51 protein-coding genes and 1 pseudogene (1 of these 52 running past the window's edge) are annotated in these 57,671 nt (G+C 68.6%); 31 read left to right on the top strand and 21 right to left on the bottom strand.

Features of this window, described 5'->3' with window-relative positions:
- From A5681_RS14730 to ribD, 3 genes are all read left to right on the top strand, one after another.
- Nucleotides 1–804, top strand: partial view of an RsmB/NOP family class I SAM-dependent RNA methyltransferase gene (locus A5681_RS14730; protein ID WP_067275868.1) — the 3' portion only. 585 nt of this gene lie to the left of the window's left edge; 804 of the gene's 1,389 nt are visible here — the last part of the coding sequence; its start codon lies off the left edge, out of view; it ends in the stop codon at nt 802–804.
- Between the two features lie 146 nt (nt 805–950).
- Nucleotides 951–1,640: a ribulose-phosphate 3-epimerase gene (rpe, locus tag A5681_RS14725; protein WP_067275865.1), complete on the top strand. Its 690-nt coding sequence runs from the start codon at nt 951–953 to the stop codon at nt 1,638–1,640.
- Nucleotides 1,637–2,659, top strand: a complete 1,023-nt coding sequence (gene ribD, locus A5681_RS14720; protein WP_067275862.1) for a bifunctional diaminohydroxyphosphoribosylaminopyrimidine deaminase/5-amino-6-(5-phosphoribosylamino)uracil reductase RibD — start codon at nt 1,637–1,639, stop codon at nt 2,657–2,659. The genes rpe and ribD overlap by 4 nt, the downstream gene beginning before the upstream one ends.
- Here the strand turns inward: ribD and A5681_RS14715 are convergent.
- From A5681_RS14715 to A5681_RS14705, 3 genes are all read right to left on the bottom strand, one after another.
- The gene (locus A5681_RS14715; protein WP_067275859.1) at nt 2,656–3,642 is read right to left on the bottom strand and encodes a GGDEF domain-containing protein; all 987 of its coding nucleotides are present in this window, start codon (nt 3,640–3,642) and stop codon (nt 2,656–2,658) included. The two genes, ribD and A5681_RS14715, sit on opposite strands and share 4 nt — an antisense overlap.
- Before the next feature lie 104 nt (nt 3,643–3,746).
- Nucleotides 3,747–5,309 (bottom strand): MFS transporter, encoded by a 1,563-nt coding sequence (locus A5681_RS14710; protein ID WP_067275855.1) that lies wholly within the window; start codon nt 5,307–5,309, stop codon nt 3,747–3,749.
- On the bottom strand, nt 5,306–6,013 hold the full coding sequence (locus A5681_RS14705) for an LppX_LprAFG lipoprotein (RefSeq protein WP_067275852.1): 708 nt from the start codon (nt 6,011–6,013) through the stop codon (nt 5,306–5,308). Before A5681_RS14705 ends, A5681_RS14710 begins: the two co-directional genes overlap by 4 nt.
- 129 nt (nt 6,014–6,142) lie before the next feature.
- Here A5681_RS14705 and A5681_RS14700 point away from each other — a divergent pair, with 129 nt between their 5' ends.
- The gene (locus tag A5681_RS14700) at nt 6,143–6,745 is read left to right on the top strand and encodes a riboflavin synthase (RefSeq protein WP_067275850.1); all 603 of its coding nucleotides are present in this window, start codon (nt 6,143–6,145) and stop codon (nt 6,743–6,745) included.
- A gap of 34 nt (nt 6,746–6,779) precedes the next feature.
- Here the strand turns inward: A5681_RS14700 and A5681_RS26575 are convergent, their stop codons facing one another.
- Nucleotides 6,780–7,055 carry a hypothetical protein gene (locus A5681_RS26575; protein ID WP_231996315.1) on the bottom strand — a complete coding sequence of 92 codons (276 nt, stop codon included), beginning with the start codon at nt 7,053–7,055 and terminating at the stop codon, nt 6,780–6,782.
- Between the two features lie 203 nt (nt 7,056–7,258).
- On the opposite strand from A5681_RS26575, the gene A5681_RS14695 reads away from it, so the two are divergent.
- The 3 genes from A5681_RS14695 to A5681_RS14685 are packed head-to-tail and all read left to right on the top strand — an operon-like array spanning nt 7,259 to nt 9,470.
- The gene (locus A5681_RS14695; RefSeq protein ID WP_067275847.1) at nt 7,259–8,536 is read left to right on the top strand and encodes a bifunctional 3,4-dihydroxy-2-butanone-4-phosphate synthase/GTP cyclohydrolase II; all 1,278 of its coding nucleotides are present in this window, start codon (nt 7,259–7,261) and stop codon (nt 8,534–8,536) included.
- Nucleotides 8,533–9,012: a 6,7-dimethyl-8-ribityllumazine synthase gene (ribH, locus tag A5681_RS14690; protein WP_067275845.1), complete on the top strand. Its 480-nt coding sequence runs from the start codon at nt 8,533–8,535 to the stop codon at nt 9,010–9,012. The genes A5681_RS14695 and ribH overlap by 4 nt, the downstream gene beginning before the upstream one ends.
- Complete coding sequence (locus A5681_RS14685) at nt 9,009–9,470, top strand: PH domain-containing protein (RefSeq protein ID WP_067275843.1); 462 nt, start codon at nt 9,009–9,011, stop codon at nt 9,468–9,470. The genes ribH and A5681_RS14685 overlap by 4 nt, the downstream gene beginning before the upstream one ends.
- A gap of 47 nt (nt 9,471–9,517) precedes the next feature.
- Here the strand turns inward: A5681_RS14685 and A5681_RS14680 are convergent, their stop codons facing one another.
- Nucleotides 9,518–9,856, bottom strand: a complete 339-nt coding sequence (locus tag A5681_RS14680; protein WP_067275840.1) for a hemophore-related protein — start codon at nt 9,854–9,856, stop codon at nt 9,518–9,520.
- Nucleotides 9,857–10,140: 284 nt separating this feature from the next.
- On the opposite strand from A5681_RS14680, the gene uvrC reads away from it, so the two are divergent.
- The 11 genes from uvrC (at nt 10,141) to A5681_RS14625 (ending at nt 24,421) form a co-directional block, all read left to right on the top strand.
- Nucleotides 10,141–12,084 (top strand): excinuclease ABC subunit UvrC, encoded by a 1,944-nt coding sequence (uvrC, locus tag A5681_RS14675; protein WP_067275837.1) that lies wholly within the window; start codon nt 10,141–10,143, stop codon nt 12,082–12,084.
- The gene (rapZ, locus tag A5681_RS14670) at nt 12,081–12,998 is read left to right on the top strand and encodes an RNase adapter RapZ (RefSeq protein ID WP_067275833.1); all 918 of its coding nucleotides are present in this window, start codon (nt 12,081–12,083) and stop codon (nt 12,996–12,998) included. Before uvrC ends, rapZ begins: the two co-directional genes overlap by 4 nt.
- Nucleotides 12,995–14,071: a uridine diphosphate-N-acetylglucosamine-binding protein YvcK gene (gene yvcK / locus A5681_RS14665; RefSeq protein ID WP_067275830.1), complete on the top strand. Its 1,077-nt coding sequence runs from the start codon at nt 12,995–12,997 to the stop codon at nt 14,069–14,071. Before rapZ ends, yvcK begins: the two co-directional genes overlap by 4 nt.
- A complete protein-coding gene (gene whiA, locus A5681_RS14660; protein ID WP_156737984.1) occupies nt 14,068–15,045 on the top strand; it encodes a DNA-binding protein WhiA in 978 nt (325 codons plus the stop codon). Before yvcK ends, whiA begins: the two co-directional genes overlap by 4 nt.
- Before the next feature lie 875 nt (nt 15,046–15,920).
- Nucleotides 15,921–17,186, top strand: a complete 1,266-nt coding sequence (locus A5681_RS14655; protein ID WP_067275913.1) for a PPE family protein — start codon at nt 15,921–15,923, stop codon at nt 17,184–17,186.
- A 13-nt stretch (nt 17,187–17,199) separates the two neighbouring features.
- Entirely contained in the window at nt 17,200–18,540 is a 1,341-nt protein-coding gene (locus A5681_RS14650) for a PPE family protein (RefSeq protein ID WP_067275821.1), read from the top strand.
- Between the two features lie 96 nt (nt 18,541–18,636).
- Nucleotides 18,637–18,990, top strand: coding sequence for a DUF732 domain-containing protein (locus tag A5681_RS14645; protein ID WP_067275819.1), 354 nt, complete (start codon nt 18,637–18,639; stop codon nt 18,988–18,990).
- A gap of 104 nt (nt 18,991–19,094) precedes the next feature.
- On the top strand, nt 19,095–20,057 hold the full coding sequence (locus A5681_RS14640; RefSeq protein ID WP_067275816.1) for a PPE family protein: 963 nt from the start codon (nt 19,095–19,097) through the stop codon (nt 20,055–20,057).
- A 170-nt stretch (nt 20,058–20,227) separates the two neighbouring features.
- Entirely contained in the window at nt 20,228–21,616 is a 1,389-nt protein-coding gene (locus A5681_RS14635; protein WP_067275812.1) for a WS/DGAT/MGAT family O-acyltransferase, read from the top strand.
- A 358-nt stretch (nt 21,617–21,974) separates the two neighbouring features.
- On the top strand, nt 21,975–23,153 hold the full coding sequence (gene hsaA / locus A5681_RS14630; protein WP_067275810.1) for a 3-hydroxy-9,10-secoandrosta-1,3,5(10)-triene-9,17-dione monooxygenase oxygenase subunit: 1,179 nt from the start codon (nt 21,975–21,977) through the stop codon (nt 23,151–23,153).
- A gap of 17 nt (nt 23,154–23,170) precedes the next feature.
- Nucleotides 23,171–24,421: a cytochrome P450 gene (locus tag A5681_RS14625; protein WP_067275807.1), complete on the top strand. Its 1,251-nt coding sequence runs from the start codon at nt 23,171–23,173 to the stop codon at nt 24,419–24,421.
- Nucleotides 24,422–24,424: 3 nt separating this feature from the next.
- On the opposite strand, the gene A5681_RS14620 is transcribed toward A5681_RS14625, so the two are convergent.
- From A5681_RS14620 to A5681_RS14600, 5 genes and pseudogenes are all read right to left on the bottom strand, one after another.
- A complete protein-coding gene (locus tag A5681_RS14620; RefSeq protein WP_067275804.1) occupies nt 24,425–25,570 on the bottom strand; it encodes a Rieske 2Fe-2S domain-containing protein in 1,146 nt (381 codons plus the stop codon).
- Between the two features lie 192 nt (nt 25,571–25,762).
- Nucleotides 25,763–26,121 (bottom strand): annotated as a pseudogene (locus tag A5681_RS14615) (DUF222 domain-containing protein); the annotation flags it as partial.
- Between the two features lie 97 nt (nt 26,122–26,218).
- Nucleotides 26,219–27,481, bottom strand: coding sequence for an alpha/beta hydrolase (locus A5681_RS14610; protein WP_067275798.1), 1,263 nt, complete (start codon nt 27,479–27,481; stop codon nt 26,219–26,221).
- Nucleotides 27,481–29,100, bottom strand: a complete 1,620-nt coding sequence (fadD12, locus tag A5681_RS14605; protein ID WP_082968363.1) for an acyl-CoA ligase FadD12 — start codon at nt 29,098–29,100, stop codon at nt 27,481–27,483. Before fadD12 ends, A5681_RS14610 begins: the two co-directional genes overlap by 1 nt.
- Before the next feature lie 3 nt (nt 29,101–29,103).
- Nucleotides 29,104–29,844 carry a lysophospholipid acyltransferase family protein gene (locus A5681_RS14600; protein ID WP_156737986.1) on the bottom strand — a complete coding sequence of 247 codons (741 nt, stop codon included), beginning with the start codon at nt 29,842–29,844 and terminating at the stop codon, nt 29,104–29,106.
- Between the two features lie 387 nt (nt 29,845–30,231).
- Here A5681_RS14600 and A5681_RS14595 point away from each other — a divergent pair, with 387 nt between their 5' ends.
- The 9 genes from A5681_RS14595 to A5681_RS14555 all read left to right on the top strand — a co-directional run bounded on the left by A5681_RS14595 (nt 30,232) and on the right by A5681_RS14555 (nt 41,036).
- Nucleotides 30,232–30,570, top strand: coding sequence for a hypothetical protein (locus A5681_RS14595; protein ID WP_231996314.1), 339 nt, complete (start codon nt 30,232–30,234; stop codon nt 30,568–30,570).
- 141 nt (nt 30,571–30,711) lie between these two features.
- Nucleotides 30,712–32,514, top strand: a complete 1,803-nt coding sequence (locus A5681_RS14590; protein ID WP_067275788.1) for a DUF3556 domain-containing protein — start codon at nt 30,712–30,714, stop codon at nt 32,512–32,514.
- A complete protein-coding gene (locus tag A5681_RS14585; protein WP_067275785.1) occupies nt 32,511–33,938 on the top strand; it encodes a phytoene desaturase family protein in 1,428 nt (475 codons plus the stop codon). The genes A5681_RS14590 and A5681_RS14585 overlap by 4 nt, the downstream gene beginning before the upstream one ends.
- 107 nt (nt 33,939–34,045) lie before the next feature.
- A complete protein-coding gene (gene gap, locus A5681_RS14580) occupies nt 34,046–35,065 on the top strand; it encodes a type I glyceraldehyde-3-phosphate dehydrogenase (RefSeq protein WP_067275782.1) in 1,020 nt (339 codons plus the stop codon).
- A gap of 2 nt (nt 35,066–35,067) precedes the next feature.
- On the top strand, nt 35,068–36,306 hold the full coding sequence (locus A5681_RS14575) for a phosphoglycerate kinase (RefSeq protein ID WP_067275778.1): 1,239 nt from the start codon (nt 35,068–35,070) through the stop codon (nt 36,304–36,306).
- Nucleotides 36,303–37,088 carry a triose-phosphate isomerase gene (gene tpiA / locus A5681_RS14570; protein WP_067275773.1) on the top strand — a complete coding sequence of 262 codons (786 nt, stop codon included), beginning with the start codon at nt 36,303–36,305 and terminating at the stop codon, nt 37,086–37,088. The genes A5681_RS14575 and tpiA overlap by 4 nt, the downstream gene beginning before the upstream one ends.
- Nucleotides 37,089–37,120: 32 nt before the next feature.
- Nucleotides 37,121–37,354, top strand: a complete 234-nt coding sequence (secG, locus tag A5681_RS14565) for a preprotein translocase subunit SecG (protein WP_040624202.1) — start codon at nt 37,121–37,123, stop codon at nt 37,352–37,354.
- Nucleotides 37,355–37,399: 45 nt separating this feature from the next.
- Nucleotides 37,400–40,207, top strand: a complete 2,808-nt coding sequence (ppc, locus tag A5681_RS14560; RefSeq protein ID WP_067275770.1) for a phosphoenolpyruvate carboxylase — start codon at nt 37,400–37,402, stop codon at nt 40,205–40,207.
- A gap of 16 nt (nt 40,208–40,223) precedes the next feature.
- Nucleotides 40,224–41,036 carry a DUF1206 domain-containing protein gene (locus A5681_RS14555; protein ID WP_067275767.1) on the top strand — a complete coding sequence of 271 codons (813 nt, stop codon included), beginning with the start codon at nt 40,224–40,226 and terminating at the stop codon, nt 41,034–41,036.
- Nucleotides 41,037–41,045: 9 nt separating this feature from the next.
- Here the strand turns inward: A5681_RS14555 and A5681_RS14550 are convergent, their stop codons facing one another.
- The 6 genes from A5681_RS14550 to tkt form a co-directional block, all read right to left on the bottom strand.
- Nucleotides 41,046–41,444, bottom strand: coding sequence for an ATPase (locus tag A5681_RS14550; protein ID WP_067275764.1), 399 nt, complete (start codon nt 41,442–41,444; stop codon nt 41,046–41,048).
- Nucleotides 41,445–41,472: 28 nt separating this feature from the next.
- Entirely contained in the window at nt 41,473–42,222 is a 750-nt protein-coding gene (gene pgl, locus A5681_RS14545; RefSeq protein ID WP_067275760.1) for a 6-phosphogluconolactonase, read from the bottom strand.
- Entirely contained in the window at nt 42,219–43,130 is a 912-nt protein-coding gene (gene opcA / locus A5681_RS14540; RefSeq protein ID WP_067275757.1) for a glucose-6-phosphate dehydrogenase assembly protein OpcA, read from the bottom strand. The genes pgl and opcA overlap by 4 nt, the downstream gene beginning before the upstream one ends.
- Nucleotides 43,131–43,259: 129 nt before the next feature.
- Nucleotides 43,260–44,804, bottom strand: coding sequence for a glucose-6-phosphate dehydrogenase (gene zwf / locus A5681_RS14535; RefSeq protein WP_067275754.1), 1,545 nt, complete (start codon nt 44,802–44,804; stop codon nt 43,260–43,262).
- Nucleotides 44,801–45,919: a transaldolase gene (gene tal, locus A5681_RS14530; RefSeq protein WP_067275751.1), complete on the bottom strand. Its 1,119-nt coding sequence runs from the start codon at nt 45,917–45,919 to the stop codon at nt 44,801–44,803. Before tal ends, zwf begins: the two co-directional genes overlap by 4 nt.
- A gap of 15 nt (nt 45,920–45,934) precedes the next feature.
- The gene (gene tkt / locus A5681_RS14525; RefSeq protein WP_067275746.1) at nt 45,935–48,025 is read right to left on the bottom strand and encodes a transketolase; all 2,091 of its coding nucleotides are present in this window, start codon (nt 48,023–48,025) and stop codon (nt 45,935–45,937) included.
- 257 nt (nt 48,026–48,282) lie between these two features.
- Between tkt and A5681_RS14520 the strand changes: the two genes are divergently transcribed.
- A complete protein-coding gene (locus A5681_RS14520; RefSeq protein ID WP_067275742.1) occupies nt 48,283–49,209 on the top strand; it encodes a heme o synthase in 927 nt (308 codons plus the stop codon).
- A gap of 147 nt (nt 49,210–49,356) precedes the next feature.
- On the opposite strand, the gene A5681_RS14515 is transcribed toward A5681_RS14520, so the two are convergent.
- On the bottom strand, nt 49,357–50,331 hold the full coding sequence (locus A5681_RS14515) for a quinone oxidoreductase family protein (protein ID WP_067275740.1): 975 nt from the start codon (nt 50,329–50,331) through the stop codon (nt 49,357–49,359).
- A 19-nt stretch (nt 50,332–50,350) separates the two neighbouring features.
- Between A5681_RS14515 and A5681_RS14510 the strand changes: the two genes are divergently transcribed.
- Entirely contained in the window at nt 50,351–51,013 is a 663-nt protein-coding gene (locus A5681_RS14510; RefSeq protein WP_067275737.1) for a hypothetical protein, read from the top strand.
- On the opposite strand, the gene A5681_RS14505 is transcribed toward A5681_RS14510, so the two are convergent.
- The 4 genes from A5681_RS14505 to mptB all read right to left on the bottom strand — a co-directional run bounded on the left by A5681_RS14505 (nt 50,963) and on the right by mptB (nt 55,509).
- Entirely contained in the window at nt 50,963–51,892 is a 930-nt protein-coding gene (locus A5681_RS14505; protein WP_156737985.1) for a COX15/CtaA family protein, read from the bottom strand. The two genes, A5681_RS14510 and A5681_RS14505, sit on opposite strands and share 51 nt — an antisense overlap.
- Before the next feature lie 167 nt (nt 51,893–52,059).
- Complete coding sequence (locus A5681_RS14500; RefSeq protein WP_067275732.1) at nt 52,060–52,839, bottom strand: ABC transporter permease; 780 nt, start codon at nt 52,837–52,839, stop codon at nt 52,060–52,062.
- Nucleotides 52,836–53,771: an ABC transporter ATP-binding protein gene (locus A5681_RS14495; RefSeq protein WP_156737982.1), complete on the bottom strand. Its 936-nt coding sequence runs from the start codon at nt 53,769–53,771 to the stop codon at nt 52,836–52,838. The genes A5681_RS14500 and A5681_RS14495 overlap by 4 nt, the downstream gene beginning before the upstream one ends.
- Nucleotides 53,772–53,820: 49 nt before the next feature.
- Nucleotides 53,821–55,509 (bottom strand): polyprenol phosphomannose-dependent alpha 1,6 mannosyltransferase MptB, encoded by a 1,689-nt coding sequence (gene mptB, locus A5681_RS14490; RefSeq protein WP_067275729.1) that lies wholly within the window; start codon nt 55,507–55,509, stop codon nt 53,821–53,823.
- Nucleotides 55,510–55,673: 164 nt separating this feature from the next.
- Here mptB and A5681_RS14485 point away from each other — a divergent pair, with 164 nt between their 5' ends.
- Together A5681_RS14485 and sufB are read left to right on the top strand one after the other, a co-directional pair.
- A complete protein-coding gene (locus A5681_RS14485) occupies nt 55,674–56,489 on the top strand; it encodes a helix-turn-helix transcriptional regulator (protein WP_156737981.1) in 816 nt (271 codons plus the stop codon).
- Nucleotides 56,486–57,671, top strand: a 1,186-nt coding sequence (sufB, locus tag A5681_RS14480) for a Fe-S cluster assembly protein SufB (protein WP_067275725.1), incomplete at its 3' end; no start/stop codon positions are given. The genes A5681_RS14485 and sufB, both read left to right, overlap by 4 nt.

Below are 57,671 nucleotides of genomic sequence, written 5' to 3'. Positions count from 1 at the left end.
AGTGACGACGAACGCCCGCAGGTGCACCTGGCGGCCCGTCCCGGTGTGCTCACCGCCGCCGAGCTGGCCGACGCCGTCGGTGGCACGGTCGGCCGGTATTCGCCGTACGCGGTGTACCTGCCGGGCGGCGACCCGGGGCGGCTGGCCCCGGTGCGGGACGGCGCCGCGCTGGTCCAGGACGAGGGCAGCCAGCTGGTGGCGCGGGCCCTGACGCTGGCGCCGGTCGAGGACGACACCGGGCGGTGGCTGGATCTGTGCGCCGGACCGGGCGGCAAGACCGCGCTGCTGGCCGCGTTGGGGGTCGGGTCCGGGGCGCGCGTGACGGCGGTGGAGTCGGCCCCGCGCCGCGCCGACCTGGTGGTCGAGAACACCCGCGGCCTGCCGGTCGACGTGCTGCGGGTCGACGGCCGGCAAAGCGGGCTCGAGCCGGTCTTCGACCGCGTGCTGGTCGACGCGCCATGCACCGGGCTGGGCGCGCTGCGGCGCCGACCCGAGGCGCGGTGGCGGCGCCAGCCGGCGGACGTGCCCGCGCTCACCAAGTTGCAACGCGAGCTGCTGGGCGCCGCGATCGCGCTGACCCGGCCGGGCGGCGTGGTGCTCTATGCGACCTGCTCGCCCCACCTCGCCGAGACCGTCGGCGTGGTCGCCGACGCGCTGCGCCGGCATCCGGTGTCCGCGTTGGACACCCGCCCGCTGTTCGAGCCCGTCACCGGGCTGGGGGACGGGCCGCACGTCCAGCTCTGGCCGCATCGGCACGGCACCGATGCCATGTTCGCCGCCGCGCTGCGCCGCGAAGCGGAGTAGCGCGCCGGCGACTCGACGAACCCGGCCGCCGCCGCGCTGCGCCGCGAGGCGGAGTAGCGCGCCGGCGACTCGACGAACCCCGCCGCCGCCGCGCTGCGCCGCTTGCCGGCGTGAAGCCGCCGGCGACGCTCAGTAGTCTGGCGCACATGTCTGGCAACACCGGTAGGCCGCTGATCGCGCCGTCCATCCTGTCCGCCGATTTCGCGCGGCTAGCCGACGAGGCGGCCGCGGTCGTGGGCGCCGACTGGCTGCACGTCGACGTGATGGACAACCACTTCGTGCCGAACCTGACGATCGGCCTGCCGGTGGTCGAAAGCCTGCTGGCCACCACGGACATCCCGATGGACTGCCATCTGATGATCGAGGACCCGGACCGATGGGCGCCCGGCTACGCCGAGGCCGGCGCCTACAACGTGACCTTCCACGCCGAAGCCACCGACAACCCGGTCGGCGTGGCGCGCGACATCCGCGCTGCGGGGGCCAAGGCGGGCATCAGCGTCAAGCCGGGAACCCCGCTGGAGCCGTACCTGGAGATCCTGCCGCAGTTCGACACGCTGCTCATCATGTCGGTCGAGCCCGGCTTCGGCGGCCAAAGCTTCATCCCCGACGTGCTGAGCAAGGTGCGCACCGCGCGCAAGCTCATCGACGCCGGGGAGCTGACCATCCTGGTCGAGATCGACGGCGGCATCAACGACGACACCATCGAGCAGGCCGCCGAGGCCGGCGTCGACTGCTTCGTCGCCGGGTCGGCCGTGTACGGCGCACAGGACCCGAAGGCCGCGATCGAAGCGCTGCGGGGGCAGGCCGCCGCCGCGTCACCGCACCTGCGCCGATGAACCAGCCGATGGACGGACTCGACGCGGCGATGCGCCTGGCGATCGAGCAGTCCCTCCACGTCAAAGGCGCCACCTATCCGAACCCGCCGGTCGGGGCGGTCATCCTGGACGCCGACGGCACGGTCGTCGGCGTCGGTGGCACCGAACCCGCCGGGGGCGACCACGCCGAGGTGTTGGCGCTGCGGCGGGCCGGCGACCTTGCGGCCGGCGGGACGGCGGTGGTCACCCTCGAGCCGTGCAACCACTACGGGAAGACGCCGCCGTGCGTGAACGCCCTTCTCGAGGCCGGCATCGCGGCCGTCGTCTACGCCGTCACCGACCCGAACCCGGCCGCGGCCGGTGGCGCGGCCCGCCTGACGGAGGCCGGCGTACAGGTGCGGGCGGGCGTGCTGGCCGACGAGGTGGCCGGCGGGCCGCTGCGGGAGTGGCTGCACAAGCAGCGGACCGGGCTGCCGCACGTCACCTGGAAGTACGCCAGCAGCGTCGACGGTCGCAGCGCGGCCGCCGACGGCACCAGCCAGTGGATTTCCAGCGAGGCCTCACGACTGGACCTGCACCGCCGCCGCGCGGCCGCCGACGCGATCGTGGTCGGCACTGGCACCGTGCTGGCCGACGATCCGGCGCTGACGGCCCGGTTGCCCGACGGCTCGCTGGCCGACCGGCAACCGCTGCGCGTAGTGGTGGGCATGCGCGAGATACCTGCGGAGGCAAAGGTTCTCAACGACGACTCGCGGACGATGGTGATTCGCACGCACGATCCCTCAGAGGTGATCAAGGCGCTGTCGGATCGCACCGACGTCCTGCTCGAGGGCGGTCCGACCCTCGCCGGCGCCTTCCTGCGGGCCGGGGCGATCAACCGCATCCTGGCGTATGTCGCGCCGACCCTGTTGGGCGGCCCGATCTCCGTCGTCGACGACGTCGGGGTGCCCACCATCGCGCGGGCGTTGCGCTGGCATTTCGACGGGGTCGACCGCGTCGGGCCGGACCTGCTGCTCAGCCTGGTGCCGCGCGGCGACTAGGGGACTGCGGTCGAATCGCCGTGCGACGGGTCGAGGCCGGCCAGGCCGCGCGCACGCTTGTCGGCGTACATGTCCTGGTCCGCCAGGCGCATGACGTCGTGCTCGCCGGCGGCGATGCCGGCGCTGAAGTCGACCGGCGCGCCGACCTCGGCCCAGTGGCGGCGGAGCCGATCCAGGATCCGGCCGGCCTCGGGAGGGTCGGCACCTACCAGCAGGAGCAGGAACTCGTCGCCGCCGATGCGGAAAATGATGTCGTCCTTGCGGGCCGATCGGCGCAGTGCGTCGGCGAAGGCGACGAGAACTTCGTCGCCGGCATCGTGGCCGTGACGATCGTTGTAGCGCTTGAAGTTGTCCAGGTCGGCAAGCACCACCGTGCACCGGCCGGCGTGTTGTGACAGCCGGTGCGCCAAGGTGCTCCGGTTCAGCAGTTGGGTCAACGCGTCGGTCTGCGCGATGTCGCGAAGCAACAGACTCTGCTGGACGAGCCGGGCGATGAGCCAGGCCGGAACCTCGGCGACGAGGACCCACATGGTCGCGGCCAGCACCACGGTGAGCGTCGAGGCGGGCAGCGGTTTCGCGCAGGCCACGACGAACGCCGCCGCCCCGAGCGGGAGCAGGGCCAGTGAGCGCCACCGCCGGCCGGTCAGTCCGAGGTAGGCGAAGGTGATCGTGATCGTGCCGGGAAAATCACGCGTGGCGGCCGGTTCGACGGCCCCGGCGAGGAGAGTGAGGGCAAGCGACGCCACCGGCCATCCGACCAGCAAACCCCGGCGCCCCTGCCAGCCGCGGAGCCGGCCTATGAGTGCGACCACCGCCGCCAGCACCGCGGCCGCGCCGAGCACCCAGTTCAGCGTCGTGTCGCGGCCGGTGGTTCCAGCGTGCAGTCCGGCCGCGGCGTACAGCGCGAGCATCGCAAGGAACGCGGTGAAGCCGATCGCGTGCAACCGTTCGGCCGACGGTTGAGGATCGATGCGCCACGGCACGCCGTCAGAATATGAGACCCGAGGCGGCAGTGCAGAGCCCGAGCGGACCGAGTCGACCGCGCCGTCGAGTGTGTTACCGGTTCACCGGTGACACACGGCAGCGCCTAGTGCTGGTGCTCCCCGAGTGAAATCGTTTGCGGCTCAGGAATTTCCGGTTCCTCGGCGTGGTCCTTGCGGCCGCCGATCAACAGGCCGAGCAGCGCTCCCACGATGCAGATGACCACGGTGGCGCTGAAGATGTCGCCGTACATCATGGCGAACGCCTTGAGGTACATCGTCCCCTGCGCGGCGATCCGCTCCAACAGCGAGGCGTTGGGCGGTATCGCGGCGGTCAGCCCCGCCACGATTTGGTTGAACCGGTAGAGGCCCCACGCGCTGAGCGCGGCAACGCCGATCAGCATGCCCGTCATCCGGGCCACCACCACGGCCGCCGAGGCGATGCCGTGCTGCGCCGACGGAACGACCCGCAACGCCGCGGAGGTCAGGGGCCCGATCACCAGGCCCAGCCCCACACCGGCGACCAGCAGGTCGGCGTGCAACACGGGAACGCTGAACACCCCGAAGATGTCGTGCTTCTGGCTCAACACGTCCTGGCGCCAGTAGTGGATCAGCCAGTAACCGTAGGCGGCGATCAGCAGCCCGATGAACGTCATCACCCGGTCGCCCACGCGGGTGGCGATCCAGCCGCCCAGCACGGCCCCGATCGGCAGCGCGATCAAGAACCACAGCAGCAACCCGGCGGCCTGCGTCTGGTCCATCTGCAGCACGCCCTGACCGAACAACTCCACGTCGACCAGGGTCACCATCAGCGCCGCGCCCGCGGCCAGCGACGCGCCCAGCGCGGCCAGGAAGGGGCGGAAGTGCACTCCCGCGGGCTCGATCAGCCGGGTGCGCGAGAACCGTTCCCAGAGCAGGAACAGCGCCGCGACCACGACGGCCCCGATGACCAGCGGCAGCCCATAGCTCGGCAGGATCTGCTTGCCGTCGGGTTGCGGGTTGTACAGCCCGATGACCGCCAGGCCCAGGGCGACGGCGAGCAGCACGCCGCCGACCAGGTCGACCCTCTCGGGCTCCTCCACGCGTTCGTGCGACGGGAGGCTGAACTGGATCATCGCCATCGCGATCAGGGTCAGCGGGACGTTGATCCAGAACACGTAGCGCCAGTCGTGGAACAGGTACACGATGAAGATCCCGTACAGCGGGCCCAGCACGCTGCCGAGCTCCTGCGCGGCGCCGATGCCGCCCAGCACGCCGGCGCGGTTGCGCTGAGCCCACAGGTCGGCGCCCAGGGCCAGGGTGACCGGCAGCAGCGCACCACTGGCCACACCCTGGATGGTGCGGCCGGCGATCAGCAGGTGGAAGTCGCCCCAGTGCCCGGCGAGCGCGGTCACCACCGAGCCCACCATGAACAGCGCCAGGCTGACCTGCAACACCAGCTTGCGGCCGAACCGGTCCGATGCCCGGCCCAGCAACGGCATGGCGGCGATGTAGCCGAGCAGGTACATCGTGATGATCCACGTGATGCGCTGCAGCTGGTTGATGGGGATGTGAACGTCGCTCATGATGTCGCGCATGATCGTCACGACGACATAGGCGTCCAGCGCCCCCAGCAGGACCGCCAGGCTGCCGGCGCTGATCGCGACGCGGCGTCCGGCCTGCGAACTCATGAACTCACCGGGGGCTTGGTGACCTCAACCTGCTCGCCCCAGTTGGACAAGGTGACCTGCACGGAATTGCCCGAGCTCTTCTGCAGGTTGGCCTGCACCAGCTGGTGGTCACCCGTCTCTTGCACCCACACGGTGCTCGGCACCGGCTGGGTGGCGTTGAACTGCGGCATGATCTTGTTGACCGCGTCCGCGGACACGTTCCCGCTGATGCGAATGGTGTTCTGCCCGTTGATGGTTTCGCGGCCCTCGGCCTTGGCGTTGCTGAAGTTGGCCAGCGCGTTGCCCAGCCCGGTGTCCGGGTTCAGCAGCACGGACACGTCGTAGATGTCGGACGCCTTGCCGAAGTCGCTCCACTTGTTCGGCGTCAGCGTCGCGTACAGGGTGCCGTCGACGACCACGAAGTTCGCGTCGATGTCGGATCCGCCGAGCGTGATCGTGGCGTTGCCCTTGGCGGCGGTGGCCGGCGCCGTGGTCAGGTCACCGGTGAGCGTCTTGATGGGCAGCCCCTGAATCTTGCCTTGGATCGACAACACCAGGTGCACGCTCTTGACGGCCTTGGTGGCATCGGCCGACTGCTTGACCAAAGTCGTGGCGTCGGGCAGCGGGCCGCCGCTCTGCTTTGAACCCGACGAGCAGCCGGCGATCAAGGCGGTGGCGAGGGTCAGGGATGCGATGACGGCCGATATACGGCGGCGGGTCTGCATACCTTGCATCGTAGAGGGTGCCGGTGACCGGCTTTTCAGACGCGGGGGGCCGGTGTCCGCCGCGCGGCGCCGGTTTGGCCTGCTTACCAGCGGGGCCGTTGCGTTCGGGCGGCCGATTAACCTGATGGCATGTTCACCGGAATTGTCGAGGAACTCGGAGAGGTGACGGGCCGCGACATGCTGGCCGACGCCGCGCGGCTGACCATCCGCGGACCGGTCGTGACCTCGGACGCCGGGCACGGCGATTCGATTGCCGTCAACGGCGTCTGCCTGACCGTCGCGGAGCTGCTGCCCGACGGCCAGTTCACCGCCGACGTGATGGCCGAGACCCTCAACCGGTCCAATCTGGGCGCCTTGCAGGTGGGCAGCCCGGTCAATCTGGAGCGCGCCGCGGCGGTCAACAGCCGGCTCGGCGGGCACATCGTGCAGGGGCATGTGGACGGAACCGGCCAGGTGGTCAGCCGGGAGCCGTCCGAGCACTGGGAAGTGGTGCGGATCGAGATCCCCGCGGCGGTGGCGCGCTACGTCGTCGAGAAGGGATCGATCACGGTCGACGGCATCTCGCTGACGGTCTCGGGGCTCGGCAGCGGGCCGGGGGACTGGTTCGAGGTTTCGCTGATCCCCACCACCCGCGAGCTGACCACGTTGGGTCGCGCCCCGGTCGGGACGCAGGTCAACCTCGAAGTCGACGTCATCGCGAAATATGTAGAGCGGTTGCTCGCCGCACGCTGACCGCTTGCGGGGAGGGCGCCCACGGCCGGCTCGGTCAGCAGGGCTCGCCCGGCGGCGTCCAATACGGCTCGCCGGACGGGGTGTAGCACGGCGGTGGCGCGTCGGGCGGCGGGACCGTCATCGCACCGGCCGGCAGGACCCAGTTACCCCAGCGCCCCGGATCGGTGCACCCGCCGACACTCACATGCCGACCGCCGACGTCCGCGCACGCGTCGGCCGCGGCCCGTTGCGGGCAGGCGACACCCGCTGCAAGTCCGGCCGCGAATATCGAGGTCACGACCGGTACCGCCAGTCTCACTGCGATTCTCATGCCGCTCAGCGTAGATTGCTGGAGCCGGATCGGGAGCCGTTTCGCTGCAGGTGGCCTATTGCTGCGGCACTTCGGGAGCGGGGGCGCGGGCGACGTCGGTCACTCGCCCACGCCGGGGCAATAACGCGGCCCGCGCGGTGGTTCATACTGAATGCAACACGTGGGCTTTTTCCTGCGAACCCTGAGACAGCAAGGTAGCGACGATGACGAGGTTGGATTCCGTCGAGAGGGCGGTTGCCGACATTGCGGCCGGTAAGGCTGTGGTCGTCATCGACGACGAGGACCGCGAGAACGAAGGCGACCTGATCTTCGCCGCCGAGAAGGCGACACCCGAGCTGGTGGCGTTCATGGTCCGCTACACCTCGGGCTACCTGTGCGTGCCGCTGGACGGCGCAATCTGCGACCGGCTGGGCCTGCTGCCGATGTACGCGGTGAACCAGGACAAGCACGGGACCGCCTACACCGTCACCGTCGACGCCAGAAATGGTGTGGGGACCGGGATCTCGGCCTCCGATCGGGCCACCACCATGCGCCTGCTGGCCGATCCCGCCAGCGTCGCCAACGATTTCACCCGCCCGGGGCACGTGGTTCCGTTGCGCGCCAAGGACGGCGGCGTGCTGCGCCGGCCCGGCCACACCGAGGCCGCCGTCGACCTGGCCCGGATGGCCGGGTTGCAGCCGGCGGGCGCGATCTGTGAGATCGTCAGCCAAAAGGACGAAGGCTCGATGGCGCAAACCGATGAGCTGCGCGTCTTCGCCGACGAGCACGACCTCGCACTCATCACCATCGCCGACCTCATCGAGTGGCGACGCAAGCACGAGAAGCACATCGAGCGGATCGCCGAGGCCCGCATACCGACCCGGCACGGCGAGTTCCGTGCCATCGGCTACGCCAGCATCTACGAGGACGTCGAACACGTCGCGCTGGTTCGCGGTGAGATCGCCGGGCCGAACGCCGACGGCGACGACGTGTTGGTGCGTGTGCACTCCGAGTGCCTGACCGGTGACGTGTTCGGTTCCCGGCGCTGCGACTGCGGGCCGCAACTGGACGCCGCGATGGCGATGGTCGCCCGGGAGGGACGGGGCATCGTGCTGTACATGCGCGGCCACGAGGGCCGCGGCATCGGGTTGATGCACAAGCTGCAGGCCTACCAGTTGCAGGACGCGGGGGAGGACACCGTCGACGCCAACCTCAAACTCGGATTGCCCGCCGACGCAAGGGATTACGGAATCGGGGCGCAGATCCTGGTCGACCTCGGGGTGCGCTCGATGCGGCTGCTGACCAACAACCCGGCCAAGCGGGTGGGGCTGGACGGTTACGGCCTGCACATCATCGAGCGGGTGCCGCTGCCCGTGCGCGCCAACGCCGAGAACATCCGCTACCTGATGACGAAGCGCGACAAGATGGGCCACGACCTCGCCGGTCTCGACGACTTTCACGAATCGGTTCATCTGCCGGGCGAATTCGGCGGCGCTCTGTGAGCGGTAGCGGGGAGCCGGATATCCCGGCACTCGACGCGTCCGGCCTGCGGGTCGGCATTGTGGCCAGCACGTGGCACAGCAAGATCTGCGAAGCGTTGCTGGACGGCGCACGTCGGGTGGCCGCCGAGTCGGGCATCGACAACCCGACGGTGGTCCGCGTGCTGGGCGCCATCGAGCTCCCGGTGGTGGCGCAGGAGCTCGCTCGCAATCATGACGCGGTCATCGCCCTCGGCGTGGTGATCCGCGGGGGAACACCGCACTTCGAGTATGTCTGCGACGCGGTGACCCAGGGCTTGACCCGGGTGGCGCTGGACGCGTCGACGCCGGTCGCCAACGGAGTGCTGACCACCAACACCGAGCAGCAGGCGCTTGATCGGGCCGGGCTGCCGGAATCGGTCGAAGACAAGGGCGCTCAGGCGGCCGGGGCGGCACTGACCGCGGCGCTGACGCTGCGCGAGCTGCGCGCTCGGTCGTGACCACGAGCGAGGACTGGGACGTCGAGTTGCGTCCGCACCGCACACCGATTTTCGTCTACGTCGCGGCGTTCACCATCGCCGCGGTGCACATCGCGATCGGCTTCCTGCTCAAGGTCGGATCCACCGGGGTGGTTTTCCAGACCACCGATCAGGTGGCGATGGCATTGCTCGGCCTGGTGCTCGCCGGGCTGGTGCTGCTGTTCGCCCGGCCGCGGTTGCGAATCGGGGCGGCGGGAATCTCGGTGCGTAACCTGTTGGGCGACAAACTGATCGAGTGGCCGGACGTCGCCGGCGTCTCGTTCCCGGTGGGCAATCGCTGGGCGCGCGTCGATCTACCCGACGACGAATACATTCCTGTGATGGCCATCCAGGCCGTCGACAAGGAGCGTGCGGTCAACGCCATGGACACCGTGCGGTCGCTGCTGGCGCAATACCGGCCGGACCTTCGTACCCGCTGAAGGGAGCCACCCGTGCTGGCACGGGCAGCTCCCTTCAGGTGAACGGGTCAGAAGTTCTTACAGTCGGTCATCATCTGCTGGAAGATCGGCAAAGCCTGCTGCGCGCCCTGGTTGTGCTCAATGGCGTGCAGCAGATTCACGCGCTGATCCGGCGACGACGCCAGGTACTGCTGCAGGAACTGCTGGTTCGGCGGCGACTGGTCGAGGTACTGAGCGGCCATCGGGTTTTCCGCGTGCACCGCCCGCATCGCCTGGTCGTAGCTGCAGGTCGTGTTGATCATCGGTCCGTAGTCGGGGGCTGCGGATGCGACCCCGGCCGCGGCGGTCGACGCCAATGCCAGGCCGCCAACCCCCATCGCGATCCTGGTCAACGAGCGCTTGAACATCTGTGGACTCCCTCCATCGATTGCCACCCACTGTAACGTCCAGCTACCCCCTTGGTAACCAGAACAAACCGTCCACACCGTCGATCGGTCGTCATAACCCGAGCTCATCGGGCCTTTTCCCGGAAATGGCGGATCTATCGGTGGGCTATTTGTCTATCGAACAAGCGCTCGAATGCGTTACAGGGAGCGTGGGCGGGTCCCTCCAACCCGGGACGCCGTTTTCGGCGGGCCGAGCCGTGATCCCGAGGGCCCGCCACGTCCTCGACGGCTACTAGCCTGGATGGGTGCCAGATCCCGCCACGTACCGTCCCCCGCCCGGGTCCATCCCGGTCGAACCGGGCGTCTATCGATTCCGGGACGTGCACGGGCGAGTCATCTACGTCGGGAAGGCCAAGAGCCTGCGCAGCAGGCTGACGTCGTACTTCCAGGACGTCTCCGCCCTGCACCCGCGCACCCGGCAGATGGTGACCACCGCGGCCAAGGTCGAGTGGACGGTGGTCAACACCGAAGTCGAGGCGTTGCAGCTCGAATACAACTGGATCAAGGAGTTCGATCCGCGCTTCAACGTCCGTTACCGCGACGACAAGTCGTACCCGGTGCTGGCCGTCACGCTCAACGAGGAATTTCCGCGGCTGATGGTCTATCGCGGTCCGCGCCGCAAGGGTGTTCGGTATTTCGGGCCCTACTCGCACGCGTGGGCGATCCGGGAAACGCTGGACCTGCTCACCCGCGTCTTTCCGGCCCGCACGTGTTCGGCCGGTGTGTTCAAGCGGCACAAGCAGATCGACCGCCCATGCCTGCTCGGCTACATCGACAAGTGTTCGGCGCCCTGCATCGGGCGGGTCAGCGCCGAGCAGCACCGCCAGATCGTCGACGACTTCTGCGACTTCCTGTCCGGCAAGACCGACCGCTTCGCCCGCGAGCTGGAACAGCGGATGCACGCCGCCTCCGACGAACTCGACTTCGAGCGGGCCGCGCGCCTTCGGGACGACCTGGGTGCGCTCAAGCGCGCGATGGAGAAGCAGGCCGTGGTGCTCGGCGACGGCACCGACGCCGACGTGGTGGCCTTCGCCGACGACGAGCTGGAGGCTGCGGTCCAGGTGTTCCACGTCCGCGGCGGCCGGGTACGCGGCCAGCGCGGCTGGATCGTCGAAAAGTCCGCGGAGGCCGGTGATTCCGGCGAGGAGCAGTTGGTGGAGCAGTTCCTGACCCAGTTCTACGGCGAGCAGGCCGAACTGGGTGGGGCCGCCGACGAAGCCGCCAACCCGGTGCCGCGCGAGGTGTTGGTGCCCTGCCTGCCGTCCAACTCCGACGAACTGGCCAGCTGGCTGTCCGGCCTGCGCGGCTCCCGCGTCGCGCTGCGGGTGCCGCGCCGCGGCGACAAACGGGCGCTGGCCGAAACGGTGCAACGCAACGCCAAAGAGGCTCTGCAGCAACACAAGTTGAGGCGGGCCGGCGACTTCAACGCCAGATCTGCTGCGCTGCAGAACATTCAGGAGGCGCTCGGGCTGGCCGATGCGCCGCTGCGCATCGAATGCGTCGACATCAGCCATGTGCAGGGCACCGACGTGGTGGGCTCCCTGGTGGTGTTCGAGGACGGCCTGCCGCGCAAGTCGGACTACCGCCACTTCGGGATCCGCGAGGCGGCCGGAGAGGGGCGCTCCGACGATGTCGCCTCGATCGCCGAGGTGACCCGGCGCCGGTTCGCCCGGCACCTCAGTGAACAGAACGACCCGAATATGCTGTCCGCCGAAGGGAAGTCGCGCCGGTTTGCCTATCCGCCCAACCTCTACGTCGTCGACGGCGGTGCGCCGCAGGTCAACGCGGCGAGCGCCGTGCTCGAAGAACTCGGCATCACCGACGTCGCGGTGATCGGCCTGGCCAAGCGGCTGGAGGAAATCTGGGTGCCGTCCGAGCCGGACCCCGTCATCATGCCGCGCAACAGCGAGGGGCTGTATCTGCTGCAACGGATTCGCGACGAGGCGCATCGGTTCGCCATCACCTACCATCGCAGCAAGCGATCTAAGCGAATGACCGCCTCAGCGCTGGATTCGGTGCCAGGATTGGGGGAGCATCGCCGCAAGGCGCTGGTGACCCATTTCGGATCCATAGCCCGCCTCAAGGAGGCCACCGTCGACCAGATCACGGCCGTTCCCGGTATCGGTGTGGCCACCGCCACCGCCGTTCTGGAGGCGCTGCGACCGGAGCAGCCCGGAGAAGCCGGATGACGGGTGAAGTGGCGGAGGGCCGCCCGGCGCAGGCCCGCCCGGAAGGCGGGGCCGGTATCGACGTCGTCCTGGTGAGCGGATTATCGGGCGCCGGGCGGGGTACTGCCGCCAAGGTGCTCGAGGACCTGGGCTGGTACGTGGCCGACAACCTGCCGCCCCAGCTGATCACGCGCATGGTCGATTTCGGCATGGACGCGGGGTCTCGAATCACCCGGCTGGCGGTGGTGATGGATGTGCGGTCGCGCGGCTTCACCGGCGACCTCGACGAGGTGCGCAACGAGCTGGCCACCCGCAACATCACCCCGCGCGTGGTGTTCATGGAGGCCTCCGACGACATGCTGGTGCGCCGCTACGAACAGAACCGCCGCAGCCACCCGCTGCAGGGCGACCAGACGCTGGCCGAAGGCATCGCCGCGGAGCGCCGGATGCTCGCGCAGGTGCGCGCCACGGCCGACCTCATCATCGACACGTCGACCCTGTCCGTGCGCGGGTTGCGGGAGAGCATCGAGCGCGCGTTCGGCGGCGACGCCAGCACGTCGATCAGCGTCACCGTCGAATCGTTCGGCTTCAAATACGGCCTGCCGATGGACGCCGACATGGTGATGGACGTCCGGTTCCTGCCCAACCCGCACTGGGTCGACGAGCTGCGCCCGCTCACCGGGCAGGACCCCGCGGTCAGTGAATACGTGCTGAATCAGCCCGGCGCCGCGGACTTCCTCGACGCCTACCACCGGTTGCTGTCCCTGGTCGTCGACGGCTACCGCCGCGAGGGCAAGCGCTACATGACGGTGGCGATCGGCTGCACCGGCGGCAAGCATCGCAGCGTCGCGATCGCCGAGGCGCTGATGGGGCTGCTGAAGGCCAATCCTCAACTGTCGGTGCGGGTGCTGCACCGGGATCTGGGCCGCGAATGAGCGGGCCGACGAATCACGGCATCGTCGCCATGGGTGGCGGACACGGCCTGTACGCGACGCTGTCCGCAGCCCGCCGGCTCACCCCACACGTGACCGCGGTGGTGACCGTCGCGGACGACGGCGGTTCGTCGGGGCGCCTGCGTAGCGAATTGGATGTGGTGCCGCCGGGCGATCTGCGAATGGCCTTGGCGGCCTTGGCGTCCGACAGCCCCCACGGACGGCTGTGGGCGACCATCCTGCAGCACCGGTTCGGCGGCAACGGAGCGTTGGCCGGGCACCCCATCGGCAACCTGATGCTCGCCGGGCTGTCCGAGGTGCTGGCCGATCCGGTGGCCGCCCTCGATGAGCTGGGCCGCATCCTGGGCGTCAAGGGCCGGGTGCTGCCGATGTGCCCGATCGCGCTGCAGATCGAGGCCGACGTGTCCGGCCTGGAGACCGACCCGCGGATATTCCGGCTCATTCGCGGCCAGGTGGCGATCGCCAGCACACCGGGCAAGGTCCGGCGCGTGCGGCTGTTGCCGTCCGACCCGCCGGCAACCCGGCAGGCCGTCGACGCCATCATGGCCGCCGACCTGGTGGTGCTGGGCCCGGGCTCGTGGTTCACCAGCGTGATCCCGCATGTCCTGGTGCCGGGGCTGGCGGCCGCGCTGCGGGCCACCACCGCCCGTCGGGCGCTGGTGCTAAATCTGGTAGCCGAGCCGGGGGAGACGGCGGGCTTCTCCGTCGAGCGTCATCTGCACGTGTTGGCCCAGCACGCACCGGGATTCACCGTGCACGACATCATCATCGACGCCGAACGGGTGCCCGGCGAGCGGGAGCGGGAGCACCTGCGCCGCACCGCGACGCTGTTCCAAGCCGAGGTCCACTTCGCCGACGTGGCCCGACCTGGTACACCTTTACATGATCCGGGCAAACTCGCGGCGGCCCTGGACGGGGTCCGGGCGGCCCACAAGGCTCCAGGAGCGGCCCCGGTCACGGCCACCGCGGACATTCGGGTCGACGGTGCAAGTCCACAGACCGGTGGGAGTGGACCGGCTGGCAGCGGACCAAGGGGTGACGACGCGTGGCGATGACGACCGAAGTCAAGGACGAGCTGAGCCGCCTGGTCGTGAAGTCGGTCAGCGCCCGCCGCGCGGAGGTCACGTCGCTGCTCAGGTTCGCGGGCGGGTTGCACATCGTCGGCGGCCGGGTGGTGGTGGAGGCCGAGGTGGACCTGGGCAACGTCGCGCGGCGGCTGCGCAAGGACATCTTCGAGCTCTACGGCTATAACGCCGTCGTGCATGTGTTGTCGGCCAGCGGAATTCGCAAGACCACGCGTTACGTGCTGCGGGTGGCCAACGACGGTGAGGCGCTGGCCCGCCAGACCGGCCTGCTGGACAACCGAGGCCGGCCGGTTCGCGGTCTGCCCGCCCAGGTGGTGGGCGGCAGCGTCGCCGACGCCGAAGCCGCCTGGCGCGGAGCCTTCCTGGCGCACGGGTCGCTGACCGAGCCGGGACGGTCGTCTGCTTTGGAGGTCAGCTGCCCCGGCCCGGAGGCCGCGCTGGCGTTGGTGGGCGCGGCGCGCCGCCTCGGGGTCAGCGCGAAGGCCCGCGAGGTGCGCGGCGCCGACCGCGTGGTGGTGCGTGACGGCGAGGCGATCGGCGCGTTGCTGACCCGGATGGGCGCCCAGGACACCCGGCTCATCTGGGAGGAGCGCCGGATGCGCCGCGAGGTGCGGGCGACGGCCAACCGCCTCGCCAACTTCGACGACGCCAACCTGCGCCGCTCGGCGCGGGCGGGCGTCGCGGCGGCCGCCCGGGTGGAACGCGCGCTGGAGATCCTCGGTGACACGGTTCCCGACCATCTGGCCTCGGCCGGCAAGTTGCGGGTCGAGCACCGGCAGGCTTCGCTGGAGGAGCTCGGCCGGCTCGCCGATCCGCCGATGACGAAAGACGCTGTGGCGGGCCGTATTCGGCGGCTGCTGTCGATGGCCGACCGTAAGGCGAAGATCGAGGGCATCCCGGACACCGAGTCGGCGGTCACGCCGGATCTGCTGGAAGACGCCTAGGCGCGCGACGATGCGCGCCGTCGTCCCCGAGTTCCCGGGGGAGCGTTTGCATGGTCGCCGTGCGATAACCGCCGCCGCGGCAAACGGCGCTGAGGCGCCGGGTGGACCCACCAGCAAAGCGCGCGTCGATTGATTCTGCCGGACGATCCGCGGCTGCGACATCACTCGTCCGCATTTCATACGCAATTCAAATAGGTCACGTAATTCATAGAATTAACGACTGCCGCGAATGCATAGCGAAATTCGGGTACCACGCTGCGATTCTCCGTCGTCGACTCCGCCGAAATCGCGTGTTCTTGACTTGCGAATTCATAAAACCCTCATATCTTCTTTGAAGATCATATGAGTTTGTGACGTGCCGACCGCCCGGTAACCCGTGCGAGCGCTTTGTAACCCCGGCCATCGGGAATCCGTTGCGGCCCGGCGCAAGTAACGCGCAGTTCAGCCGGTGGAGCCCAGTCCGTGAAGGCGTCCGGATCACAGTCTCAATCGGCGCGATGACATTTATGATCGCGAGATTTTTAATCAGTGGATAGCCGTTCTCCGGCGTCCTTCGCGTTATTTCACCAACTATTCATCGCGCCGTCTTGTCGGATTCGCCCGAGGTAGAGCGGTTTATCGCCGTCTTGTCCGCCCAGCCGCCGGTAAGTGGCCCGCGGCTCCGAGCGCGGCACCGAGACAGAACCGGCCGAGTTGGCCGGAACGCATTGTGGTCGCGGCTGGCTAGTGTCCTGTCTGCGAGGAGATGTGCCGCCGCCAGCAAACTCATTGCATCGTGGCGGCGCATGAAGAGCTCGATGTTGTTGGCGTTCGGCTTGCCGGCCGGCGCAAGCACAGGGCTGGCGGTGGTGACACGGCCGGAGGCGGAGGATGGCATGGATTTCGGGGCGTTACCGCCGGAGGTCAACTCCGGCAGGATCTATTCCGGTCCGGGACCGGCGCCGTTGCTGGCAGCTGCGGCTTCCTGGGACGGTGTGGCAGCCGAGTTACGTTCGGCGGCGGAGAATTACGGTTCCACGATCTCGGAGCTGAGGACCCTCTGGCGGGGACCCGCGTCGACGGCGATGGCGACCGCGGCGGCGACCTACATCGCTTGGCTTGACGGCACCGCCGCGCAGGCCGAGCAGACCGCCGTACAAGCCAAGGCGGCGGCCGCCGCCTATGAAGCCGTCTTCGCGGCCACCGTCCCGCCCCCGGTGATCGCCGCCAACCGGGCCCTGCTGGCCTCGCTGATCGCGACGAACATCCTGGGTCAGAACACCCCGGCGATCGCTGCCACCGAGGCGCAGTACGCCGAGATGTGGGCCCAGGACGCGGGCGCCATGTACGCCTATGCCGCGTCGTCGGCGGCGGCGACCCGGCTCACCCCGTTCACTGCGCCGTCGGCGACCACCGACGGCAGCGGGGAGGCCGACCAGTCGGCCGCGGTGGCCGCGGCGGCCGGGTCGTCCACCACCTCTCGCGTGGAATCTGCGCTCTCCGAAGCTGTTTCGCAGGCCCCGGCCGGGGTGCAAGGCCTCGCGGTGAGCGCGAACGCGGTGACCACACCGGCGGCCGGTCTGCCGCTGGGCCTGGCGGACATCACCGGAATCCTGAAGACCTTCAACAGCGTCATGGGCACGATATCCGGGCCCTACACCCCGCTCGGGGTGGCCAACCTGGCGAAGAACTGGTACCAGATCGCCCTCAGCATCCCGAGCGTGGGGACGGGCATCCAAGGCATCGGGCCCCTATTGCACCCCAAAGCGCTCACCGGAGTCCTGGCGCCGCTGCTGCGCAGCGACTTGTTGACCGGCGCGACCGCGCTGTCGAGTGCGAGTTCGGTGTCGGCGGCGACGGGCCAAGCCGGGCTGGTCGGGTCGTTATCGGTGCCCGCGAATTGGGCTGCCGCGGTTCCCGCGATCCGAACGGTGGCCGCCGAGCTGCCGGAGACCATGGTGGAAGCCGCGCCCGCGATGGCCGTGAACGGTCAACAAGGCATGTTCGGTCCCACGGCCCTGTCAAGCCTGGCCGGACGCGCCGTCGGCGCCGGCGCGACTCGTGCGGTGGCCGGTTCGACCGTTCGGGTGCCCGGTGCCGTGGCCGTCGACGACATCGCGACCACATCAACCGTCATCGTGATCCCGCCGAACGCCAAATAAGAAAGGTGCGGCAATGGTTTTCAGCGATTTCGCAACGCTGCCACCGGAGGTGATCTCCACTCAGGTCTACGCGGGCCCCGGCGCCGGGCCGCTGCTCGCCAGCGCCGCGGCCTGGGACACGCTGGCGGCCGAGTTGCACTCCACCGCCGCCTCTTACGGCGCGGTGATCTCGGACCTGGTCGGCGAGTCGTGGCAGGGCCCGTCGTCGGAGTCGATGGCCGCGGCGGCAGCGCCGTACCTGGCGTGGCTGTCGACGACCGCGGGTCAGGCCGAGCAGACCGCCACCCAGGCCCGGCAAGCGGCCGCCGCGTACGAGGCCGCCCTCGCGGCTACCGTGCCGCCGCAGCTCGTCGCTGCGAACCGCATTGAGTTGGCCGAACTGTTGCAGACGAACCTCCTGGGGCAGAACGACGCGGCGATCGCGGCGACCGAGGACGAATACGCCCAGATGTGGGCCCAAGACGTCGCCGCCATGTTCAGTTACGCCAGCGCGTCGGAGTCGGCCGGCGACCTGACCCCCTTCGAGGAGGCGCCGGCCACGACCAACGACACCGGACCGGCGGCCCAGGCGGCCGCCACCGCCGCGGCGCAGCCGACCTCTCTGTCATCTTGGCTGAAACAGATCGAGGACTACCTCACCTCGCTCACCGGCCAGTACACCAAGTTTTGGCAGGAGCTGATCGGGGGAGTTACGGGGAGCCCGGACGTGGCGCCCCTGTGGGAAACGTTGTATTCCAGCATTTCCCAAATCGGCACGCAGGCGACGTGGACCAACGTCACCAATGCCAGCATCAGCCTTGGCGTCTCCCAGTGGAAGAACTTCTTCGTCTACGCGCCGTGGAGCGCCGCGATGTCGAAAACCGCGCTGGGCGCCGGTCTGGCATCGCCGGGCCACGTTGCGGCCGGGGTCGCGGCCAAGCCGGTGTCGGCGGTGCTGGGTGGCGCGCCGACGGTGGGGAAGCTTTCGGTGCCGCCCGGCTGGGCGGCCGCGGCCCCGGCGATCCGGCTGGCCTCCCTGCCCGGCACCAGCGCGGCCGCGGCCGCGGCGATGGATTTCTCCGGCCTGGTCAACGAGGCGACGTTGGGCAGCCTGGCGGGCGGTGCGCTGGGCGGCCCGGCGGCGCGCGTGGTCAGTTCGACGGGCATCCAGCAGACCCGTGTCGGCACCGGTGAGCGGCGCACGGCGCAGGTCAAGCTCGACCGCATCATCGCGCAACTGCAGGAGATGCCCGACCAAGTTCAGCACTGGAACGTCGACGAGGTCGGCCTCGATGATTTGGTCGCCAAACTCAGGACGACACCGGGCGTGCACGCCGTGCACGTGACGGACGGCGCGGAATCGAAGTCGGGGTAAACGCCACATGCGCAACCGTTTTCGTGACGAGATCGCGAACCCGGCCAAGCGATCGCGAGAAACCACTGCGACGATTCGCGTCGAAGGAGAGGACTGATGAAGCTGCTGTTAGCGCTTATCGGTGTGTCACTGGGCATCGTTGCCGCGGCGCCCGCGCACGCCGTCCCCGGGGAGGACGAGGCGGCGACCGATGAAAACAACGAGGTCTTCATCGCCGACCTGCACAGAGTGGGAATCAGTTTCGCGGACCCGGATCAAGCCGTCGCCGCCGGAAAGGCGGTGTGCGGCCTGATCTCTCGGGGCGTGTCCGGTCTTCAGCTCCTCAACGACCTGCGGGACAATAATCCCGCGCTGACGACCAACGGTGCCGCCCAGTTCGCGACGATATCGGCCAAGTCGTATTGCCCACGGCAACTCGACGCCTCTGCCGGAGCCGGCAAAGGCGGTTGAATCCCAATACGCGGCTCCTAAGCACCCGGGCCCGATCCCTTCACTCCGCAGAGAAAACATCGATGGCGCAACATACTTCACCTAGCACTGGGCTGGAGCCGGTGATGGATTTCGGTGCCCTGCCACCGGAAACCAACTCCGGCCGAATGCATTCGGGACCCGGCGCCGAATCGATGATGGAAGCCGCCCGGGCCTGGAGGGCGCTAGCCGGCAACCTCGGTGACATGGCGCTGAACTACCGGGCGGTGTTGGCCGAGCTGGACTCGACGAAACAGATCGCTTCGGCACGGGCGCTGAACCACGCCGTCGCGGTCCATTCAGCGTGGCTCGAGGCCGCCGCTGCGCAGGCCCGGCAGACGGCCACCCAGGCCGAGGCGGCCGCCAGCGCCTACGGTTTGACACTCGCGGCGGTGGTGGCGCCTCATGTGATCGGTGCCAACCGGCGACGGCGGGTCGGGCTGGCCGCGACGAACTGGCTGGGCCAGCTGAGTCCGGCGATCGCCGACGCCGATGCTGGCTACGATCGGATGTGGGCTCAGGACGCCGCCGCCATGTATGCCTACGCCCGTGCCGCGGCGGGCATCTGGAAGCTGAGACCGTTCAGTTCGCCCCCGGCCCTTCCTCGTCTCCGCGAGGGGGCGCGACAGGGCGCCGCGGCCACCAAACCGTCCCGCAAGTGGCGTCTGCAGGTGGCGCCGGAAGTCATAACGGCTGGCGCTCAAGTGATCTCGGCGATTTCCGAAGCGCTCGACGCGCTCGCCTCCTCGCCTCTAACCTCCTTCGACGTGTCCCTGCTGCCTGTAGCGGCGCCACTGTCCAGGTTGAGTTCGCTGTCGGCGCCGCGTGACCTCGCGCTCAACCGCCTGAACGCCCTCAACAAGTCTGCCGCCCTGGCTAGGGCCACGGCCGCGCACTCGCGGCTGGTGACCGGAGCCGGCGCGGATGACTCGGTGCCCCGTGTGAGCGTCGGCCGCCGCGCAGCGGTTGGGGTCTTGTCGGTTCCCTCGGCGTGGATCCGGTCGATGCCGGGCCCGGCGTGGCCGAGTCCGCAAGCGAGCACCGTCTGATCGAAGCCCGTGAGCTGGCCGCGTGGACCGTCGGCGATTTGCGCCGCAAGGGTTCGGATTCGCAGCGGGTGTCCGGGTGACGGTATGCGATCGTCGACTCAACTGAGCCGGTGGGGGAGTTTGTTTGCTTTTGCTGGTCCCGGCGGGGGTCGGCGGGCTACGGTCGGGGGATGAAACGGCTCTCGAGTGTTGATGCGGCGTTTTGGTCGGCCGAGACGGCTGGCTGGCACATGCATGTGGGCGCGCTCGCGATTTGCGACCCGAAGGACGCACCGGATTACAGCTTCCAGCGGCTGCGGGAACTGATCATCGAACGGCTGCCGGAATTGCCGCAGCTGCGATGGCGGGTCACCGGGGCGCCGCTCGGGCTGGACCGGCCGTGGTTCGTCGAGGACGAGGACCTGGACCCCGATTTCCACATCCGGCACATCGCCGTGCCGGCGCCCGGTGGCCGGCGCGAGCTCGAGGAGCTGGTGGGCCGGTTGATGTCCTACAAGCTGGACCGCGCCCGGCCCCTGTGGGAGATGTGGGTGATCGAGGGTGTCGAGGGCGGCCGGATCGCGTCGCTGACCAAGATGCACCACGCCATCGTCGACGGCGTCTCGGGCGCGGGCCTGGGTGAAATCCTCTTGGACGTCACGCCGGAACCGCGGCCGCCGCAACAGGAAACGGTGGGATCGCTGGTGGGCAACCGGATTCCGGGCATCGAGCGGCGGGCGGTGGGCGCGCTGATCAACGTCGGTGTCAAGACGCCCTTCCGCATCGCCCGGCTGGTGGAGCAGACGGTGCGCCAGCAGATCGCCGCGCTCGGTGTGAGCGGCCGGCCCCCACGCTATTTCGAAGCGCCCAAGACCCGGTTCAACGCGCCCGTGTCGCCGCACCGGCGGATCACCGGCTGCCGGGTGGAGCTGGCCCGGGCCAAGGCCGTCAAGGATGCCTACGGCGTCAAGCTCAACGACGTCGTGCTGGCGCTGGTGGCCGGCGCGGCCCGCGAGTATCTGCAGAAGCGGGGCGAGCTGCCCGGCAAACCGCTGATCGCCCAGATCCCCGTCTCCACCCGCACCGACGAGAACAAGGACGACGTCGGCAACCAGGTGAGCTCGATGACCGTCTCGCTGGCCACCGACGTCGAGGATCCGGCCGAGCGGCTGCGGGCCATCCACGAGAGCACCCAGAACGCCAAGCTGATGGCCAAGGCGTTGTCGGCGCACCAGATCATGGGGCTGACCGAGACCACGCCGCCCGGCCTGTTGCAGCTGGCCGCCCGGGCCTACACGGCCAGTGGCCTGTCGCGAAACCTGGCCCCCATCAACCTCGTTGTGTCCAACGTGCCGGGTCCACCGTTCCCGCTGTACATGGCCGGCGCCAAACTTGATTCGCTGGTGCCGCTCGGGCCGCCCGTGATGGACGTCGCCCTGAACATCACCTGCTTCTCCTATACGGACTACCTCGACTTCGGGTTCGTGACCACGCCCGAGGTGGCCAACGACATCGACGACATGGCCGACCGCATCGAGCCGGCGCTCACCGAACTGGAAAAGGCCGCCGCGCGCGAGTGAGCCGGAAACCACCGAATCGCCGAGGCGTTCGATGATAGCCGTTACGCGAGTCGCGAGACCCGAAGGGGCCGAGGGCAGCGAACACATTCGCAGATCTCGTTGGCGCGCTTGAGTTCTCGATTCCCATCCCAGGTCCGCGGCGCTGCCGATCGAATCCGCGACGACGTCCCCCCGCCCGCCGCACTCGGGCGAGCACAGTTAGGGACTTTTTGCCCTAGCGTCGGCGCCGCGCGGGACGAAAACTAGAACAAGTTACAGTTCGGGTTTTTATTGCGATAAGCAGCGACAACAACAAAATACTGACCAAAATTGCAACGCTCTCTAGTCTGTGGCTAGGTGCGTGATGTGGAGGAAAGCAGTGACGCCCATCCTTGATACCCAGTCCGTCCTGGCCGCCATCGACGATCTGTTGCCCAAGCTGCGGCAGCGGGCACCGGAAACGGAGGAGCTGCGGCGGCTGCCGGACGCCACCGTCAGCGAGCTCCGGGAAATCGGCTTCTTCCGGCTGTTGCAGCCCGCGCAGTGGGGCGGGATGCAGTGCGATCCGACAATCTTTTTCGAGGCCGTCCGGCGCTTGGCCAGTGCGTGCGGGTCTACGGGTTGGGTGGCGTCGATCCTCGGCGTGCACAACTGGCATGCGGCGCAGTTCGACCAGCAAGCCCAACAGGATTTATGGGGCGAGGACCCGAGCGTGCGGATCTCTTCGTCGTACGCCCCGATGGGCGCCGGTCAGGTCGTCGACGGCGGCTATCTGGTCAACGGTTCGTGGAACTGGTCGTCGGGTTGCGACCACGCCACGTGGACGTTCGTCGGCGGCCCGGTGATCAAGGACGGCCAGCCGGTCGACTTCGGCAGCTTCTTGATCCCGATCAGCGATTACCGCATCGACGACGTCTGGCATGTCGTCGGACTGAAGGGCACCGGCAGCAACACGCTGCACATCAATAATGTGTTCGTACCCCGGCACCGGTTCCTGTCCTACAGGTCGATGAACGACCACACCGCCGGCGGGTTGCTGGTCAACACCGATCCCGTCTACAAAATGCCCTGGGGCACTATGCATCCCACCACGATCACCGCCCCTATCGTCGGGATGGCCTACGGCGCCTACGAATCGCACGTCGAGCATCAAGGCCAGCGGGTGCGCGCGGCGTTCGCGGGCGAGAAGTCCAAAGACGACCCCTTCGCCAAGGTGCGCATCGCCGAGGCGGCCAGCGATATCGACGCCGCGTGGCGACAGCTGATCGGCAATGTCGCCGACGAGTACTCGTGCCTGGTGGCGGGCCGGGAGGTCCCGTTCGAGCTGCGGACCCGGGCCCGTCGCGACCAGGTGCGTGCCACGGCGCGCGCCATCGCCTCGATAGACCGCTTGTTCGACGCGTCCGGTGCGACCGCCTTGGCCAATAGCGCACCGCTGCAACGGTTCTGGCGCGACGCACACGCCGGCCGCGTGCACGCCGCCAACGATCCGGAGCGGGCCTACATGATCTTCGGCAACCACGAATTCGGGCTGCCGCCCGGCGACACGATGGTCTGACCCGAGAGGAGCCACCGATGACCTGCCCGCATCTTCCCCCCGGGTTCGATCCGACCGACCCGGACATCTACGCCGAGCGCCTCCCCGTCGAGGAGCTCGCCGAGTTGCGCCACCACGCGCCCATTTGGTGGTGTGACCAGCCGATCGGCAAGGGCGGCTTCAACGACGGCGGCTTCTGGGTGGTGACCAAGCACAAGGACGTCAAGGAGGTGTCGCTGCGCAACGACGTCTTCTCCAGCTGGCTCAACGGCGCCATCCCGCGCTTCGCCGACGACATGAGTCGCGAAGACATCGACCTGCAGCGGTTCGTCTTGCTCAACATGGACCCGCCGCACCACACCCGGCTGCGCAGGATCATCTCGCGCGGGTTCACGCCGCGCGCGATCGGCCGGCTGCGCGACGAGCTCAATGAGCGGGCACAGGCGATCGCCAAGGCGGCCACCGCCGAGACCTCCGGCGACTTCGTCGAGCAGGTCGCGTGCGAACTGCCGCTGCAGGCCATCGCCGGGCTGCTCGGCGTGCCGCAGGAGGACCGCGGCAAGTTGTTCCGCTGGTCCAACGAGATGACCGGCGCCGAGGATCCCGAGTATGCGCATGTCGATCCCAAGGTGTCCTCGGCGGAGGTGCTGGCCTACGCGATGAAAATGGCCGAGGCCAAGGCCGAAAATCCCGGCGACGACATCGTTTCCACGCTGCTTCAGGCGGATATCGACGGCGAGAAACTCTCCGACGACGAGTTCGGGTTTTTCGTGATGATGCTCGCGGTCGCCGGCAACGAGACCACCCGCAATTCGATCACGCAAGGCATGATGGCGTTCGCCGACTTCCCCGACCAGTGGGAGCTGTACAAGAAGGAGCGCCCGGAGACCGCGGCGGACGAGATCGTCCGATGGGCCACCCCCGTGACGGCATTCCAGCGCACCGCCAAGCAGGACACGAGACTTTCGGGGGCGACGATCAAGAAGGGTCAGCGGGTCTTGATGTTCTACCGTTCGGCCAACTTCGACGAGGACGTCTTCACCGATCCGTTCGAGTTCGACATCTTACGAAACCCGAACCCGCACGTCGGATTCGGTGGAACCGGCGAGCACTACTGCATCGGCGCCAACCTGGCCAAGTTGACGATCAACCTGATGTTCAACGCCATCGCCGACCACATGCCCGACCTCACTCCCATCTCGAAGCCGGAGCGGATCCGGTCGGGCTGGCTCAACGGCATCAAGCACTGGCAGGTCGACTACACCGGTGGGTGCCCGGTCGCGCACTGAAGCCTATTGCGGCTGACCGACCTTCGGCCGCAGGTTCTCTTCCACCTCGGTGTGCCAGTGCTTGTTCGCGGCGGTAGTGTCCACCTCGTACTCGAAGCGGTCGGTCATCTGCGGGCTGACGTCGGCGGCATCCACGTAGAACTGTTGATACCAGCGGCGGAGCTGATAGACCGGGCCGTCCTCTTCGACCAGCAACGGGTTTTCGATTCGCGTCTTGTGCTTCCAGATTTCGACGTCCTGCAGGAAGCCCATGCTGACGCCCTCGGTGAACGCCTTGGACAGTTTCTCGGTGGCGGCCTCGTCCATGCCCTCGGGCTTTCGCACGATGATGCCCCACTGCAGCATGAAGGAGTTCTGCGTCACGGGGTAATGGCAGTTGACGAGGATCGAATCGACTTTGTAGCCGCCGTAATTGTTGTGCAGCCAGTTGATCATGAACGACGGGCCGAAGTAGGACGCCTCGGAGTCGAGCGTCTGCTCGCCGGTGTAGTGGGAACCGCCGAGCAGCACATCGGGTCGCCCGACGGTGCGCAGGTATTGCGAAGCGATGTGGCCCTCGAAGACGTTCTTGAAGTACGTCGGGAAGCCATAGTGGATGTAGAAGAAATGCGCCATGTCAACGATGTTGTCGACGATTTCGCGGCAGTTGGAACCCTCGATGAGCTCGCTGCGCCACCGCCAGTCCGTCCACTCGGCGCTAGCGGCCTCGGGGATGTCGGGGATCTGTACTTCCGGGGACGGCAAGTTGCCCTCGTGGTCGTGCCAGACGAACAACAGACCGTTGTGCACCTCGGTGGGCCAGGTGCGTGTGCGTGCCGTTCGCGGTGTGCGCTTGGCGTAGGGCACGTCCTTGCACCTGCCGTCGCCGCCCCACCGCCAGTCGTGAAACGGGCAGGCGACCGTATCGCCCTTGACCATCCCCTGCGACAAGTCCCCGCCCATGTGCCGGCAGTACGCGTCCAGGACCCGCAGATTGTGCTCGGTGTCGGCGAAGACGACGAGCTTGGTGCCGAAGATGTTGACCGGGTGCGGCCGCCCGTCGAGGAAGTCTTTGGCCAACCCCAGGCAGTGCCAGCCGCGAGCAAACCGGGTCGGCAACGTCCCGACGTCGATTTCTCGGACGCCGACCCCAGCGGTATCGATACTCACTTCGTGCCTCCGCTCGCTCCGGGCAGGACTAGAACACGTTATAGTTTCTTCCCGCCGGCTCGAGAAGGATGCAGGCTAAAGCCACTAAGTTTGTGACTTATGACCCTAGTGATGAGCCTTGACGTCAAGCGGGTTCGTCGTCGTCGGTGTGGTGGAGGAATCGTTCGGGGTGGTGGTAGGTGTTGGTGCGGGGCTGGCCGCGGTCGCGCTCAGCAGCGGCGCCAACGGCTCGCCGCTTAACGCCCGCCGTTCACCGAGCTCGGCGGCCTCGGCGATGCGCCGGCCGGCCTCGGCCTTGGTGATCCGCAACCGCTCGGCCAGCCCCACCCGCAGCGAGCCACCCACGTCCTCAGGGCTGGCCTGCGCGTCGAGCTGATTGATCAACGCGTGCTGCGGGGTGCACAGCCGCCGGGCCACGCGCTCTAGGCGCTCCAGGGCCCGCAGCCGCTCCGGGTTGGTCAACACGTCAAAAGACAAGCCGCACAGGCGCTCAGCATGATCGTCGAGCGCGTCGAAACCTCGACGATCTCCTCGCGACTACTGACACCCATGCCTCGAACCCTAGGAACACCCACCGACAAATAAGCCCGCATTGTGACCACAGAAACCAAAATCACACAAGGGATTTGAGCCCCGGCGAACGGCCCGCTAGTCGCGCTCGGGCGGCTTCGTCGCGTACACCCAGGACAGGAACCGGGCGACGGCCTCCGCGGACCGATGCGCCCGCGGGGAGCTGAAGATATCGAAAGCGTGTTGCGCGTTGGGTAATTCGGCGTAGGCAACAGGGGACTTCGACACCGCCCGCAGCTCCTCGATGAACTCCTGGGCCTCGCCGACGGGGATCAGCGAATCGTCGCAGCCGTGCAGGACGAAGAACGGCGGCGCGTCGGCCCGCAGCCGCCGGATCGGCGAGGCGTCGACATAGACGTCGCGGTGCGCGTCGTAATCCCGCTTGACCACGAACTTTTCGAGCAGGGAGACGAATTCGGGCCGGCCCTCGCCCTCGGTGGAGAACCAGTCGTAGCGGCCGTAGATCGGGACGGCGGCCACCACCGACGTGTCGGCGTCCTCGAAGCCCGGCTGGAATTGCGGGTCGTTGGGGGTCAGCGCCGCGAGCGCGCACAGGTGCCCGCCCGCGGAACCGCCGGTGACCGCGACGAACTCGGGGTCACCCCCGTAGTCGGCGATGTTCTCCTTGACCCACGCCAGCGCCCGTTTGACGTCGACAATGTGGTCGGGCCAGGTGTGGCGAGGGGAGACCCGGTAACCGATGGACACGCACACCCAGCCGCGGGCGGCCAGGTGGCTCATCAGCGGGTAGGCCTGCGGCCGGCGCATCCCGATCATCCAGGCGCCGCCCGGAACCTGCAGCAGCACCGGCGCCTTGGCGTCGCGCGGCAGGTCGCGGCGGCGCCAGATGTCGGCGAGGTTGGCGCGGCCGTTCGGGCCGTAGGACACCACGTTCGTCTTCTCGACGTACCGTCGGCGCGCCACGGTGTTGCCCAGCGGCAGGCTGCGCCGCCCACTGCGCGTGGGCTTGGCGTGTGGCAGCTTGCCCAGTGCCTCTTCGTAGTCGTGGCCGAGCTGCTCGCGCAGTCCCGCCTCGAGCACCGGGCCCGGGGTGGTGATGGCGCGGTAGCGGATCACCCCCAGGATGGCCCACGAGGCGGCCGTCATGGCCAGCGCCGCCTTGCCGCGCCGTCCCGCGAAATGGCCGCGCCGCGCGCGCCGCAGCGCGTCCACCAGGGAGGCGGTGAAGTAGACGCCAGGCACCTCCGACGTCGGCCAACCGAACCAGAAGACCAGCACGGTGGTGTAACCCTTGCGGGCCAGGGGCCGTAATCCGTTGGCCGCGTTGGCCAATTCCAGCGCGGCGCGCGCCAACGGCCGGGGGCGTACCAGTCGGCGCATCAGCCGTTGACCCGGGACTGCAGTTCGTTGCGCAAGATCTTGCCGGTGCTGCCGCGGGGGAGTTCGTCGAGGACGGTGATGTCGCGGGGCACCTTGTAGTTGGCCAGGTTCTCCCGGACGTGTTGTTTGAGGGTCTCGGGCGTGGCCTGCGCTCCGGCGCTCAGTACGACGAACGCCGCCAGGCGCTGCCCGTACTGTTCGTCGTCGACGCCGATCACCGCCGCCTCGGCCACGTCGTCGTGGGCCGCCAGGATCTTCTCCACCTCGATCGGGTATACGTTCTCGCCACCGGACACGATCATCTCGTCGTCGCGGCCGACCACGAACAGGCGCCCGGCCTCGTCCAGGTAGCCGACGTCGCCCGATGACATGAATCCGGCGTGGAAGTCCTTCGTGCTGCCGGACGTGTAGCCCTCGAACTGGGTGTCGTTGCGGACGTAGATGGTGCCGACCTCGCCGGTGGGCAGTTCGTTGAATTCGCTGTCCAGGATGCGGATTTCGGTCCCGCCCGCGGGGCGGCCCGCGGTGTCGGGCGCCGCGCGCAGGTCCGCCGGGGCGGCGGTGGCGATCATGCCGGCCTCGGTGGCGTTGTAGTTGTTGTAGATCACGTCGCCGAACTCGTCCATGAAAGCGGTGACCACGTCGGGACGCATCCGCGAGCCGGACGCCGCGGCGAAGCGCAATGACTTGCAGCTGTACCGCTTTCGCACCTCGGGCGGCAGCTCCATGATGCGGTCGAACATCACCGGAACCACCGCCAGGCCGGTCGCCTGATGCCGGTCGATCAGGTCCAGCGTCGCCTCCGGGTCGAACTTGCGCCGGGTCACCACCGTGCACGCCATCGAGGCCGCGAAGATCAGCTGCGAAAAGCCCCAGGCGTGAAACATCGGCGCCACGACCACGATCGTCTCCTCGGCCCGCCACGGCGTGCGGTCCAGGATGGCCTTGAGCGTGCCGATGCCGGCGTTGCCGCCGGTTTGGTTGGCGCCCTTCGGGGTTCCGGTGGTACCGGAGGTGAGCAGGATCATCCTGCCCTTGCGGCCGGAGCGTTCGGGCTGTCGGCCGGCGTGGCCGGTGATGAGCTTCTCGACGGTCAGGTCGTGGTCGCCGTCGGTCCACGCCACGATGCGGGTGGCGTCCGGGTTGTCGGCCAGCGCCCGGTCAACCGTCTCGGTGAACTCCTCGTCGTAGATGACGGCGTCGACGCCTTCGCGGTTGACCACCTCGGCGAGCGCGGGGCCGGCGAACGACGTGTTCAGCAGCACGACGTCGGAGCCGAGCCGGTTGACGGCCACCACGGCTTCGACGAAGCCGCGGTGGTTGCGGCACATGATCCCAACGACCTTGGGTTGGCCGGCGGGCAAGTCCTGCAGCGCCGCGGCGAGGGCGTTGATGCGCTCGTCGAGCTGGCGCCAGGTCAGCGTGCCGAGTTCGTCGATCAGGCCCGGCCGGTCCGGGCAGCGTTGCGCCGCGCTGGCGAAGCCCACGGTCATCCCCAGGCCCTCGCGGCGCATGGCCGAGGCGATCTTCAGGTAGCGGTCGGGTCGCATCGGCGCGATCATGCCGGCGCGCCTCAGGGTGGTGATGACGCCGATGGCTTGCGTGAAAGGAGAGGCCACGGGTCAGCCCAGGATCGGGAAACGTCGCTTGGCGGCCAGGTCCTTGAGGGCCTCCTGCATGACCGACCGCACGTGCTCGTCGACCTCGTCGACATCCGGGTCGTCACCGAACTGCGCGGCGATGTCGATCGGCTCGAGCACCTGCGTGACGATCTTGGTGGGCAGCGGCAGGTTGGGCGGGATCACCGCACTGAAGCCGAACGGGAAGCCGAACGACAGCGGCAGGATGGCGCTGCGCAGCAGGCGCTTGATGCCGAGCCGCTCGGCCAGCCAGGTGCCGCGCGACAGGTAGAGCTGGGTCTCCTGTCCGCCGATGGACACCGCGGGCACGATGGGGACGCCGGCCTCGATCGCCGTCCTGACGTACCCCTTGCGGCCGTTGAAGTCGATGACGTTCTCCGCGAGCGTGGGCCGGTACGCGTCGTAGTCCCCGCCCGGAAAAACGATCACCACCCCGCCGGACCGCAGGGCTTGGGCCGCGTTCTCCCGGTTGGCCCGGATGTATCCGGTGCGCCGGAAGAACTCGCCGGTGGGGCCGGTCATCAGGATGTCGTGGCTCAGCGTGTAGACCGGCCGGTCGTAGCCGAACTTCTCGTAGAAGTGGACGGTGAAGATCGGGACGTCCATGGGGAACATGCCGCCGGAATGGTTGCCGACGACCAGCGCACCACCCGGCGGGAAGGAACCCAGGCCGTGCACCTCCGACCGGAAGTAGGTCCTCATGACCGGGCGCATCACGCCCATCAGGCGCTGGGTCAAGACGGGGTCGAATTTGCCGATGTCGCCGACATCGGTGTGATCGTCGTCGGTCACGTTCCTCCCTTGACGCTCCCGCGAGGCTGCCTCAGGTCTGAAAGAGCCGCGTCGAATTCCTCGATGGTAGCGACCGGGCGCGCCGGGGTGTCATGGTGTTTAGCTCTTTACCCCTTCTGTGGATATGGTGCCGGCGGCATGCGGGCGCTATTGTTACGACGCCTTCAGTGGAATTTCGAGAAACGGAACCCGATGGACGTTGCCGGTTTGTCGCCAGAGCGCAGCGCCCGCTCGGGTGGCGCACGCAGGATCAGCTCCCGTGACCATCGGGTCCGCGGCCCCCACGCCGGCGTCGCCCGACCCGAATCGAAGGGATCCGTGCCGTCGGCGCGGGGCACCGAACGGCCGGCCGGAGACGCCGGTCCGGCCGCGCCCGACGCGGCCGACCAACGCCAGGCCGACTACTTCGTGCGGGTGCTCTCCCAGAACCGCAGGCTCATCGAGCAGCGGCTCGACGACTATCAGAAGGCGATCGTCACCGCGCAGGCCGGCGGCGACGTGGATGCCGTCTGCAACCTCCGGCGCATGGCCCGAATCGAGGAACAGGATCGCGACGATCTCGACGGCATGCTCCAGCGGTTGCGCAGCCGATTCCCCCGCCGAGCACCGGCCCAGCCGCCCGCCCTTTCCCCGCGGCCCCGCTCGGCGGTCCGGTAGCAATCCGCTTACCGCGCAGCGGTTTACGCCGCCCCAGCGACGTCGACGGGCTGGGGCCGGCCGAATCGGCCACACCCGCACCGCGGTGCCGATACATTTGACGGGCCAGCTGATTTGTTCCGACCCTGAACGAGGCCGCCCATGGGATTCATGACCCCGGAGCTTCCCGACGTCGATCGCAAGGCCTGGCCCACTCTGCCCCGCGCCACCCGGCTGCAGATCGTGACGCGGCACTGGGCGGAACACGGCTTCGGGACACCGTATGCCGTGTATCTGCTGTACCTGATCAAGATCGCCCTGTACATCGCCGTCGCCGCCGCGATCATCTCGCTGACGCCGGGCCTCGGCGGCCTCGGCCGCATCGCCGCCTGGTGGACGCAGCCGATCGTCTACCAGAAGGTCATTGTCTTCACGCTGCTGTTCGAGGTGCTGGGCCTGGGTTGTGGGTCCGGCCCGCTGACCGGACGGTTCATGCCGCCCATCGGCGGAATCTTGTACTGGTTGCGGCCCAACACGATTCGGCTGCCGGCGTGGCCCGGGAAGGTGCCGTTCACCGCCGGTGACAGCCGCACGGTCGTCGACGTTGCGCTCTACGCAATCGTTTTGGCCGGTGGGGTGTGGGCGCTGCTGTCGCCCGGCCACGGCGGGCCGGTCACCGCGGCCGGCGACGTCGGCCTGATCGACCCCGTCCGCGTCATCCCGACGATCGTCGCGCTGGCGCTACTGGGCCTGCGCGACAAGACCATTTTCCTGGCCGCGCGTGGCGAGCACTACTGGCTCAAGCTGTTCGTGTTCTTCTTCCCGTTCACCGACCAGATCGCGGCGTACAAGCTCATCATGCTGCTGTTGTGGTGGGGCGCCGCAACATCCAAGCTCAACCACCACTTCCCGTATGTGGTGTCGGTGATGACGAGCAATAACGCGCTGCTGCGGCCCAAACTGTTCAACCCGCTCAAGCACATGCTGTACCGCGACCACATCAACGATCTGCGTCCCACCTGGTTGCCCAAGATCATGGCCCACGTCGGCGGCACCACAGCCGAATTCGTGGTTCCGACGGTGCTGGTCTTCTTCGCCGGCGATCACCCGTGGCGGTGGTTCCTGATCGGATTCATGGTGATCTTCCACCTCAACATCATTTCCAACCTCCCGATGGGAGTTCCGTTGGAGTGGAACGTCTTCTTCATCTTCTCGCTTTTCTATCTGTTCGGGCACTACGCCTCGATCCGGGCTACCGACCTGCATTCGCCGCTGCTGTGGGCCCTCATCATCGCCGCGGCGGGATTCGTGATCGCGGGAAACATGTTCCCCAAGAAGATTTCGTTCCTCCCCGCGATGAGGTACTACGCCGGCAACTGGGCGTCCAGCGTGTGGTGCTTCCGCGCCGGCGCGGAGGAAAAGATCGACGCCGAGATCGTCAAGAGCTCCGCCCTCGTCGTCAACCAGCTGGCCCGGCTTTACGACCCCGAGACCGCGGAGATCATGGCCGACAAGACCGCCGCCTTCCGGGCCATGCATGTGCACGGCCGCGCGCTCAACGCCCTGCTGCCTCGCGCCCTGGGGGGAGAGGCCGACGAAGCCAATTACAAGATCCGCGAAGGCGAAATCGTCGCCGGGCCGCTCGTCGGCTGGAACTTCGGCGAGGGCCATCTGCACAACGAGCAGCTGCTCGAAGCCGTGCAGCGCCGTTGCCACTTCTCCGACGGCGATGTGCGGGTGATCGTCCTCGAGGGACAGCCCATCCACATCCAGAAGCAGTGGTACCGCATCTTCGACGCCAAGGCGGGCCTGATCGAGGAAGGCTATGTCAACGTCGAGGACATGCTCGCCCGCCAGCCGTGGCCGGAGCCGGGTGACGAGTTGCCCGTGCACGTGATCGATCGCGGCGACCGCGCGGCTTCGCCGGGCCTCGATGGCGGCGACCCGCCCCGCACCGCCCGATGACCAGGGCGGTGGTGGTCGGGGCCGGCCCCAACGGCCTGGCCGCGGCGATCCACCTCGCCCGGCACGGCGTCGAAGTCCAGGTGCTCGAGGCGCGCGACACCGTGGGCGGGGGAGCCCGTTCGGGTGAACTCACGATGCCCGGCGTCATCCACGACCACTGCTCGGCGTTTCACCCGCTGGGCGTCGGGTCGCCGCTGTGGAAGGAGATCGACCTGCAGCGCTACGGGCTGCGGTGGAAGTGGCCGGAGATCGACTGCGCCCACCCGCTCGACGACGGCGGCGCCGGCGTGCTCTACCACTCGATCGACGAAACGGTGGCCCGCATGGGGCTCGACGGCTCCCGCTGGAGGCGTGCGGTCGGCGACTTGGCGGCCGGGTTCGACGAGCTGGCCGAGGATCTGCTCGGCCCGGTGCTCGGCATCCCGCGCCACCCGCTTCGGCTGGCCGCCTTCGGGCCGCGCGCGCTGCTGCCGGCCACCACCATGGCGCGCTGGTTTCGCACCGAGCAGGCGCGCGCTCTGTTCGGCGGCGCGGCAGCCCACGTCTACACCCGGCTGGACCGCCCGCTGACCGCGTCGCTCGGGCTGATGATCCTGGCGAGCGGGCACCGCTACGGCTGGCCCGTCGCCGAAGGGGGGTCGGGCTCGATCAGCCGGGCGCTTGCCGCCGCGCTGGCCGAGCACGGCGGCGCGGTGGCCACCGGGGTGACCGTCGCGAGCCGCAAAGACATCCCGGACGCCGACATCGTGATGCTCGACCTCAGCCCGGCGGCCGCCCTCGCCATCTACGGCGACGCCATGCCGGGCCGGATCCGGCGGTCGTACCGGCGCTACCGGGAGGGCTCGTCGGCGTTCAAGGTCGACTTCGCCATCGAGGGCGACATCCCGTGGACGAACCCGGACTGCGCCCGCGCCGGCACCGTGCACCTCGGCGGCACGTTCGCCGAGACGGCGGACACCGAACGCCAACGCGCCCAGGGCAAGATGGTCGACCGCCCGTTCGTGCTGCTCGGGCAGCAATACCGGGCCGACCCGTCCCGCTCGGCGGGCACCGTCAACCCGGTCTGGGCGTACGCGCACGTGCCGTTCGGTTACGACGGCGACGCCACCGCCGCCGTGGTCGCCCAGATCGAGCGGTTCGCCCCCGGCTTTCGCGACCGCGTCCTGGCCACGGTCAGCAAGGGGACCGCCGAACTGCAGGCCTACAACGCCAACTTCATCGGCGGCGACATCATCGGCGGCGCCAACGACGGGTTGCAGGTCATCTTCCGCCCGCGCATCGCGGTCGACCCCTACGCGATCGGGGTGCCGGGCGTCTACCTCTGTTCGCAGTCCACCCCACCGGGCGCCGGCGTCCATGGCCTGTGCGGCTATCACGCCGCGGAGTCGGCCCTGAGACGGCTGCGGAAGACGCGCCGCGACTGACGTCACACGGTCCGCGGGAACCGGGGCAGCAACCGCGCGTGTTGCTCATCTAGGCTGACCACGAGCGCGTATTCAGCGGACGGACATCAGAAGACAGGGAGAGATCAGTGACGGTCCGAGTAGGTATCAACGGCTTCGGTCGAATCGGACGCAACTTCTATCGGGCCCTGCTGGCCCAGCAGGAGCAGGGCGGCGCCGACATCGAGGTGGTGGCGGTCAACGACCTCACCGACAACGCCAGTCTGGCGCATCTGCTGAAGTTTGACTCCATCCTGGGCCGGCTGCCCTACGACGTCAGCCTCGAGGGGGAGGACACCATCGTCGTCGGCAGCGCCAAGATCAAGGCGCTGGAGGTGAAGGAAGGCCCGGCCGCGTTGCCCTGGGGCGACCTGGGCGTCGACGTGGTGGTGGAGTCCACCGGCATCTTCACCAACGCGGCTAAGGCCAAGGGCCACCTGGACGCCGGTGCCAAGAAGGTGATCATCTCGGCGCCCGCCACCGACGAGGACATCACCATCGTCCTGGGCGTCAACGACGACAAGTACGACGGCAGCCAGAACATCATCTCCAACGCCTCGTGCACCACGAACTGTCTGGCTCCGGTCACCAAGGTGCTGCAGGACGAGTTCGGCATCGTCAAGGGCCTGATGACCACCGTCCACGCTTACACCCAGGACCAGAACCTTCAGGACGGGCCGCACAAGGACCTGCGCCGGGCGCGCGCCGCCGCGCTGAACATCGTGCCGACGTCGACCGGCGCGGCCAAGGCCATCGGCCTGGTGATGCCCGAGCTGAAGGGCAAGTTGGACGGTTACGCGCTGCGGGTGCCGATTCCCACCGGCTCGGTGACCGACCTGACCGTCGAGCTGGCCAAGCCGGCCGGCGCCGACGAGATCAACGCGGTGTTCAAGGCGGCAGCCGAGGGCAAGCTGAAGGGCATCCTGAAGTACTACGACGCCCCGATCGTCTCGAGCGACATCGTCACCGATCCGCACAGCTCGATCTTCGACTCGGGCCTGACCAAGGTGATCGACAACCAGGCCAAGGTGGTGTCCTGGTACGACAACGAGTGGGGCTACTCCAACCGGCTCGTTGACCTCGTCGCGCTGGTCGGCAAGTCGCTGTAGTCGTGGCCGTTCCGAACCTCTCAGACCTCCTGGCCGAAGGGGTTTCGGGTCGAGGCGTGCTGGTGCGCTCCGACCTGAACGTCCCGCTCGACGACGAGGGCGCGATCACCGACCCCGGCCGGATCACCGCGTCGGTGCCGACGTTGCAGGCGCTGGTGGACGCCGGGGCCAAGGTGGTGGTCGCCGCGCACCTCGGTCGGCCGAAGAACGGGCCGGACCCGAAGCTGTCGCTGGCACCGGTCGCCGCGGCGCTCGGTGAGCAACTCGGCCGGCACGTACAGCTCGCCGGCGACGTCGTCGGCGGCGACGCGCTGGCCCGGGCAGAGGGGCTCACGGACGGCGACGTCCTGCTGCTGGAGAACATCCGCTTCGATCCGCGCGAGACCAGCAAGGACGACGGGGAGCGACTCGCGCTGGCCCGCGAACTCGCCGAATTGGTCTCGCCCGGTGGCGCTTTCGTCTCCGACGGGTTCGGCGTGGTGCACCGCAAGCAGGCCTCGGTGTACGACGTGGCAAGGCTGCTGCCGCACTACGCGGGCACGTTGGTGGCCGAGGAGATCGCGGTCTTAGAGCAGCTGACCAGCTCCACCGAGCGGCCCTACGCCGTCGTGCTCGGCGGGTCGAAGGTGTCCGACAAGCTCGGTGTCATCGAATCGTTGGCGACCAAGGCCGACAGCATCGTGATCGGCGGCGGAATGTGCTTCACCTTCCTTGCCGCACAAGGATATTCGGTGGGGAAGTCACTGCTCGAAGAAGAGATGGTGGACACCTGCCGGAACCTGCTGGACACCTACGCCGACGTGTTGCGGCTGCCCGGCGACATCGTGGTGACCGAGAAATTCGCCGCCGACTCCCCGCCACAGTTCGTGGCCGCCAACGCGATTCCCGACGAGCTGATCGGCTTGGACATCGGCCCGGGTTCGGTGAAACGGTTCGCCGCGTTGCTGTCGAACGCCAGGACCGTTTTCTGGAACGGCCCGATGGGCGTGTTCGAGTTCCCGGCGTACGCCGCCGGCACCCGGGGTATCGCCGAGGCGATCGTCGCGGCGACCGGGAAAGGGGCGTTCAGCGTGGTCGGCGGAGGTGACTCCGCCGCCGCGGTCCGCGCGCTGAAGATCCCCGAGGACGCCTTCTCGCACATCTCCACCGGAGGGGGCGCATCGCTGGAATACCTTGAGGGCAAAGCGCTGCCGGGCATCGAGGTGCTCGGGGAGCCGCAACCAAGTGGAGGAGACGCGTGAGCCGCAAGCCGCTGATCGCCGGCAACTGGAAGATGAATCTCAATCACTTCGAGGCGATCGCGCTGGTGCAGAAGATCGCGTTCGCGCTGCCCGACAAGTACTACGACAAGGTGGACGTCACCGTCTTGCCGCCCTTCACCGACCTGCGCAGCGTGCAGACCCTGGTCGACGGCGACAAGCTGCGGCTGACCTACGGCGGCCAGGACCTGTCCGAGCACGACTCGGGCGCCTACACCGGTGACATCAGCGGGGCGTTCCTGGCGAAGCTCGGCTGCAGCTTCGTCGTGGTCGGCCACTCCGAGCGGCGCACCTACCACCACGAGGACGACGCGCTGGTGGCCGCCAAGGCCGCCGCCGCGCTCAGGCATGAGCTGACCCCGATCGTGTGCATCGGCGAGCACCTGGACGTCCGCGAGGCCGGGAACCATGTCGGTCACTGCGAGGAGCAGCTGCGCGGTTCGCTGGCCGGGCTGTCCGCCGAGCAGATCGGCAAGGTCGTCGTCGCCTACGAGCCGGTGTGGGCCATCGGCACCGGACGGGTGGCCAGCGCCGCCGACGCCCAGGAGGTGTGCGCCGCGATCCGCACGGGGCTGGCGTCGCTGGCGTCGCCGCAGGTCGCCGACACCGTGCGGGTGCTCTACGGCGGCTCGGTGAACGCCAAGAACATCGGCGAGCTCATCGCCCGCGACGACATCGACGGGGCGCTGGTCGGCGGGGCCTCGCTGGACGGTGAGCAGTTCGCGACCTTGGCGGCGATCGCCGCCGGCGGGCCCCTGCCGTAGCGCGACGGCGCGAACCGGTAGGCTTTTGCGTCATGGAGTTGGCCCTGCAGATCACCCTGGTGGTCACCAGCGTGCTGGTGGTGTTGCTGGTGCTGCTGCACCGCGCCAAGGGTGGCGGCCTGTCGACGCTGTTCGGCGGCGGTGTGCAGTCCAGTCTTTCGGGCTCGACCGTGGTGGAGAAGAACCTGGACCGGTTGACGCTGTTCATCACCGGCATCTGGCTGGTTTCTATCATCGGGGTCGCCCTGCTGATCAAGTACCGGTGACCCGTCGGCGGGCGGACCACGTGATCCGCACCGATACTGGGACACATGGTTGACGTTTCCGACATCGCGCTCGAACCGATCGGCGCCGTGCAAAGGACGCTGGTCGGTCGCGAGGCCACCGAACCGATGCGCGCCGACATCAGGCTGCTGGGCGCCATCCTCGGCGACACCGTGCGCGAGCAGAACGGGGACGAGGTTTTCGACCTCGTCGAACGCGCCCGGGTCGAATCGTTCCGGGTGCGCCGCTCCGAGATCGACCGGGCCGAGCTGGCCCGGATGTTCGACGGCATCGACATTCACCGAGCGATCCCGGTCATCCGCGCCTTCAGCCACTTCGCGCTGCTGGCCAACGTGGCCGAGGACATCCACCGCGAGCGCCGCCGCGCGATCCACGTCTCCGCCGGCGAGCCGCCGCAGGACAGCAGCCTCGCCGCGACGTACGCCAAACTCGATGGCGCCGAACTCGATTCGGCCACGGTAGCCGATGCGCTGCGCGGTGCCCTGATATCCCCGGTGATCACCGCCCACCCCACCGAAACCCGGCGGCGCACCGTCTTCGTCACCCAGCACCGCATCACCCAGCTGATGCGGTTGCACGCGGAGGGGCACACCGAAACCGACGACGGCCGCAACATCGAGCGGGAGTTGCGCCGCCAGGTCCTCACCCTGTGGCAGACCGCACTGATCCGGTTGTCCCGGCTGCAGATCACCGACGAGATCGAGGTCGGGTTGCGCTACTACGCCGCCGCGTTCTTCCAGGTGATCCCGCAGGTCAACGCCGAGGTCCGGGACGCCCTGCGTAAGCGCTGGCCCGACACCGACCTGCTCGCCGCGCCGATCCTGCGGCCCGGATCCTGGATCGGCGGCGACCGCGACGGCAACCCGAACGTGACGGGCGACGTGGTCCGGCAGGCCACCGGCAGCGCCGCGTTCACCGCGCTGTCGCATTACCTGGAGGAACTCACCGCCCTCGAGCAGGACCTGTCGATGTCGGCGCGACTCGTCGCCGTCACCCCCAGGCTGGCCGAACTGGCCGAGGGCTGCGGGGAGCAGGCGCGCGCCGACGAGCCCTACCGGCGGGCGGTGCGGGTCATCCGGGCCCGGCTCACCGCGACGGGCGCCGAGATCCTGGACCGCCAACCCCAGCACGAACTGGACCTGGGCCTGGCGCCGTACTCCACGCCGGCCGAACTCCAGGCGGACCTCGACACTATCGACGAGTCGCTGCGCGCCCACGGCAGCGCGCTGCTGGCGGATGACCGCCTGGCCCTGCTGCGAGAAGGCGTGAGCGTCTTCGGGTTTCACCTGAGCGGTCTGGACCTGCGGCAGAACTCCGACGTCCACGAAGAGGTGGTGGGGGAGCTGCTGGCATGGGCCGGGGTGCATCCCGACTACGGTTCGCTGCCCGAGGATGAGCGGGTCGCGCTGCTGGCTGACGAACTGGGCACCCGCCGCCCTCTGGTCGGTGACCGCGCGCAACTGTCCGATCTGGCCCGCAAGGAACTCGAGGTCATCGCCGCCGCGACGCACGCCGTCGGGCGCTACGGCCCGGCCGCCGTCCCGCACTACGTCATCTCGATGTGCCGCTCGGTGTCCGACGTCCTGGAGGTGGCGATCCTGCTGAAAGAGGCTGGGCTGCTGGACGCTTCCGGGCCGGAACCGTACTGCCCGGTGGCGATCTCGCCGCTCTTCGAGACGATCGACGACCTGCACAACGGCGCGGACATCCTGAACGCGATGCTCGAGCTTCCGCTGTACCGCGCGGTGGTCGACGCCCAGGGCGGATGCCAAGAGGTGATGCTCGGCTATTCCGACTCGAACAAGGACGGCGGATACCTGGCCTCCAGCTGGGCGGTCTACCGCGCCGAGCTGGCCCTGGTCGAGGTGGCCCGCAAAGCGGGAATAAGATTGCGGCTCTTCCACGGTCGCGGCGGTACCGTCGGCCGCGGGGGCGGCCCGAGCTATCAGGCCATCCTGGCGCAGCCCCCCGGCGCGGTGAACGGCTCGCTGCGGCTCACCGAGCAGGGCGAGGTGATCGCCGCCAAGTACGCCGAACCGCAGGCGGCGCGCCGCAACCTGGAAAGCTTGGTCGCCGCCACGCTGGAGTCCACGCTGCTCGACGTCGAAGGTCTCGGTGACGCCGCGGAGCCGGCCTACGCGGTGCTCGACGAAGTGGCCACCCTGGCGCAACGCGCGTATGCCGAATTAGTGCATGACACACCGGGTTTCGTCGAGTACTTCATGGCCTCCACCCCGGTCAGCGAGATCGGCTCGCTGAACATCGGCAGCCGGCCGACATCACGCAAACCCACCTCGTCGATCTCGGATCTGCGCGCCATTCCCTGGGTGCTGGCCTGGAGCCAGTCGCGGGTCATGCTCCCCGGGTGGTACGGCACCGGCTCGGCGTTCGAGCAGTGGATCGCGGCGGGCCCGGAAAGCGAAGACGAACGGGTGGCGATCCTGCACGAGCTCTACGAGCGGTGGCCGTTCTTCCGCAGCGTGCTGTCCAACATGGCACAGGTGCTGGCCAAGAGCGACCTCGGCCTGGCGGCCCGGTACGCGGAGCTGGTCGATGACGAGGAACTGCGACACCGGGTGTTCGACAAGATCGTGGACGAGCACCGGCGAACCATCGCGATGCACAAGCTCATCACGGGCCAGGACGATCTGCTCGCCGACAACCCCGCGCTGGCGCGGTCGGTGTTCAACCGCTTCCCCTACCTGGAGCCGCTGAACCACCTCCAGGTGGAATTGCTGCGCCGCTACCGTTCCGGCGACGACGACGAACTGGTGCAGCGCGGCATCCTGCTGACGATGAACGGATTGGCCAGCGCGTTACGGAACAGTGGGTGACGGGCATTCGTAGGCCATGTCGGACATCGCTTCGCCCGTCAGCGCGGCTCAAGTGGCCCAGAACGGGGTCTTCGAACGACTCGCCCGTGTCGGGTTCGTCGTCAACGGGATACTGCACCTGATCGTCGGCTACCTCGCGATCCGGGTCGCGTGCGGAGACGGCGGCACCGCCGACCAAACCGGCGCCCTCGCGACGCTGGCAGGCAAGCCCGGCGGCCCGCTCGCGCTCTGGATCGCTACCGGCGCCCTGTTGGCGATGGGCCTGTGGCGGCTCGTCGAATCCGTCCTCGGCCGGTCATGCGACCGTGACGCGGACGGTTCGTCGTCGGACGCGTCGTCGCGGCTCAAGGCGTTGGGTCTGGCGGCGGTCTACCTGGCTTTCGCCTATTCCGCGTTCGGGTTCGCGCGCGGCGCGGGCAGGCAGGCGGATCAACAGAATTCGGGCATCAGCGCCCGCCTGATGGAAACGACCGGCGGCACCATCGCGCTGGTCGCGTGCGGCGCGATCATCGTCGCGGTCGGGTGTTACCACATCTATAAGGGCGCGAGCCGCAATTTCGTCGACGACCTCCGGGGTAGGTCGGGCGATTTGGTACGCCGGCTCGGCGTGGCCGGGTATATCGGCAAGGGGATCGTGATCACGCTGACGGGCGCGCTGGTGATCGTCGCGGCGTGCCGCTCGGAGCCCAAGAAAGCCACCGGCCTCGACGGGGCGCTGAAGACTCTCGGGGCGCAGCACTTCGGGGCGGCGCTGCTGATCGCCGCCGGGGTGGGGATCATCACCTATGGGCTGTACAGCTTCGTGATGGCCCGGTCGACCAAGATGTAGCGGTTGCCGCTATTCCACCGCGCGGTTGCGTAACCGGTCCACCACGCCGCGCACCGCGTGCTCGGTCATGGAGAGCGGCGTCATCATCACCTCGCCTACCTTGACCATGTCGTCGATGCGTCCGACGATCGCCTCGACGGGCTCGACCAGGACGATCAGGCGCCGCGCCAGGTCGTCCAGCCGCGACAGCGTGCCGTCCAGGTGGTCCAGGCCGCTCTCCATGCGCTCCACCGTGGCATTCAGGGCGGACAGGGACGTGTTCAGCTCCTTCATGGTGGTGCTCAGGCCGTCGAGGACGTCTTCGACCTGCTCCACCGTCTTGTCGGCATTCAACGCAGCCTGCGTGAGGGTTTTGATCCGGCTTCGCTCTTGCCCACCGCGCACGGTTCTGTCTGCCATGCCCGTCATTATTACCCGGATCACACCGGGCGAGGGACTAGCTTGGTTGATCCGAGGGGAGTTTGGCGGCGGCCTCCTCGTCGAGCAGCCACAGGGTGGTTTCCTGGCCGACCGCGCCGGCGGCCGGCACCGAGACCGGCGGCGCGCCGCCGATGGCCGCCGCCACGGCATCGGCCTTCGAACCCCCCGACACCATCAGCCAGACCTCACGCGAACGCTGAACCGCGGGCAGCGTCAAGGTGATTCGCTGGGGAGGCGGCTTGGGGGAGTCCTCGACTCCGACCACCATGCGGCTGGTTTCCAGCACGGCCGGGGTGTCGGGGAACAGGGAGTTGATGTGACCTTCGGGCCCCATGCCCAGCAGGTGCACGTCGAAGTTCGGCGCCGGTTGGCCGGGTTCGGCGTTGGCCGCCAGCAGCTGTTCGTAGGCCAGCGCCGCGGCGCCGAGATCCGTGCCGAATTCGCCGTCGCTGGCCGGCATCGCGTGCACGTGGCTGGACGGGATGTCGATATGGTCCAGCAACGCCGCCCGTGCCTGCTTGTCGTTGCGCTCGTCGTCGTCCTCGGGGACGTACCGTTCGTCACCCCAGAACAGGTGCACTTTGTGCCAAGGGATCTCGTGCCCGGCCAGGGACTTGAGCAGCCCGATGCCGTTGCCGCCGCCGGTCAGCACGACGAGTGCGCGGTCCCGGGCCGCCACGGCGTTGCGGATAGTATCGGCCAGTCGGGCGGCGGCGGCCTCGACCAGCGCCGTGCTGTCCGGGAAAACTTCGATGATGGTGCTCACACGTACTGCACTTTCTCGATGCCCTCTAATGCTGTCTGGTAAATCTCGTCGGGATCAAGCCGTCGCAGGTCCTCGGCGAGGCATTCGCCGGTTTCCCTGCGCGCCAAGGGAAGCAGGGCATCCGGCTTGGCGGTGCGGCTCAGGGTTGCCGTCCTGCCCTCCTGGGGACGGCTCAAGACGATGGTTTCGCTCCTACGTGTGAGTTCCACCTTGAGCTCGCCGACCGCCCGGCGCACCGGGCCGTCGATGCGGCTGGCCAGCCAGCCGGCGAGGATGTCGAGCGCGGGTTCGGTTTTCAATCCGGACACCAGTGCCGACTCGATCGGTTCGTGGGGCGGCAGGTCGACCGCGGAGGCGAGCAGCGCGCGCCAGTATGTGATGCGGGCCCAGGCCAGGTCGGTGTCGCCGGCGGTGTAGCCGGGCCGCCGGCCCTTGATCGCCGCCAGCGGGTCGGTTCCGTTAGTGGCGTCGGTGATGCGGCGAATCGCCAACTTGCCCAAGGGGTCCTGGGCGGGCACCGCCGGGGCGATGTCGGGCCACCACGCCACCACCGGGATGTCGGGGAGCAAGAACGGGGTCACGACACTGGCGGCGTGCCCGGCCAGCGCCCCGGACAGATTGAGGATCACCACCTCGGTGGCGCCGGTGTCACCGCCCGCTCGCAACTGCGCGTCCAGGCGCGGCTCGTCGGCGTAAGGGTCGCCCCGCATCGTCACGATGACCCGGCTGGGATGCTCGTGGCTGGCGTTGTTGGCCGCCTCGATCGACTCTTCGAGGACGGCGTCGCTGTCCGGCGCGATGATCAGCGTGAGCACCCGGCCCATCGTCACGGCACCGACCTTCTCCCGCAGTTCCTCGAGCTTCTTGTTGATTGCCGTGGTGGTGGTGTCAGGCATGTCGATGATCATGCGCCCCAGTCCTTCTCATCAAGCCGTTCTGCATTGTCGCCGGCGGGGGTCATCGGCGCCGCTCTCCCCCGCAAGCGGGCGGTACCCCCACAGCATCACTGCGTTCTGCATCGTCACCGACGCGGATCATCAGGGCCGCCGCCATTCGCGCCCGGTCCGTCGCAGCATTTCGAACGCGGACTCCGGGCCCCAGGTCCCCGCCTCATACGGCTCGGGCTTGCCGGCACTCGCCCAGTAATCCAGCACGGGATCCAATATCTGCCAAGCCAATTCGACCTCTTTGCTGACCGGGAACAGCGACGGCTCGCCCAGCAGCACGTCGAGGATCAGCTGCTCGTAGGCCTCCGGTGACTCCTCGGCGAACGCCGAGCCGTAGGAGAAGTCCATGTTGACGTCGCGGACCTCCATCGCGGTCCCCGGCACCTTGGAACCGAACCGCAGCGTGATGCCCTCGTCGGGCTGCACCCGGATCACCATCGCGTTGGCGCCCAGCTCGTCGGTCATGGTGGCATCGAACGGCAAGTGCGGGGCGCGTTTGAAGACGAGGGCGATCTCGGTGACCCTGCGGCCCAAGCGTTTTCCGGTCCGCAGATAGAACGGCACGCCGGCCCAGCGTCGGGTATCCACCTCCAAGGTGATGGCGGCGAACGTCTCGGTGGTGGAGTCCTTGGCGAAGCCCTCCTCGTCGAGCAGCCCGACAACCTTCTCGCCGCCCTGCCAGCCGGCGGTGTACTGGCCGCGACTGGTGGTCTCGTCCAGCGGCTGGGCAGGTTGGGTCGCCGAGAGGACCTTGATCTTTTCGGTCTGCAGCGCCGACGGGTTGAAGCTCACCGGCTCTTCCATCGCGGTGAGCGCCAGCAGCTGCATCAGGTGGTTCTGGATGACGTCGCGGGCGGCCCCGATGCCGTCGTAATAGCCGGCGCGCCCGCCCAATCCGATGTCCTCGGCCATCGTGATCTGCACGTGGTCGACATAGTGCGCGTTCCAGATCGGGTCGAACAACTGGTTGGCGAACCGCAGCGCCAGGATGTTGCGAACGGTCTCCTTGCCCAGGTAGTGGTCGATGCGGAACACCGCCTCCTCGGGGAAGACGGCATTGACCGCGCGGTTGAGGGCTCGCGCGCTCTCCAGGTCGTGCCCGAAGGGTTTCTCGATGACCACCCGGCTCCAGCGGTCGCCCTGCGGGCGCGCCAGCCCGGACTTGTGCAGCTGATCGCACACCACCGGGAAGGACTTCGGCGGGATCGCCAGGTAGAACGCGTGGTTGCCGCCGGTGCCCCGCTCGGCGTCCAGCTTGTCCAGGGTTTCGGCCAGCCGGCTGAACGACTCGTCATCGTCGAATGACCCTGGTACGAACCGGAATCCCTCGGCCAGCCGCTCCCAGTTCTCCTCCCGGAACGGTGTGCGACAGTGGTCCTTGACGGCCTGGTAGACCACCTTGCGGAAGTCCTGGGTTTCCCAGTCCCGCCGCGCGAACCCCACCAGCGAGAAGCTCGGCGGCAGCAGCCCGCGGTTAGCCAGGTCGTAGATGGCCGGCATCACCTTCTTGCGGGCGAGGTCACCGGTGACGCCGAAGATCACCATGCCGCACGGGCCGGCGATCCTCGGCAGCCGCTTGTCGCGCTTGTCCCGTAACGGGTTATGCCATTGTTCAGCGGTGCGAGCCGGACTCATTTCGAGGCGGAATCCAGCTGCTTCTGTGTCTCCTCCAGCAGCTCGGTCCACGACTCCACGAACTTCTCCACGCCCTCGTTCTCCAGCACGACGAACACGTCGGTCAGATCGATTCCGACGCCGGCCAGCTTGTCGAACACTTCCTGGGCGGCCGACGCGGTACCGGTGACGGTGTCACCCTTGATCTCGCCGTGGTCGGCTACTGCGTCAATTGTCTTCTCCGGCATGGTGTTCACCGTGTTCGGTGCGACCAGCTCGGTGACGTAGAGGGTGTCGGAGTAGTCGGGGTTCTTCACCCCTGTCGACGCCCACAGCGGACGCTGCACGCGGGCCCCGCTGCCCTTGAGTGCCTCGTAGCGATCGCCCCCCTCGAACACCTCCTGGTAGGCGGCATAGGCCAGCCGTGCATTGGCGACCGCGGCCTGGCCGCGCAGCGCCAGCGCCTCCTCGGAGCCGATCTTCTCCAGCCGCTTGTCCACCTCGGTGTCTACCCGGGACACGAAGAACGAGGCCACGGAATGAATCTTCGAAATGTCGTGTCCCGCCTCGCGGGCCTTCTCCAGGCCGGCCAGGTAGGCGTCCATCACCTGGCGGTGCCGCTCGACGCTGAAAATCAGCGTGACGTTGACCGAAATCCCTTCCGCCAGAACGGCCGTGATGGCCGGAATTCCTGCCTTGGTGGCCGGGATCTTGATGAGCAGGTTTGGCCGGTCGACGATCTTCCATAGCTCGACGGCTTGCGCGGTGGTTTTGTCGGTCTCGGCGGCCAGGCGGGGGTCCACCTCGATGGAGACCCGGCCGTCGACGCCGTCGGAGGCTTCCCACTGCGGCCGCAGCACATCGCATGCGTTGCGGACATCGTCGGTGGTCACCGTGCGGATAGTGGCGTCCACGTCGGCGCCGCGCGCGGCCAATTCGGAGATCTGGTCGTTGTAGGTGTCGCTATCGGCCAGCGCCTTTTGGAAGATCGACGGGTTGGTCGTCACTCCCACAACGCTTTTGGTGTCGATCAGCTCCTGCAGGTTGCCCGACTGCAACCGCTGGCGCGACAAGTCGTCCAGCCACACGGATACGCCCGCGGCGGACAGCGCCGCGAGGTTAGGGTTCTGAGTCATGTGAATCACCCTTTCTCAGTTATCCACTACCTGTTCCGCGGCGGCCGCGACGGCTTCTGCGGTGAAACCGAATTCACGGAACAAAGTCTTGTAATCGGCGGATTCGCCATAGTGCTCGATCGACACGATCTTGCCGGTGTCGCCGACGAGCTTGTGCCAGGACTGCGCAATGCCCGCCTCGACGGCCACCCGGGCGGACACGGAGGGGGGCAGCACGCTGTCGCGGTAGTCCTCCGGCTGCGACTCGAACCATTCGACGCACGGCATCGACACCACCCGCGCGACGATGTCCTTGTCGGCCAACAGCTTCTGGGCCTCGACCGCGAGCTGAACCTCGGAGCCCGTGGCTATCAACACCACGTCGGGCTCGTCGACCCCTCCGTCACCCAGGATGTAGCCACCCTTGGTCACGCCCTCGTAGTTGGTGCCATCCAGTATCGGAACGCCCTGGCGGGTGAGAATCAGGCCGACCGGGCCGCTGCCGTTGCCGCGGGCCAGGATCGTGCGCCAGGCATACGCGGTCTCGTTGGCGTCGGCCGGTCGCACCACCGACAGGTTGGGGATGGCGCGCAGCGCCGCCAGGTGCTCGATGGGCTGGTGCGTCGGGCCATCCTCGCCCAGACCGATCGAGTCGTGGGTCCACACGTAGATGGTGTCGATGTCCATCAGTGACGCCAAACGCACGGCCGGGCGCATGTAGTCGGAGAACTGCAGGAACGTTCCGCCGTAGGCGCGGGTCGGGCCGTGCAGCACGATGCCCGACAGGATCGAGCCCATCGCGTGCTCGCGGACGCCGAAGTGCAGGGTGCGACCGTACCAGTCGGCGGTGTAGTCCTTCGTCGAAATAGACGGGGGCCCAAACGATTTGACGTTGTCCATGGTGGTGTTGTTGCTGCCGGCCAGGTCGGCCGAGCCGCCCCACAACTCCGGCAGTTTCGGCCCCACCGCGTTCAGCACCTTGCCCGACGCCGCGCGGGTTGCCAACGGCTTGTCTTCCGTTGTCCAGGTGGGGACGTCGGCGTCCCAGCCGTCGGGCAGCTCCTCGGCGGTCAACCGGTCCAGCAGCGCCTTGCGTTCGGGTTCGCGTTGCGCCCACGCGTCGAACTCCGCCTGCCACTTCTCGTGCGCTTCCTTGCCGCGGTCCACCAGCTTGCGCGTGTGGGCGATGACCTCGTCGCGCACCTCGAAGTTCTTGCCCGGGTCGAAGCCAAGGATCTCCTTGACGGCCGCGACTTCCTCGTCACCCAGCGCCGCGCCGTGCGCCTTCCCGGTGTTCATCAGCTTGGGCGCCGGGTAGCCGATGATGGTGCGCAGCTCGATGAACGACGGCCGGTCGGTGACGGCCTTCGCGTTGGCGATGGCCTCCTCGATGCCCACCACGTTCTCGCCACCTTCGACCCTTTGCACGTGCCAGCCGTAGGCCTCGTAGCGCGCGGCGGTGTCCTCGCACAGCGCGATGTTGGTGTCGTCCTCGATCGAGATCTGGTTGTGGTCGTAGAAGACGATCAGGTTGCCCAGCTGCTGGACCGCGGCCAACGACGATGCTTCGGAGGTGACGCCCTCCTCGATGTCGCCATCGGAGGCGATCACGTAGATGAAGTGGTCGAACGGGCTGGTTCCCGGCTCGGCGTCCGGGTCGAACAGGCCCCGCTCGTACCGCGACGCCATCGCCATCCCGACCGAGGATGCCAAGCCCTGGCCGAGCGGACCGGTGGTGATCTCAACGCCCTTGGTGTGCCGGAACTCCGGGTGCCCGGGCGTCTTGGACCCCCAGGTGCGCAACGACTCGATGTCGGAGAGCTCAAGGCCGAACCCGCCGAGATACAGCTGGATGTACAGCGTCAGGCTGCTGTGCCCGGCCGACAGGACGAATCGGTCGCGACCCAGCCAGTGGGTGTCGCTGGGATCATGTCGCATCGTTCGCTGGAAGAGCGTGTACGCCAGGGGAGCCAGGCTCATCGCGGTGCCGGGATGTCCGTTGCCCACTTTTTGCACCGCGTCGGCGGCCAGCACCCGAACCGTGTCGACCGCGGCCGAGTCGATCTCGGACCAATCGTCAGGAAGGTGTGGTTGGGTCAGCGTAGAGATCTCTTCGAGTGTGGTCACAGACTCAGTCCTTGGGGTCATCGAGCTGATCAATTCCACCCTAGTGCGGGAGGGCCGGCTCTTGCAGTGCTGGATTTCGGGTACCCGCCGCCGGCTGATGTGAAAATTACGCGGTGGCCGTCGACCCGTAACATTCAGTTCGGAAATCTGGGAGAAGTCTGGGTGAATGGACCCTGCGGGCAGGCAGCCACCGGTCCGCGGTCTACCATCGTGCGTAGTAGATGCTGCGCGCTGCTGCGACCCCAAGGAGTTATTGCGTGAGCGTTCGCGGGCGCGTCGCCCCGAGCCAAGTACCGAGCCGAGTACAAAGCACGGTGCTGGCGTATTTGGCGCTGACCAAGCCGCGGGTCATCGAGCTGTTGCTGGTGACCGCGATCCCCGCGATGCTGCTCGCTCACCGCGGCGCCGTGAACCCGCTGCTGATCCTCAACACGTTGATCGGTGGGATGTTGGCCGCCGGGGGCGCCAACACGCTCAACTGCGTGGCCGACGCGGACATCGACAAGGTGATGAAGCGCACGGCGCGCCGGCCGCTGGCCCGCGCCGCGGTGCCGACGCGCAACGCGTTGGTGCTGGGACTGGTGCTCAGCGTCGGCTCGTTCTTTTGGTTGTGGTGGACGACGAACCTGCTGTCGGGTCTGCTCGCCGTCGCCACCATCGCGTTCTACGTCTTCGTCTACACGCTGCTGCTCAAGCGCCGCACCTCGCAGAACGTCGTGTGGGGCGGGGCGGCCGGCTGCATGCCGGTGATGATCGGGTGGTCGGCCGTCACCGGCACGATCGGCTGGCCGGCGCTGGTGATGTTCGCGATCATCTTCTTCTGGACGCCGCCGCACACCTGGGCGCTGGCCATGCGCTACAAGGACGACTACAAGGCGGCCGGCGTGCCGATGCTGCCCGCCGTCGCGACCGAGCGTCAGGTCACCAAGCAGATCCTGATCTACACCTGGCTGACGGTGGCCGCGACGCTGGCGCTGGCGCTGGCCACCGGCTGGCTCTACGCGGCGGTCGCCGTGGTGGCCGGGGTGTGGTTCCTGGCGATGGCCCACCACCTCTACTCCGGGGTGCGCGCCGGCGAGCCGGTCAAGCCGCTGCGGTTGTTCCTGCAGTCGAACAACTATCTGGCGGTGGTGTTCTGCGCGTTGGCGGTCGACTCGGTGATCGCCCTGCCGCACCTGTTCTGACGCCAACCGTTCACATCGGCCCCACCCGTCGCTGTGCGGAGAGGGGCCTTCGCGTGCCCGCCTCGCAGCGACAACGGGCGCGCCGGTGCGCGTTGTCGCTCGGAGGCGGGCACATCGTCGCATGCCTCCGACTGCGGCCGACGACGCTCAGGGCAGCAGCACGATCGAGCCGGCCGTTTTGCGGCCCTGCAGATCCTGGTGGGCGCGCGCCGCTTCGGCCAGCGGATACCGGCCGCCGACTTCGATGGTGATCGCCCCGCCGGCGATCGCGTCGAACAATTCCTCTGCCCGCCAGCTGAATTCCTGGCCGGTGCGGATGAAGTGGGCCAGCGACGGGCGGGTGAGGAACACCGAACCGGCGGCGTTGAGGCGCTGCGGATCGAACGGCGGAACGGGTCCGCTGGCCGCGCCGAACAGCGCCAGCGTGCCCCGCACCGCCAGGCTGGCCAGGCTGGCGTCGAAGGTGGTGGCACCGACTCCGTCGTACACGGCCTCGACACCGGCGCCGTTGGTGAGCCCACGAATCTGCCGGCCGAACTCTTCCGCGTCGTCGGGGTAGGACAGCACCTCGTCGGCGCCGGCCTGCCGGGACAGCCGGGCCTTCCCCGGCGTCGAGACCGTGGTGATCACCCGCGCGCCGAGCAGATGCGCCCACTGCGTCAGGATCAGCCCGACCCCGCCCGCTCCGGCGTGCACCAGCACGGTATCGCCCGCCTGGACCGGATACACCGACTTCAACAGGTAGTGCGCGGTCAGGCCCTTCAACAGCACCGACGCGGCCACGTCGGAACTCACGCCGTCCGGCACGTGTGCCGTCAAAAACGCTGGGGCCGTGGCGTACTCGGCGTACGCGCCGGACGCCGACGCGCTGACCACGCGGTCGCCGACGCGGAAGCCGTCGACACCGTCACCGGTCGCCTCGACGGTGCCGCACAGTTCGGAGCCGAGGATGAACGGCAGCTCGCGCGGATACTGCCCGGAGCGAAAGTAGGTGTCGATGTAGTTGACGCCGATTGCCTCGGCCTTGATCAGCACCTCGCCCGCCCCTGGCGTGGGCTGGGGCGCGTCGACGTAGCGCAGCACCTCGGGGCCGCCGGTTTCGCTGACTTCGATTGCGTGCATGTGCTTATCATGCCCGGGCATGAAACTCGCCCGTCCGGACATCTTCCATCCCCGCATCGTGCTGGCGGGGCACGAAGACGATGCGGGCCATCGCCCGCGGAACCCGGACGACGCCGGGTTGGTTCCCGCGCTGCGGGCGCGGGGGCTGCACGCGCGCTGGCTGTCCTGGGACGATCCGCAGACCCTCGACGCCGACCTGGTGATTCTGCGCGCCACCGCGGACCGCGGCGACGAGTTGCTCGGCTGGGCGCGGCGGGTGCGCCACCTGCTCAACCCGCCCGACGCGATCGCTTGGAACCTCGGTGAGCGATATCTGCGGGATCTGGAGGACGCCGGGGTGCCGACCCTCGCGGGCGGGACGATGGAGGCGGCGCTGATCTTCCTCGGTGGTGAGCGATCACACGCCTGGCCGATCGAGCCGGAGTTCGAGGCGTGGGACCTCGGGTACGCCGCGCTGGCGGCCGCCGCCGACCGGGCCGGAATCGCCGCACGCGACCTGCTGTACGCGCGCGCCGACGTGGCGGGGGGTCGGCTGGTGCGGCTCGACCTCGTCGCGCCGTCGCTGGGGTGGCGGCACCTCGCCGCCGGCGACCGCGAGCGCGGCCAGCGCGACTTCGCGTTGGCCGTGGAGTCAGCCTGCGAGCGGTTCGGGCTCGGCCCGTTCTCGCATCGACGCCCATAGCGCGGCGGTGGCGGCGGTGCACGCCGCGGCGCCGGCCACGTGCAGGGCGACCAGCGCGGCGGGCACCCCGGTGAAGTACTGGGCGGTGCCGACCGCGGCCTGCGCGCAGACCAGCGCGAGCAGCACGATCAGCCGTCGCAGGATGGGCTGGGCGGCGCGCACCGCCAGCAGCCCGAATCCCAGCCCGACCAGCAGGGCGAGGTAGGCGACCAGCAGCGAGGAGTGCGCGTGGACCAGGGTGTCGACCGCGACCTTGAGCCGGGGCACGGTCCGGGTGGGGCTGCGGTCGCCGGCGTGCGGGCCGGCGGCCGTCACCAGCGTGCCGGTGACCAGCACCACGGACAGGTCCAGCCCGATCAGCGCCGTCAGGGCCCGCAGCGGCCGGGGGACGCTCCGGCGCGCCGCGCCGTCGTCGGGCTCACCGATCTTGACGTAGAGCAGCACCGACAGCCACACCATCGTCATCGAGGTGAGCAGGTGGATGGCGACCGTCCACCACAGCAGTCCGGTGCGCACGGTGATGCCGCCGATGACCGCCTGCACCACCGTCGAGACCGGCATCAGCCACGCATAGACCAGCACCTCGGTGCGTCGCCGGGCCCGGATCACGGCCAGCACGGCCAGTGCCGCCGTCACGACTACGGCAAACGTGATCATGCGGTTGCCGAATTCGACCGCCTGGTGGATGCGCGGCACTTCGGCGTGGGCGACGGGGGTGAAGCTGCCCGGGAAGCACTGCGGCCAGGTGGGGCAGCCCAGGCCCGACGCGGTGACGCGGACGATCGCGCCCGTGACGGCGATTCCGCCCTGGGTGAGGATGACGGCCGCGGCGATGAGGCGCTGGACGCGCACGCTGGGGTTGGGGAGCAGGTCCACCATCCGCCTCAACGTTCGTCCCACGGGCATGGCCCGATGGTAGGCCAACGAAAACTACACCCTGTAGTAAGCCCTGGCGTTCGCGAGACTTAAACCACGCACATCCGCATCGGCGTGTCGTGTGCGTGGTTTAAGTGTCGCGGTCCCGAACCCGAGCCCGTCCGCCCGCGTCAGGTGAAACGGAACCAGCGCCGCGCGGCCAGCGCCGCCAGCGTCCCCCACACCGCCAACACGGCGATGCCGAACCAGTCCACCGACAGCACCATCGCCCGCGACAGGGCCTCGGTGAGCGCGCCCGACGGGGTGAGCCGGGCCGCCCACTTGACCCCCGACGGGATCATGTCGCTCTCCACGGTCAGCGCGCCCAGCCCGGCGAAGACGAACCACAACAGGTTGGCCACCGCCAGCACGATCTCGGCCCGCAACGTCCCGCCGAGCAACAGCCCGAGCGCGGCGAAGCCCGCGGTACCCAGCGCGATGACCGCCGCGCCCAACAGCAAAGACAAGGGAGCGGGCCGCCAGCCCAGCGCAAACCCGATGGCGCCCAACAGGATTGCCTGCAGGAACACCACGGTGACCACGGCCAGTGACTTGCCGGCGATGATGCCCCAGACCGGCAGCGGGGTCGCGCCCAATCGCTTGAGCGCGCCGTAGCGGCGGTCGAAGGCGACCGCGATGGCCTGTCCGGTGAACGCGGTCGAAATCACCGCGAGGGCCATGATGGCGGGCACGAACGTGGCGGCGCGGTTGTGGCCGAAGGAACCAAACGGCAACAGCGTCAACCCCACCAGCAGCGTGATCGGGATGAACATGGTCAGCAGCAGCTGCTCGCCGTTGCGCAGCAGCAACTTGAGCTCGAGGCCGAACTGTGCGGCCAGCATCCGCGGCACGGCGTTGGGCCTGGGGTCGGGGGTGAAGGTTCCCGCGGGGAAGACGTTCGATCGGGTCACTGCCGCAACTTCCTGCCGGTCAGGTCGAGGAACACGTCCTCGAGGCTGCGCTGCTCGACGCGCATGTCGGTGGCCAGCACGTCGATCCGCGCGCACCACGCGGTGACGGTGGCCAGCACCTGCGGGTCGACGGGGCCCTCGACCAGGTACTCGCCCGGCGTCACCTCGCTGGCCCGGTAATCCTCGGGCAGCGCGGCGGTCAGCAGCGTCAGGTCGAGGCGCGGCGGCGCGGTGAAGCGCAGCTCGTCCTTGGCGCCGGCTCGCATCAGCTCGGTCGGCGTGCCGGCGGCGACGGTCACGCCGTGGTCGATGATGACCAGCCGATCGGCCAGCTCCTCGGCCTCCTTGAGCTGGTGTGTCGTCAGCAGCACCGTCACGCCGTCGCGGCGCAGCGCGTCGATCAGCTCCCACACCAGCAGCCGGGCGTGGGCGTCCATGCCCGCCGTCGGCTCGTCGAGAAAGACCAGCTCGGGCCGGCCGACCAGCGCGCAGGCCAGCGCGAGCCGCTGCTGCTGCCCGCCGGACAGCCGCCGATAGGTGGTGCGGGTGGCGTCGGTGAGGCCAAGGGTGTCCAGCAACCACGCCGGATCCAGCGGGTCCGCGGCGTACGAGGCGACCAGGTTCAGCATTTCGCCCGCCCGCGCGGACGGGTAGCCGCCCCCGCCCTGCAGCATCACCCCGATGCGGGTGCGCAGGCGGGCGTTGTCGGCGATCGGGTCAAGCCCGAGCACCTCGATGGTGCCGGCGTCCGGGCGCACGAAGCCCTCGCACATTTCGACCGTCGTGGTCTTGCCGGCACCGTTGGGTCCCAGCAGGGCCAGCACTTCGGCGGCGTGCACCTCGAGGTCGAGATCGGCGACGGCCGTGGTGGATCCGTAGCGCTTGCTCACCCCGCGCAGCCGCACGACCGTTTCAGGAACGTCCGAGCTCACGAGCGCCGCTCCTCCTCATCGCTGCGCTCTGCATCGTCGTCAGCGCGGCTCACGTGGAATCAGCGTAGGCGTCAGGCACCGCCGCCGGGCGAGGGGTCTGAGCGGTCGGGGGCGCCGGCGCCGGTTCCGGCGTCTCCGCGCTGTCGTCCGGGAGTCGCCGCCACGGCAGGCGGGTGTAGGTCACCGCGATGAGCACCGCGACGATCACGGTGCTGGCCAGGGTCGCATCGACTATCTGGAACAGCGCGAAGCGGTCGCCGTTGGCCGTCGGGCCGAAGATGCCGACGACCAGGGTGATGACGATGACCGCGACCCGGAAGCCGGTGCGGGTGGCCCAGGCGGCCAGCGGGATGATCGCCCAGAGCAGGTACCAGGGCTGCACGACGGGGAACAGCAGCACCGTGACGCCCAGCGCCACACCCAGGCCGCCGATCGGATGCAACCGGCCACGGAAGACCGCTACCAGCAGCCAGCCCACCATCACCGTGATGATCAGCACACCGATGGCGCGGGTGAGCCCCAGCACCGCGGTGGTGTGATCGCCCAGCCCCAACAGGATTCCCACCTGTCCGGTGCCCAGGGCGAGCAGCGTCGGCGGCGACATCCAGCTGCGCACGACGTTCGCGGTGCCCAGCGTGTAGATCCAGCCGAATCCCAGCCCGCTGGCCCAGCCGACGACCGCCATCACCGCCAGCGACAGCGCGCTCATCGCGCCGCCCGCGAGCAGCAGCGCACGTAGGTTGCCCCCGCAGCGGTACGCCAGCGCCATCGTGACGAACCCGAGCGCCAGCAGCGACGGCAGTTTCACCTGCGACGACAGCACGATCAGGACCGCGCCGGCCAGCAGCATGCCCAGCGGTTCCCAGTCCGGACCCGGCCGCCAGGAGGCCGGGAACAGCCGCGGCGAGTCGAGGCCCCGCAGCGCGAATTCGGCGCCGGCCAGCATCAGCCCGAGCATCAGCGCCTCATTGTGGACGCCGGCGACCAAATGCATGATCAGCAGCGGGTTGGCCGCGCCCAGCCACAGCGCGCTGACCTCCGCGACGCCGCAGCGCCGGGCCAGCCGCGGGGTCGCCCACACGATCAGGCCCACGCCGATCAGCTCGACCAGCCGGTGGCACAGCACGGCGGCGACGATGTTTTCCCCGGTGATGGCCGAGATGCCGCGCCCGATCCACAGAAACAGCGGGCCGTAGGGCGCCGGGGTCTCCCGCCACAGCGTGGGTACCGAGAGCGTGAAGACGTGGGACAGCCCGAGCCCGGACGCGGGCCCCACCCGGTAGGGGTCGAGCCCCTCCAGGGAGATCTGGCTCTGCGCCAGGTAGGAGTAGACGTCCTTGCTGTACATCGGCGGGGCGATCAGCAGCGGCAGCGTCCACAGCAGCAGGGTGCGGTCCAGGTCACCGCGCGACATCCGCCTGCGGCCCAGCGCGAACCGGCCGAGCATCAGCCAGGCCAACGCCATCATGACCGCGCCCGTGGTCGTCATCGTCAGGGACACGGTCTGGATCCGCGACGGCAGATTCAGCAACCGCACCCCGAAGGTGGGGTCCTGGACCACGGGTCGGGCCCCGGCGCCCAGCGCGCCGATGGCCATCAGGACGGTGCCGGTCGCGCCGAAGAGGCGGGTGCGCTGCAGCGCGGTGAGCTCGGTATCGTTCAGCGGCGTGCCCACCGTCTGCTCGTCGCCATGCAGGCTGGCGATCGACGAGCTCAGCACGTGGTGGCGGGCTGCCATCAGAGCAGCGTAACCGCCGGGGTCGCGGCAAGTTGTGCCCGGCGGGGATCGCAAGCGCGGCGTAGCCGGGCGCAGTGGGTCGCCGCCAGTGGTGCCCGGCGGGGATCGCAAGCGCGGCGTAGCCGGGCGCAGTGGGTCGCCGCCCGTGGGGCCGAGTGTGACCAGTGCAACGCCCGCCCAGGGCACCCTTGGTAGACCGATCCCCGGAATTGCGTCACACTGGTGTTGTGAAAATCCGAACCGGCCTCGACGACGCTGCCGTGGGCGCGGCAGTGCCGGATGGCCACACCCGCCGCGCCATCGTGCGGCTGCTGGTGGAGTCCGGATCGATCACCGCCGGCGAGATCGGTGACCGGCTCGGGCTGGCGGCCGCCGGCGTGCGACGCCACCTCGACGCCCTGATCGAGGCGGGCGACGCCGAGTCGGTGCCCGCCGCATCGTGGCAGCAGGTGGGTCGCGGCCGTCCCGCCAAGCGGTTCCGGCTCACCGCTGGGGGCCGCGCCAAGCTCGAGCACGCCTACGACGACCTGGCGGCGGCGGCCATGCGGCAGCTGCGGGAGATCGGCGGCGAGGACGCCGTCCGCACGTTCGCCCGGCAACGGATCGACTCGATCCTGGCCGGCGTGCCGTCGGCCGAGGGTGACGACGACGCCGCAGTCGAGGCGGCCGCCGAGCGGGTGGCCGGCGCGCTGACCAAGGCGGGTTACGTCGCCACCACGACGCGGGTCGGCGGCCCGATCCACGGCGTGCAGATCTGCCAGCACCACTGCCCGGTGTCGCACGTCGCCGAGGAATTCCCGGAGCTGTGTGAAGCCGAGCAGCAGGCGATGGCCGAGGTGCTCGGGACCCACGTGCAGCGGTTGGCGACCATCGTCAACGGGAACTGCGCCTGCACCACCCACGTACCGCTTACCGTCCCCAATTCGAAGGCGCCCAGCCCGCGTCGCGACACCACGAGCATCGAAGGAGCGTCGTTATGACCCTCACGCCAGAGGCCGAGAAGGCCTTCAAAGCGGGAGAAGCAGAGCCGCTGACCCAGGAGCAGGCGATCGCGTCGCTGGGCCGCTACGGCTATGGCTGGGCGGACTCCGACGTCGCCGGAGCGAGCGCCCAGCGCGGGCTGTCCGAGGCGGTGGTCCGCGACATCTCGGCGAAGAAGAACGAGCCCGAATGGATGCTGCAGACCCGGCTGAAGGCGCTGCGCATCTTCGACCGCAAGCCGATGCCCAACTGGGGCTCGGACCTGAGCGGCATCGACTTCGACAACATCAAGTACTTCGTGCGGTCGACCGAGAAGCAGGCGGCTTCATGGGATGACCTGCCCGAGGACATCCGGAATACGTACGACCGCTTGGGAATTCCCGAGGCCGAGAAGCAGCGGCTGGTCGCCGGTGTGGCCGCTCAGTATGAGTCCGAGGTGGTGTATCACCAGATCCGCGAGGACCTGGAGTCCCAGGGCGTCATCTTCCTCGACACCGACACCGGCCTGCGGGAACACCCCGAACTCTTCCAGCAGTACTTCGGCACCGTGATCCCGGCCGGGGACAACAAATTCTCCGCGTTGAACACCGCGGTGTGGAGCGGCGGATCCTTCATCTACGTTCCGCCGGGCGTGCACGTCGACATCCCGCTGCAGGCCTACTTCCGGATCAACACCGAGAACATGGGCCAGTTCGAGCGGACCCTGATCATCGTCGACGAAAACGCCTACGTGCATTACGTCGAGGGCTGCACCGCGCCCATCTACACGTCGGACTCGCTGCACTCGGCGGTGGTGGAGATCATCGTAAAGCCCGGTGGCCGTTGCCGTTACACCACGATTCAGAACTGGTCGAACAACGTCTACAACCTGGTCACCAAGCGGGCGCGCGCCGAGGCCGGCGCCACGATGGAGTGGGTCGACGGCAACATCGGGTCCAAGGTGACCATGAAGTACCCGGCCGTCTGGATGACCGGTGAGCACGCCAAGGGTGAGGTCCTGTCGGTCGCCTTCGCCGGGGAGGGCCAGCACCAGGACGCCGGCGCCAAGATGCTGCACCTGGCGCCCAACACGTCGAGCAACATCGTCTCGAAGTCCGTGGCCCGCGGCGGCGGCCGCACCTCCTACCGGGGCCTGGTGCAGGTGAACAAGGGCGCGCACGGCTCGCGTTCCAGCGTGAAAT

The sequence above is a fragment of the Mycobacterium scrofulaceum genome, from assembly GCF_001667885.1.
Lineage (GTDB): Bacteria > Actinomycetota > Actinomycetes > Mycobacteriales > Mycobacteriaceae > Mycobacterium > Mycobacterium scrofulaceum_C.
The sequence above is the reverse complement of the archived record's forward strand: the minus strand, read 5'-3'. Positions and strand labels throughout refer to the sequence as shown.

What these genes read in the sequence shown, in the direction of transcription:
- rpe (WP_067275865.1), top strand. Translation starts at nt 951, where the DNA reads ATGTCTGGCAACACCGGTAGGCCGCTGATCGCGCCGTCCATCCTGTCC.
- ribD (WP_067275862.1), top strand. Translation starts at nt 1,637, where the DNA reads ATGAACCAGCCGATGGACGGACTCGACGCGGCGATGCGCCTGGCGATC.
- A5681_RS14710 (WP_067275855.1), bottom strand. Translation starts at nt 5,309, where the DNA reads ATGAGTTCGCAGGCCGGACGCCGCGTCGCGATCAGCGCCGGCAGCCTG.
- A5681_RS14705 (WP_067275852.1), bottom strand. Translation starts at nt 6,013, where the DNA reads ATGCAGACCCGCCGCCGTATATCGGCCGTCATCGCATCCCTGACCCTC.
- A5681_RS14700 (WP_067275850.1), top strand. Translation starts at nt 6,143, where the DNA reads ATGTTCACCGGAATTGTCGAGGAACTCGGAGAGGTGACGGGCCGCGAC.
- A5681_RS26575 (WP_231996315.1), bottom strand. Translation starts at nt 7,055, where the DNA reads ATGAGAATCGCAGTGAGACTGGCGGTACCGGTCGTGACCTCGATATTC.
- A5681_RS14695 (WP_067275847.1), top strand. Translation starts at nt 7,259, where the DNA reads ATGACGAGGTTGGATTCCGTCGAGAGGGCGGTTGCCGACATTGCGGCC.
- A5681_RS14680 (WP_067275840.1), bottom strand. Translation starts at nt 9,856, where the DNA reads ATGTTCAAGCGCTCGTTGACCAGGATCGCGATGGGGGTTGGCGGCCTG.
- rapZ (WP_067275833.1), top strand. Translation starts at nt 12,081, where the DNA reads ATGACGGGTGAAGTGGCGGAGGGCCGCCCGGCGCAGGCCCGCCCGGAA.
- yvcK (WP_067275830.1), top strand. Translation starts at nt 12,995, where the DNA reads ATGAGCGGGCCGACGAATCACGGCATCGTCGCCATGGGTGGCGGACAC.
- whiA (WP_156737984.1), top strand. Translation starts at nt 14,068, where the DNA reads ATGACGACCGAAGTCAAGGACGAGCTGAGCCGCCTGGTCGTGAAGTCG.
- A5681_RS14655 (WP_067275913.1), top strand. Translation starts at nt 15,921, where the DNA reads ATGGATTTCGGGGCGTTACCGCCGGAGGTCAACTCCGGCAGGATCTAT.
- A5681_RS14650 (WP_067275821.1), top strand. Translation starts at nt 17,200, where the DNA reads ATGGTTTTCAGCGATTTCGCAACGCTGCCACCGGAGGTGATCTCCACT.
- A5681_RS14645 (WP_067275819.1), top strand. Translation starts at nt 18,637, where the DNA reads ATGAAGCTGCTGTTAGCGCTTATCGGTGTGTCACTGGGCATCGTTGCC.
- A5681_RS14640 (WP_067275816.1), top strand. Translation starts at nt 19,095, where the DNA reads ATGGATTTCGGTGCCCTGCCACCGGAAACCAACTCCGGCCGAATGCAT.
- A5681_RS14635 (WP_067275812.1), top strand. Translation starts at nt 20,228, where the DNA reads ATGAAACGGCTCTCGAGTGTTGATGCGGCGTTTTGGTCGGCCGAGACG.
- A5681_RS14625 (WP_067275807.1), top strand. Translation starts at nt 23,171, where the DNA reads ATGACCTGCCCGCATCTTCCCCCCGGGTTCGATCCGACCGACCCGGAC.
- A5681_RS14610 (WP_067275798.1), bottom strand. Translation starts at nt 27,481, where the DNA reads ATGCGCCGACTGGTACGCCCCCGGCCGTTGGCGCGCGCCGCGCTGGAA.
- A5681_RS14600 (WP_156737986.1), bottom strand. Translation starts at nt 29,844, where the DNA reads ATGGGCGTGATGCGCCCGGTCATGAGGACCTACTTCCGGTCGGAGGTG.
- A5681_RS14590 (WP_067275788.1), top strand. Translation starts at nt 30,712, where the DNA reads ATGGGATTCATGACCCCGGAGCTTCCCGACGTCGATCGCAAGGCCTGG.
- A5681_RS14585 (WP_067275785.1), top strand. Translation starts at nt 32,511, where the DNA reads ATGACCAGGGCGGTGGTGGTCGGGGCCGGCCCCAACGGCCTGGCCGCG.
- secG (WP_040624202.1), top strand. Translation starts at nt 37,121, where the DNA reads ATGGAGTTGGCCCTGCAGATCACCCTGGTGGTCACCAGCGTGCTGGTG.
- ppc (WP_067275770.1), top strand. Translation starts at nt 37,400, where the DNA reads ATGGTTGACGTTTCCGACATCGCGCTCGAACCGATCGGCGCCGTGCAA.
- A5681_RS14555 (WP_067275767.1), top strand. Translation starts at nt 40,224, where the DNA reads ATGTCGGACATCGCTTCGCCCGTCAGCGCGGCTCAAGTGGCCCAGAAC.
- A5681_RS14550 (WP_067275764.1), bottom strand. Translation starts at nt 41,444, where the DNA reads ATGACGGGCATGGCAGACAGAACCGTGCGCGGTGGGCAAGAGCGAAGC.
- opcA (WP_067275757.1), bottom strand. Translation starts at nt 43,130, where the DNA reads ATGATCATCGACATGCCTGACACCACCACCACGGCAATCAACAAGAAG.
- zwf (WP_067275754.1), bottom strand. Translation starts at nt 44,804, where the DNA reads ATGAGTCCGGCTCGCACCGCTGAACAATGGCATAACCCGTTACGGGAC.
- tal (WP_067275751.1), bottom strand. Translation starts at nt 45,919, where the DNA reads ATGACTCAGAACCCTAACCTCGCGGCGCTGTCCGCCGCGGGCGTATCC.
- A5681_RS14515 (WP_067275740.1), bottom strand. Translation starts at nt 50,331, where the DNA reads ATGCACGCAATCGAAGTCAGCGAAACCGGCGGCCCCGAGGTGCTGCGC.
- A5681_RS14510 (WP_067275737.1), top strand. Translation starts at nt 50,351, where the DNA reads ATGAAACTCGCCCGTCCGGACATCTTCCATCCCCGCATCGTGCTGGCG.
- A5681_RS14505 (WP_156737985.1), bottom strand. Translation starts at nt 51,892, where the DNA reads ATGGTGGACCTGCTCCCCAACCCCAGCGTGCGCGTCCAGCGCCTCATC.
- mptB (WP_067275729.1), bottom strand. Translation starts at nt 55,509, where the DNA reads ATGGCAGCCCGCCACCACGTGCTGAGCTCGTCGATCGCCAGCCTGCAT.